Source organism: Marisediminicola sp. UYEF4 (genome assembly GCF_040546025.1).
Taxonomy (GTDB): Bacteria; Actinomycetota; Actinomycetes; order Actinomycetales; family Microbacteriaceae; genus Marisediminicola.
Genome location: NZ_JBEPNA010000010.1, coordinates 57,672 through 109,223 on the forward strand (window position 1 = coordinate 57,672; position 51,552 = coordinate 109,223).

The following is a 51,552-nucleotide window of genomic DNA, read 5'->3' on the forward strand; positions in this document are numbered from 1 at the left end:
GACCTCGCGACCCTCGGTCGCCTTCTCGACGGCGGCGAGGCCCTCCGGCGCGCCGAGCAGGCACACCGCGGTGACGTCGACGGCACCGCGCGCGAACAGGTACTCGATCGCGGCGATGAGCGACCCGCCGGTCGCGAGCATCGGGTCGAGCACGAAGCACTGGCGGTTCGAGAGGTCGTCGGGCAGGCGCTCGGCGTAGATGTCGGGCTGGAGCGTCTCCTCATTGCGGACCATGCCGAGAAAGCCGACCTCGGCGGTGGGGACGAGCTTGACCATGCCCTCGAGCATCCCGAGTCCGGCGCGGAGGATCGGCACGACGAGTGGACGCGGCAGGGCGATCGCGACGCCCTGCGTCTCGGCCACCGGGGTCTGCACGGTCACCGTCTCGACGCGCACGTTGCGTGTCGCCTCGTAGGCGAGAAGTGTCACGAGTTCCTCGGTGAGCGCGCGGAACGTCGGCGACGAGGTCGTTTTGTCGCGGAGCACCGTCAACTTGTGGGTGATGAGCGGATGGTCGGCAACATGTACTCGCATAGGCTCAATCTATCGGAGGGGCGCGGGATGAATGGATACAACGGCTGGATGCGCGAGGCCATCGCCGACGCCCGCCTCGCGCTCGACACGGGGGATGTGCCCGTCGCCGCGTTCGTCATCGCCGCCGACGGCACTGTGCTCGGCCGCGGTCGCAACGAGCGGGAGCTCCACCACGACCCCACCGCGCACGCCGAGATCGTCGCGATCCGCGAGGCGGCGCGCGCGACGGGCGACTGGCACCTTACCGATGCGACCCTCGTCGTCACCCTCGAACCCTGCATCATGTGCGCCGGGGCGATCCTCTCCGCGCGCATCCCCCGCGTCGTCTTCGGCGCCTGGGACGAGAAGGCGGGGGCGGTCGGCAGCGTCTACGACCTGCTGCGCGATCGGCGGCTCAACCACCGGGTCGAGGTCGTAGCGGGTGTACTTGCAGAGGAGTGCGGCACCCTGCTGCTCGACTTCTTCCAGTCGCGCCGCTGACCTGCGCATCCGCTACAGGGTGTCGAGCCACTCCCCGAGCATCGCGAGTGCCGCGCGCTCCATCTGCTCGGCGTAACGGTCGCGCTGCTCGAGCAGCTCCGCGGCGTCGATGCCGTGCTTCTCGAGCTCGGCGGTGCCCTGCGCGATCCACTCCTCGTACATCGTGCCGGTGAGCTCGGGGTGGAATTGCACGGCAAGGGCGTAGTCACCGAGACGGAAGGCCTCGTTGCTGTAGTCGGCCGAGCTCGCCAGCCGGGTCGCGCCGGCGGGGAGCCGGAAACTGTCGCCGTGCCACTGCATGACCGGCACACCCGCGAAGTGCCGAAGTGGAGAATCGCGCCCCGCCTCGGTGAGGTTCACTTCGCGGAAGCCGATGACCGTCGACTTGCCCTTGCTCGCGCGACCGCCGAGCGCGTGCGCGATCAATTGGGCGCCGAGACAGAGTCCGAGGGTCGGCTTTTCGTTCTCGAGACGCTTCGCCAGGAGCTCGAGCTCGTCGACGAGATAGCCGTACTCATCGGTCTGGTACGCGCCCATGTCGCCACCCAGCACCACCACGAGGTCGGCGTCGATCATCTCGACGCTGCCCGGGCCTAGGTCACTCGCGTCGATGGTGGTGATCTCGTAGCCGCGCTCGCGCAGCAGGCCGTCGAAGCTGCCGAGGTGGGCAATGTCGAGGTGGCGGATCACGACGGCGGCCCTGCCGGTTGCGATGGTTCCCATTAGTCGGCCGCCTTAATAACGATCGCGTCGGTCGGTGGATTCTCGGTGGAGTGGTCGACGTAGATGTCGGGTTCGAGATAGATCACGCGCGCTACCGGAACCGCCTCGCGGATCCGCGCCTCGACCGCGTTGATCGACGCGGCGATGTCGGTGAGCCTCGACTGGCTCGCGAGTGCAATCTTCGCGGCGACGAGCAGCTCATCCGGTCCGAGGTACAGGGTCTTCATGTGGATCAGCGCATCGACCTCGGGGTCGGCGTTGATGGCGTCGCGAATTTTCACCGCATCCGCGGCGCTCGCCCCCTCGCCCAGCAGGAGGCTCTTCGTCTCGATGCCGAGAATGATCGCAACCACAATGAGCAGGGCGCCGATTGCGAGGGTGCCGATGGCATCGAAGACGCTGTCATCGCTGATGATCGTCAGCCCGACGCCGGTCAGCGCGAAGACGAGGCCCAGCAGGGCCGCGAGATCCTCGAGCAGCACGACGGGAAGCTCCGGTGCCTTCGAGCGGCGCACGAATTCGACCCAGCTCTGCCTGCCGCGCACGAGGTTCGACTCGCGCACGGCGGTGCGCAGCGAGAACGACTCGAGCACGATCGCGATCACCAGCACGAGGATCGGCAGCCAGGCGTTCTCGAGTGGATGCGGGTTGGCCAGCTTCTCGATCCCCTCGTAGATGGAAAACATCCCGCCGATGCTGAACAGGATGATCGACACCACGAACGCATAGACATAGCGTTCGCGTCCGTAGCCGAACGGATGCTCGGGAGTGGCGGCGCGCTTCGCCCTGACCCCGCCGCGGAGCAGGAGAACCTGGTTGCTCGTGTCGGCGAGGGAGTGCACGCCCTCAGCGAGCATCGCGCTCGACCCGGAGAAGAACCAGGCAATGAACTTGGTGATCGCGATGCCGAGGTTGGCAAACAGTGCCGCGACGATTGCCTTGTTTCCGCCAGATGCGCTCATGGCCCAATCCTAGGATGGGCAGATGGTCAACCTTCCTTCAATCGCAATTCTCGGCACCGGCTCGATGGGCGGGGCGATCCTCAGCGGGCTGCTCGCGCCCGGGGTGACCGTTGACGGCGGCATCCGGGTCACCAACCGATCCGAGCGGAAGGCGGCGGCCCTGCGCTCGCCCTCCGTCACGAGCCTCGCCATCGAGAAGGACCGCGGCGCCAACCTCGCGGCGGTGGCCGGGGCCCGCGTCGTGCTCGTCGCCGTCAAGCCGCACATGGTGCCGGACCTCCTGCGGGAGATCTCAGGTGCGATCGACCCGGGCGCGATCGTCGTGAGCGTCGCGGCCGGAGTGCGGATCGACACGATGCAGGCGATCGTCGATGTGCCGGTGCTCCGTGCAATGCCGAACACGCCCGCGACGGTCGGCCGTGCGGTGACCGGGGTGAGCGCGGGGGACCGCGCATCCGACGCGGATGTCGCGGTCGTGACCGCCCTGTTCGGCACCGTCGGTTCCGTGCTCGAGGTGCCGGAGAGTCGGATCGACGCTCTCAGCGCCATCTCGGGTTCAGGTCCCGCCTACGTGTTCCTGCTCATCGAGGAGCTCGAGCGCACGGCCTTCAAGCTCGGCTTCACCCGGCAGGAGTCTCGACTCATGGTCGAGAACACGTTCCTCGGCGCCTCCGAGCTGCTCGCGGCCTCGGGGGAGACGCCGGCAGAGCTGCGCCGCCGGGTGACGAGCCCCAAGGGCACCACCGAGCGCGCGATCGAGGTTCTCGAGGAGGCCGGGCTCTCCGCGCTGTTCGACAGGGCGACGGATGCCGCGATCAGGCGGGCGGGTGAGCTGGCGGCGTCCTGAGCCGCGCTCAGGCCTGGAGGGCGGCGAACTTCTCGATGTCGACGGAGTTGCCGCTCACGATGATGAGGTCGTGGTTGGAGATGACCGAATCGGGCGTCGCATAGGTGAATTCCTTGCCGGGCGACTTCACCCCGACGACGGTGATGCCGTACTTGCGGCGGACACTCGACTCGGCCAGGCTCACCCCGCGAATCGGCTTGGGCGGGTACATCTTCACGATCGCGAAGTCGTCGTCGAACTCGATGAAGTCGATCATGCGGCCGGAGACGAGGTGCGCGACGCGCTCGCCGGCCTCGGCCTCCGGGTAGATGACGTGGTTCGCGCCGATTCGCGCGAGGATCTTGCCGTGCGACTGGCTGATCGCCTTTGCCCAGATCTGCGGGATCTTGAGGTCGACGAGGTTCGCGGTGATGAGCACGCTCGCCTCGACGGACGAGCCGACCGCGACGACGGCGACCGCGAAGTCCTGCGCGCCGATCTGGCGGAGGGCGTCGATGCTGCGCGCATCCGCCTGAACCGCGTGGGTGACCCGCTCCGACCACTTCTGCACGAGGCCCGCATTCTCGTCGACGGCGAGCACCTCGCGGTCGAGCCGGTCGAGTTGGCCCGCGGTGGCAGCACCGAATCGGCCGAGGCCGATGATCAGCACGGGGGCGTCGTGGGGGATGCGCTCAACCAACGATCGGCCTTTCTTCTGCGCGCCGGAACAACTGCCGGCGAGTACTCGCGGCAAGCGCCGCGGCGAGAGTCACTGTACCAACGCGCCCCATGAACATCGTGATCGCAAGCACGTACTGGGCAGAGTCTGGTGCGTTCTGCGTCAGCCCTGTGCTGAGACCAGAGGTGCCGAACGCGGAGATGACGTCGAAGAGCACGTGGTCGAGCGAGGCGTCGGTGAGCTGCAGCACCAGGATCGTGGACGTGGCGACGGTCGTCGCGCCCCACAGCACGACGCTGACCGAGACCCGCAGCACGTCCGACGGGATGCGGCGGTCGAAGGCCTCCATTGAATCGGTTCCCCTCGCCTCCGCGAAGGCGGCGAGGAAGAGGATCGCGAGGGTCGTGACCTTGATGCCGCCCGCGGTCGAGGCCGAGCCGCCGCCAACGAACATGAGCATGTCGCCGACAAGGAGACTCGCGTTGTTCAGCTCGGCGATATCGAAGGTGGAGAATCCTCCTGACCTAGTCATCATCGACAGGAACGACGATTGCAAGGCCCGCTGACCGAAGTCGAGCGCGCCGAAAGTTCGGGGGTTGTTGAACTCGAGCGCGAAGAAGGCGAGGGTGCCGAGTAAGAACAAGACCACCGTCGTCACGAGGGTGAGCTTCACATGCAGAGACCATCGCTTCGGCTGGCGAAGGTTTCGGGCGAGCACGAAGAAGACCGGAAACCCGACCGCGCCCAGGAACACCGAGATCATGATGATCGAGAGAAACCAGACGTCGGTGGCGTACGGCGCGATACCGCTTGGCACAAGCACAAAGCCCGTATTTGTGAACGACATCACGGCGAACGACGACGACACCCAGAGGGCGTCGAGGAAGTCGTTTGTCTCGGCGAGAACGCGGGGGAAGAGCAGCAGTGCGATGGCGAGCTCGATGATGAGCATGCTGACCGCGACGGTGACGAGGAGCCCGCCGATCTCGCCGAGCCTGACAGCCTGTCCCTCCGCCACCGCCCCGCGCCGGATGCGAAGCGGGTTGCTGTCACCGACCGCCATGAGCTTCGCCCGCAGGCCGAGCCGGCGGGAGATCACCAGGCCGAGGATCGAGGCGAGCGTGAGCACGCCGACCGCGCCGATCTCCACCCCGATGAAGATGACGGCATGACCGAAGGGCGACCAGTAGGTTGCCATGTCGACGGTCACCAGGCCGGTGACGCAAATGGTCGATACAGCGGTGAAGAAGGCGTCGGCGAGGGGGGTGAAGTCGCCGGTCCGGTTGGAGATGGGCAGGCCGAGCAGGAGGGTGAAAACGAGCACCAGTGCGGTGAAGATGATGATCGCGAAGCGCGCAGGGGTCGATGCGGCGAAGTCGTCGATCCAGTCGCGCGCCGTGCCCAGCAACGACCGATGCGACACCGGCTTGGTGGCCATCTGTCTCCCCTCGCAAGATCGGCGGCTGAACATGCTTCAACGACTTCGTCATGGTACTCCCCGCGCGCGGCCCGCTAGCCTGAGCGGATGGCCGACATCTTTGACGTCCTCGCCGACGCGACGCGGCGAGACCTCCTTCAAGTGCTCCTTGACAAGTTTGTGGCCTCCGACGGCGATGTCGGGGAGCTGAGTGTCGGGGAGATGGTCGAGTTGCTCGCGGTCAGCCAACCGACCGTGTCGAAGCATCTCAAGGTGCTGCGCGACAGCCGCCTCGTGCGAGTGCGCGAGGGCGGCCAGCACCGCTACTACAGCCTCGACCCGGCGCCGCTGGAGGCGGTCGAGGACTGGCTCGTCCCATTTCTTGCGTCGCACTTCGAGGCAGCGGCCAATGACGGGGGCATCGCGGTCTTCGCCGCGTGGTCTGGCTCGGGCGTGCCCGGGCCGATTAGGCGGGTCGCGCAGGCACTGCCGAGCGGTGGTGTGGCGGGTGCGTCGATTGGGCGGGCTGCCGCTGGTGCTTCCCACCAGGCACGCTCCGTGGTCGAGGGCGCGACGGCCGGCGTGCGGCAGCGCATTCTCGAGCCGTTCCGGAAGTTGCTCGGCAGGTAGGCTCCGGTCACGCCGGGCTATTGCGCGGCGGTCCCGCGAACCCCTAACGTTACGTTTCAGCACTCCAGTCACAGCAGTCACAGCCGTCACAGTGCACTCGAGCAACACCAAGCACGAATGTGGAGCAAAAAATGGCCGGCGATCTTTCCGGGGTGCGATTTCTCACGGTGGCCGAGGTCGCCGAGATGATGCGCGTCTCGAAAATGACCGTCTACCGCCTCGTGCACTCGGGTGAACTACCCGCCATCCGGTTCGGGCGCTCCTTCCGGGTGCCGGAATCCGCTGTCCAGACCGCCGTCGACACCCCTATCTCTGACGTCGGCTGACCCGGGAACGACTGCTCCCGGCAAAAGGAGTAGACTGCCCCGAGGTAATTTTTCCGCGGTTCTGAACGGACCCGGTGATCCGTTCCAGAATCAGTGAGGTATTTATGGGCTCCGTAATCAAGAAGCGTCGCAAGCGCATGGCGAAGAAGAAGCACCGCAAGCTGCTTCGCAAGACGCGCCACCAGCGCCGCAACAAGAAGTAGCAGGCGATCGGGCGAGCATCTCGCCCACGCCGTCGAAGAACGCCGGACCGTCAGGTCCGGCGTTTTTTATTGCCTCGCGCCGGGCTCGCCTCGCGGCGGACGAGGCGCTGGGCCCGGCGGATGCTCGAGGGTCGAAGTCTGAGCGTCGACCAGCCGTTCGTTCGCGCGTGGCGCGCGAGCAGCGCATCCGGGTTCACGACAACCGGGTTGCCGACGAGTTCGAGCAACGGGATGTCGTTGCGAGAGTCCGAGTAGGCCCAGCAGTCGGCGAGGTTCGAATCGAGGAATTGGGCGAGCGTCGTGGCCGCGTCGACCTTGTGCTCGCCGTGCAGCATCGGCCCGGCAAGGGCGCCCGTGTAGCGGCCGTCGACGCTCTCGAGGCGGGTGCCGAGCGCTCCCGTCAGCCCGAGTCTCGCCGCGATGACCTGGGCAACGACGAGCGGGGTGGCCGTGATGAGCCACACCTCGTGGCCCTTGCGCAGGTGCTCCCGGGTCAACTCCACCGTCTCGGGCCAGAGTCGCCGCGCAATGAAGTCGTCGTAGACCTCCTCGGCGATCTCTTCGAGCTCCCGCTCCGATCTCCCGTTGATGAGATGCAGTGCCCGCTCGCGCACGCCGACCAGGTGCCTCCGGTTCTCGCCGACGGCGACAAAGCTGGCCTGGTGCCAGCCAAATCGCACGAGGTCGCGCAGCCGCAGCATCCCACGCCGCCTGGCTCCCCGCCCGAGGTGGTAGATGCTTGCGCCCCGCAGCAACGTGTTGTCGACGTCGAAGAAGGCGACGACGGGCGTTACGCTCGGGGTGCCTTCTGCCGGGGAGGCGGGGTCGGCGTCGCACATTGCAGTCAATCCTAGGGACAGGGCACACGAACTAGGCTTTGACCGTGCCGCCCATCGTCCTCACCCTGCTGTCAAAGCCGGGGTGTCACCTGTGTGACGACGCCCGCACGGTCGTCGCCGAGGTGGTCGCCGCAGCAGGCGACAAGGTGCGCGCGCCGATCACCGTCGACGAGGTGTCGATTCTCGACGACCCCGACCTGCTCGAGAAGTACTCGGAAGAGATCCCCGTGCTGCTCATCAACGGACGGGTGCACAACATCTGGCGCATCGAGCCGGCCCGGCTCCGCGCCGCCCTACTGGAAGAAGACCCATGCTGAGGCACATCATCACCTGGAAGCTCGCCGCCGAGGACACCGCGGCGAAGCTCGAGAGCTCCTCCACGATCGCCACGGCACTCCAGGGGCTCGTGCCGCTCATCCCGGAAATCCGCAGCCTCACGGTCGCGTCGAATGTCGTCTCGCTCGACACCAACTGGGACCTCGTGCTCGTCGCCGACTACGACGACGAGGAGGCCCTGCGCACCTATATCGACCACCCGGAGCACCAGCGGGTCGTCGGGATCATCCGTCCCCTCGTCGCCCAGCGCGCGGCGGTCGACTTCCTGGTCTGAGGCCAGCCTCGCCGGCCGCCTCGAGCCGTCGTGCGTCGGGGTTCAGTCTTCGGACCGGCGCGCGGCTGACTCGGCCTCGGCGCGCGAGCCGAAGACCGGCTCGTCGAGCACGAACTGCAGCGACTCGTCCGGGTCGATCAACAGCAGGTCGGTCGGCTCCTCCGCCTCGGCGAAGTTCTCTGCGGTAAGAAGCTCGGCGTTCAGGTGCACGGTAATGAGCCCGCTGCCGGTCTCGAGCGACGCGACCTCGAGGGCGGGCACCGGCTTGCCTCCCGCGCGCTTCAGCAGCGCGTCGACGGCGCCGGCGATGCCCTGGCCGCCAGCGAGGAACGCCTTCTCGTCGACCACGGTGTAGTCGTAACGGGTGCGCACCGTGAAAGTCAGCTCGTCGGGCTCATCGTCATCGTCATCGTCGTCGTAGAGGTCGTCGACGGCATGTCCGTATGCCGCCACGGCATCCCACAGGTCGCGGTCGGTGTCTTCGGCGACCTCGTCGTCATCGTTCCCGGACGCGATCTGGTCGACGTGCAGGCGGAGGAGTCGCAGAAGTTCCTCGCCGGCTTGGACGGCGGCGGTGCGGGCGGGGTCATCAGTGGTGTTCATGTCGGTCACGGTACCAGCCGGGGCGCCTCGATCGCGGGCGTGCGCCCGCTCGCTAGGGGGTGAGGCGCGTCGGGCCGCGGAACAGGTACGTTGCCTCTCGCAGGTTCGGGAGCTTCAGCATCAGCATCAGCACGCGGCTGAGGCCCATGCCGAATCCACCGTGCGGCGGCACTCCGTAGCGGAAGAAGTCGAGGTAGAAGTCGAGCTCCTCCGGGTCGAGGCCCTTCTCCTTCGCCTGCTCGATGAGCACGTCGATGCGGTGCTCGCGCTGCGCGCCCGTCGAGATCTCGACGCCGTTGAAGATGAGGTCGTAGCTGTTGGTGACCCCGCCGTCGTCCGCGTTGCGCATGTGGTAGAACGGCCGGATGCTGGAAGCATAGTCGGTCAGGAACACGAACTCGTGCCCGTAGGTCTCCTTGACGTATGCCGCGATCTGGCGCTCGCCCTCGGGGTCCATGTCGTCATCCTGGCGCGGCACCTCATAACCGCGCTCGGCGACGATGCGCTTGGCCTCGGCGAGCGGGATGCGCGGGAACGGGGTCGTGGGAACCGTGACCTCGAAGCCGTAGAGTGCCTCGATTTCAGCGCCGTGCTTCTCCTTCACCGCGGTGAAGCCGGCGACCATGAGCTCTTCGTGCATCGTCATCACGGTCTCGTGGCTGTCGATCCAACTGATCTCTGCGTCGACGCTCGTGAACTCCGTCGCGTGGCGGCTCGTGAACGACGGGTCGGCGCGGAATGCCGGGCCGATCTCGAATATCTTGCCGAAGCCGGCCGGCTGCGCCATCTGCTTGAAGAACTGGGGGCTCTGCGCGAGGTAGGCCTTCGTCTCGAAATACTCGACCTCGAAGAGCTCGGCGCGGGACTCGCTCGCGCTCGCCATCAGCTTGGGCGTGTGCAGCTCGACGAAATCGTTGTCGATCCAGTAGCACCGCAGCGCGTGCTCGAACGTGGTCTGGATCTTGAAGATCAGCGAGTTCTTCGGCACCCGGAGGTCGAGGAAACGCCAGTCCATGCGCTTGTCGACGCCGGAGTCGTCCGCGATCGGGGTCTCGGCGATGGCATGGGCGGCGATCTCGAGGCCGTCGAGCTTGATCTCGACGCCGCCGAGCTTGACGCGCTCGTCGTGCTTGAGGCCGCCCGTCGCGGTGAGGAACGTGCCCTGGCTCAGCGCGGAAATCTCCTCGGCGATGGCGTCCTCTGCCGGCGTGCCGTCATCGTTGAAGATCCGCGGGTGAACGAGCTGAACGGCGCCGGACTCGTCGCGCAGAACGACGAACTGCACCTTCTTCTGGTCGCGCACCGTCTCCACCCACCCCGAGACCGAGACGGGTCCGTCGACGGAGGAAACAAGCTTCTTGATCAGGGTGCGTTGGGTCACGAGCAACTACTTTACTTGCCGGTGACTCGCGCCCAGGTTTCACTGAGGACCCGGCGGTGCCGCTCTCGGCAATCTGGCAGTCACACGAAACGTAGACTAGGTGCCGTGGCAGCCTCTCTCATCCATCTCGTCCGCCATGGCGAGGTGCACAACCCCGAGGGGGTGCTCTACGGCCGCATCCCCGGGTTCCACCTCTCCGAGCTCGGCGTCGCAATGGCCACCGCGGCCGCCCACCACCTCGTCGGCCGCCCGGTCACCGCCCTTTTCTCGAGCCCGCTGCAGCGCGCGCAGGAGTCGGCCGCGCCCTGGGCAGACACCTTCAACCGCGACATCACGACCGAGGACCGCCTGATCGAGCCGCACAACAAGTTCGAGGGCGGGGCGCTCGAGTTTGGTCCGTCGCTGCTGCTGCACCCGCGAACCTGGCCGTGGATCTACGACCCGTTCCGTCCCAGCTGGGGCGAACCGTTCGCCGAGGTCGCGGCGCGCATGATCGACGCGATGGATGCCGCCTGGGACGCCACCGACGGCGAGGCCGTCATGGTCAGCCATCAGATGCCGATCGTCATGGCTCAGCGGGCCGTCGCGGGCAAGCGCCTCTGGCACGACCCGCGGGGGCGCCGCTGCAGCCTGTCCAGCGTCACGACGTTCGCTCGCATCGACGATCCGGCTCCGGGCGCTCCCCGGTACCGGGAAGTCGACTATCAGGAGCCCGCCGCGGCGCTGCTCGTGCGCGCGGTCGACAAGGGAGCCGTATGAGCCGGCGGATGCTGCTCGCCGCCACCGTCGTCGCCGTGGCCGCACTGCTCGGCGGATGCGCAAGCGACCCGCTCGCCGAGGACTATCTCGATGGCGGCAACAGCAACTACATTTCCGGGGACGGGATCCTCGAAGTGCCCGAAAGTGAGCGCGCTGAGCCGATCTCCTTCACCGGTGAGACGGACACCGGGGAGACGCTGTCGCGGGAGGACTACGAGGGCGAGGTCCTCGTCGTGAATTTCTGGTACGCGGCGTGCGCGCCCTGCCGTGCCGAAGCTCCCGACCTGGAGGCGGTGTACCAGAAGTGGAAGGGTGACGGGGCATCATTCGTCGGCGTGAACATCTATGACGGGGCCGATACCTCGCAGGCCTTCGCTCGCAAGTTCGATGTGGGGTACCCGTCTGTTCTCGATGCCGAGTCCGGTGCGGTACGGCTCGCCTTTGCGGGGGACATTTCCCCGAACGCGGTGCCCACGACGTTCGTTCTCGACAAACAGGGACGGATCGCCGCGCGCATCCTCGGCCAACTGCAGGAACGCTCGATCCTCGACACGCTCATCCGCGACGTGATGGCCGAGGGCAGCTGAGTGGGCGACCCGCTGAGGCAGATCGTGGAGAGCGGGAGCATGCTCATCGCGCTTCCGATCGCGATGCTCGCCGGCCTCGTCTCGTTCGCGTCGCCCTGCGTGCTCCCGCTGGTTCCCGGATACCTGGGCTACATCGGCGGGTTCTCCGGCACGAACGACCGCTCGGACCGGGGTCGCCTGATGCTCGGGGTGGCGCTGTTCATTCTCGGCTTCACCGTCATCTTCGTCGGTTTCACCCTCGCCTTCTCGATCGCGGGACTGATGCTGATCCCATGGCTGGGCCTGATCACCCGCATCGTCGGGGTCGGGGTCATCATCATGGGGCTCGTGTTCATCGGGCAATTCTCGTTCCTGCAGCGTTCAATCAAGCCGAAGTGGAAGGTTGCGACCGGGCTCGGCGGCGCACCCCTCCTCGGCGTGGTCTTCGGCCTGGGCTGGGCGCCGTGTATCGGGCCGACCCTGAGTGTGGTCATCGGGCTGAGCCTGGACAGCGGCTCGGTCTGGCGGGGCGCCGCGCTCGGCCTCGCCTACAGCCTCGGTCTCGGGGTGCCGTTCGTGCTCGTTGCGCTGGGGTTCAACTGGGTCACCGGATCTGTCGACTGGCTGAAACGCAACATCCGCGTCGTGAATATCGCAGGAGGGGCCCTGCTGATCCTCGTCGGCGTGCTGATGGTGTCCGGAATTTGGCAGATGCTGATGTCGCGCCTCGGGTCGGTGATCAACGGATTTGTCCCGGCCATCTGATCACTTCGACTCTCCGGTCCTCCCCCCGCCCGATCGGGACGGGCCGGACGCGATCAGCCAACCGCGGCTGACCCTCGCCGGCTATGCCAGGTACTTCTGGCGGCAACTCACCAGCATGCGAACGGCGCTGTTCCTGCTCCTCCTGCTTGCCGTGGCGGCGGTCCCCGGATCGCTTGTTCCCCAGCGGATTTCCAACCCGAACGGGGTTCTGCAGTACTTCGACAACAACCCCGAACTGGCCCCCGTGCTCGATTCGATCCAGGCCTTCGACGTCTACTCCTCCCCGTGGTTCTCCGCCATCTACCTGCTGCTCTTCGTCTCGCTGATCGGCTGTGTTATCCCCCGCACCATCCACCACATCCGTGCCCTGCGCAGCCAGCCGCCCAAGACCCCGGCCAGGCTCGAGCGCCTCGAGGGCTTCATCACCAGCGAGGCGCCCGCGGGCGGCACGACATCGACTGCCGCGATCGAGACCGCCCGGGATATCCTGAAGAAGTCCGGCTATCGGGTGCGCCTGTTCACCGGTATGCGCGGGGACCTGTCCGTGAGCGCCGAACGCGGATACCTCAGGGAGACGGGCAACCTCGTCTTCCATACCGCGCTCATCGGGGTGCTGCTGTCCGTCGGAATCGGTGGGAGCCTCGCATACGGTGGACAGAAGGTGATCATCGAGGGCAACTCCTTCGCCAACGTGCTTCTGTCCTATGAATCGTTCCTTCCCGGCCGGTTGTTCAACGAGGGCATGCTGACGCCGTACCGGCTGAGCCTCGACAATCTTGCGGTGACCTACGAGACGGAGAACCGCAATGCCTACGGGTTCCCCATCGACTACACGGCGAGCGTGACCAAGTACCTCCCGCAGCCCGACGGAACCGAGCGTGTCGAGCAGGACATCGTCAAAGTGAACCAGCCGCTGAGCATCGGGAACGGCACTGTGTACCTCCTCGGCAACGGTTATGCGCCGAAGATCACGGTGCGAGACGGCGACGGGAACGTCGCATTCAGCGATGCGGTGCCGTTCCTTCCGCAGGACGCCAACCTGACCTCGCTCGGCGTGATCAAGGTCACTGATTCCCTTCCCGAGCAGATCGGGATGATCGGGTTCCTCTACCCGACGGCGGCGCCGCTGCAGACCGGGGCGTTGACGTCGAACTTCGCGGACCTGATAAACCCGGTGCTGAGTTTGCAGGTCTATACCGGCGACCTCGGGGTCGATGACGGCGTGCCTCGTTCGGTGTACTCGCTGAACACCGACGCCATGACGGAAGTCGCCGGACGCAACGCCGACACGCCATCGATCCAGCTGGTGCCAGGCGAGACGGTGGATCTGCCGGGAAACATCGGATCCGTGACTTTCGAGAATGTCGACCCGGGGGCCGCTGCCGGTGACCTGTCGAACTCCGTTCCCCGCTTCGTCAGTTTCGACATCAGGAGCGACCCGAGCAAACTCTGGGTGCTGGTGTTTGCGATTCTCGTTCTGGCGGGATTGATGACCTCCCTGTTCATTCCGCGGCGCAGGGTCTGGGTGAAGGCGAGTGACGTGGAGGGCGGCGGAGTGCGGCTCGAATATGCGGGACTGGCCCGCGGCGAGGACCCCGGACTCGAGCGGGCGGTAGGGGACATTGCCGAGAGGCATTCCCAGCGGTTGGGCCTTAGGGTGAAAGAGTGACTGACACCCTTGTCTCCTTGTCGTTGATCGCGCTGTGGTCGGCGATCGCGATCTACACTCTCGCGTTCATCATGTTCACCCTCGATTTCGCCAAGCGTTCGGCTTGGGCTCAGATGGCGGCTGCGCCGGCGAAAGTGGGCAGCAGGGCATCCGGACCGGCAGGGACGACCCTGACGGTCGATCAGGTCGACACGACCGGGGGTCAGCCCCCCAAGTTCGCGTTCGAGCGAATCGGATTCGCGGTGACGGTGCTCGGCTGGCTCGTGCACGTCGGCGCGGTAGCACTGCGGGGATTCGCCCAGGGGTACGTCCCCTGGTCGAACATGTTCGAGTTTTCGCTCACCGCGACCGCCATCATCGTTGGCGTGTTCATCGCCGTGCAGCTGTGGCAGAACCTTCGCTTCCTCGGCGCCTACATCACCGGCTTCGCGATAATCGCGCTCGGTCTCGCCACGGTGAACTTCTATGTCGAGGTCAAGCCGATCCCGCCGGCACTGCAGTCAGCATGGCTTGTCGTGCACGTCTTCGTGGCGGTTCTCGGCACGTCGTTCTTCGCTCTGGGGGCGGGCCTGTCCCTCATGCAGCTGCTACAGAACCGACGCGACGCGGCGAAGATCAGAGGGATGAAGTTCCTGCAGACGCTGCCGACGGCCGACGTGCTCGAGAACCTCGCCTATCGCGTCATTGTCGTCGGCTTCGTGTTCTGGACCTTTACGCTGATGGCCGGCGCGATCTGGGCCGAGCGATCCTGGGGCAGGTACTGGGGGTGGGACACGAAGGAGGTCTGGACCTTCATCATCTGGACCATCTTCGCCGGCTATATTCACGCCCGCGCCACCCGCGGCTGGCGCGGCTCGCGATCCGCCTGGCTGGCGATCATCGGCTTCATCGCCGTGCTGTTCAACTTCACGGTCGTGAACCTCTTCTTCAAGGGGCTGCACTCGTACAGCGGCCTCTAGAGCCCCGCCCCGCCCCGCCCCGCCCCGCCCCGCTTTCATCATTCAGGAGTCGGAGTGCGGGCGGGCTTTCATTATTCAGGATGATGACAGCCCCGATCCCTCGCCCATGGGTAAATGGGTGAGTTGGGCGGGCGGATCTGCGGGTATTCAGGCATTCGTGGGCTGTCAGTCCTGAATAATGAAAGCCCGCCCTCGCCCCATCTCCTGAATAATGAAAGCAGCGCCGCTACGGGCGCCCGGCCAGCACCGCGTGGCAGCGGCCCAGCCGCTCGAGCCACCATGCCGTGCGATCAGTCGAGGCGGCGTAGCGGTCGAGCAGGGCAGCATCCACCTGGACGCGGCGCACCTCGATCGATCCGTCGGCCGGAAGGAGCGGACTCGACGTGACGTCTCCCGCGAGCAGCGCAGCGGTGCCGAGGCCGCAGTCGTATTCCAGCTCGGGAATGCCCGCCGCGAGATAGGCGCCCATCGAGATGCCGACCGACGTGTCCAGGGCGCTCGAGACGACGACCGGCAGCTTCGTCGCGGCGACGATGTCGAGGCTAGCGCGGATGCCGCCGAGCGGCTGGGCCTTGATCACGAGCAGGTCGGCGGCGCCGGCGCGTGCGACCTCCAGCGGATCGCTCGCCTTGCGCACGCTCTCATCCGCAGCGATCGGGATGCCCATGTACTTCACACGTTGCCGGATGTCGGCGAGCTCCTCCACGCTCGCGCACGGCTGCTCGACATACTCCAGGTCGAATCCCGCGAGGGCATGGATGGCGTGCTCGGCCTCGTCGACGTTCCAGCCGCCGTTCGCGTCGATGCGGATGCGCCCCTCGACACCGACGTAATCGCGCGCCGCAGCGACGCGGGCCACGTCGTCGGCGAGCATCTGGCCGAGCTGGGCAACCTTGACCTTGACCGTGCGGCATCCGGGGAAGGTATCGAGCACCCCCGCGACTGCACTGGGTTCGACGGCCGGGAGCGTCGCGTTGACCCGGATGCGACTGCGGAACAGCGCGGGCGCCGCCAGCCAGCCAAAGTCGATCGCCCCGTCGAGCCACGCCGCCGCCTCGGTGTCGTCGTACTCGACGAACGGGGAGAACTCGGTCCACCCCTGCGGCCCCTCGAACAGCAGGGCCTCGCGGCTCGTGATCCCGCGGAACGGCTGGCGGAGCGGAAGGGAGACGGCACGGGCGGAACCCGTCAGGTCTGGCAACGATGGCAGCATGGGATCAGTCTGCCCCCATTAGCGCCCGCATCCGCCCACCGTGCGCCCGCGGGCTCTCGCGAGTCGCCCGTCAGCGCCGCCCCGGGTCGCCCGCGTGCACGGAGTCCGAGGCCCGGGCAACCCCTCGCGCCGACGGATCTCGATAATGCATCATGAAGGGCGGTGCCGTTCGGGCGACATCGAACGCGATGTCGGGACACGCGAGCCGGATGCCGCTCCAGACCAACAAAGGAGTCCGCCATGCCGGTCGTGCCGCTCAAGGAGATTCTCGATTCAGCGGTGGCCGGCAAGTACGGCGTGCCCGCCATCAATGTGGTCAACGATCTCACCCTCGGGTCCGTTCTGGCGGGAGCGGTCGACGCGCGCTCGCCGGTCATCGTGCAGACCTCGGTCAAGACAGTCAGGTCCATCGGCTCGCGCGTGCTCTTCGCGATGTGGGAGGCGATGACGGCGAACATCGAGGTGCCGGTCGCACTCCACCTCGACCATTGCCCCGATCGCGCCGTCATCACGGAATGCCTCGCGGCCGGATGGAACTCCGTGCTCTTCGACGCCTCGCACCTTCCCGTCGAGGAGAATCTACGACAGACGATCGAGGTCGTCGCCGAGGCCCGACAGTACGGGGCTCACGTCGAGGGCGAGATCGAGTCGATCACCGGGGTCGAAGACGGGGTGGGGTCGGACGCCGAGTCGGCCCGGCAGACCCTGGAGGTGTCGCTCGATTTTATCCGCCGGACCGGAGTCGACGTGTTCGCGCCCGCGATCGGCAACGCCCACGGCGTATACCGGCGGGCCCCGGTGCTCGACTTCCAGCGGGTGAGCGACATCGTCGCCGCCGAGCCGATCTCGATCGCGCTGCACGGCGGCAGCGGGATGTCGGATGACCAGTTCCGTGACCTCATCGCGCGCGGCTGCGCAAAGGTGAACATCTCTACCGCGCTCAAGATGACCTACATGCAGTCGACGCTGCGCGAGCTCAGGGCCGCGGAAGCCGCCGACAAGTGGGACCCGCCCACGCTGTTCGACGCTGTGTCGGCCGATGTGCGCGCGTTGACGTCGACGCTCGCGACGACCTTCGGCAGCGCCGGGACCGCCCGCTAGCCATGCCGGCGCTCATCTTCGACTGCGACGGGGTGCTCGCCGACACGGAGCGCCACGGGCACCTGCCCGCCTTCAACCGCGCCTTCGAGGAATTCGGGCTCGATGTGCGCTGGTCGGAGGACGACTACGCCGAGAAGCTGCGCATCGGCGGGGGCAAGGAGCGCATGGCCACCTTGCTGACCCCCAGATTCGTGCGACAGAACTCGCTCCCCACCGACCCCGACGGGCAGGGGGATGCGCTCGCCGCCTGGCACCGCCGCAAGACCGCGATCTACACCGCCATCGTCGAGGCGGGGGAGCTGCCGGCGCGCCCCGGCATCGCGAGAATCACCCGCGAGGCGGCCGAGGCCGGCTTCCACCTCGCGGTCGCGTCGACATCGGCCGAAGCATCGGTGCTCGCCGTGCTCAGGCACGCCGTCGGGGCGGAGCTGGCGGCCCGGTTCCGGGTCTTTGCCGGCGACATCGTGCCGGCCAAGAAACCGGCGCCGGACATCTACGAACTCGCGCTTCGCGAGATGGCGATCCGCGCCGACGAGGCCGTCGTCGTCGAAGACAGCGCCAACGGGCTGAGGGCGGCGCTCGCCGCCGGGTTGCGCACCATCGTCACCGTCAGCAGCTACACCGCGGACGAGGACTTCAGCGGGGCCGCCCTCGTCCTCTCCTCGCTCGGCGACCCAGACGAGCCCGCCACCGTGCTCGCGGCGGATGCAGGAATCCGGCCGACCGACTTCGTGCGGATCAGCGACATCGCCGCTCTACTCGCCACACCGATCAGGGAGCATCCATGACCAGCACCGCCATCGAGGACACCGAATTCGTCGTGCGCACCATCGCGACCACGGCTGTCGAGAACGAGAAGTACTTCGGCGACCTCGACGCCGTCGTCGGCGACGGCGACTTCGGCTACTCCCTCGCGCGCGGCTTCGAGAAGATCCTCCTCGACTGGGACGGCTTCGACCGCGCCGACCCCGGCACCTTCCTGCTGAAGATCGCCGTGGCGATCACCAGCCGGATCGGTGGAACGTCCGGCCCGATCTGGGGCACCGCGTTCATGCGCGCCGGCACTCAACTCAAGGGCGAGGACTCGCCCACTCGCGCCGATGTGGTTCGGGCACTGCGGGCGAGCATCGAGGGGATCAAGACGCGGGGGAATTCGGATCTCGGCGACAAGACGCTGCTCGACGCGATCATCCCCGCTGTCGATGCGCTCGAGCAGTCGATCGCCGACGGGGACGACACCGCCACCGCGCTCGATCAGTCCGCCGCCGTCGCGAGGCGGGCGGCGGACGCCACCGTCCAGATGCAGGCGAAGCGCGGCCGGGCGAGCTACAGCGGAGAACGCAGCATCGGATCCGTCGACCCCGGCGCGATCGCGGTCGCCGTGATCGCGGAGCGCATCGCGGCCGAGTGGAAGGCGCGCGCGCTCTAGACGACACCCACCACCCAGCATCCACACCCAACACCCACCCCAGAGAAGACGCGGAGAAGGCCATGAAGAAGTTCATCAACGACCCCCAGCAGTTCGTTCCGGAGATGCTCAAGGGCATCGCTCTCGCGAACCCCGACACGCTGCGGTACGTGCCCGAGTACAACCTCATCGCACGGGCTGACGCGCCCAACCCGAACAAGGTCACGATCATCCAGGGGTCGGGGTCGGGCCACGAACCGGCCCACGTCATGACGGTGGGCCGCGGGATGCTCGACGGCGCGTGCCCGGGAGACGTCTTCGCGGCTCCGCCGATGGACTACGTCTACGAGACGACGAAGCTCCTCGCCTCGCCGAAGGGGGTGCTCCTGCTCGTCAACAACTACACCGGCGACCGGATGGCCTTCGACATGGCCCAGGAGATGAGCCAGGCAGACGGCCTCGAGGTGCGCACGCTCTTCATCGACGACGACGTGTCGGTTCAGGACTCCACCTACACGGTCGGCCGCCGGGGTGTGGCGGGCAACTTTTTCGTCATGAAGGCCGTCGGAGCGGCAGCCGAGAACGGGGCCGATCTTGATGAGCTCATCCGCATCGGCGAGAAGGTCAACTCGGTCACCCGCACGATGGGCATCGCGCTCACAGCCTGCACCCCGCCGGCGAAAGGCTCGCCGCTGTTCGAGCTCGGCGACGACGAGATCGAGATCGGGGTGGGAATCCACGGCGAGCCCGGACGCCGGCGCGGCACCTGGGCGCCCGCGAACGAGCTCATGGACGTGCTCATGGATGCCGTGGTTGGCGACCTGCCGTTCGAGAGCGGCGACCGGGTCGCGGTCATGATCAACGGGCTCGGCGGCACCCCGATCAGCGAGCTGTACCTGCTCTACGGCATTGCGCACGAGGCGCTGTCGCAGCGGGGCATCACGGTCGGCCGCAACTACGTCGGCGAGTACTGCACCTCCCTCGACATGGCCGGGGCCTCTCTCACCCTCGTGCGGCTGGATGACGAGATCGAGCAGCTGCTCGCGGCCCCGGCCGAGATCGCGATCCGCGTGTTCTGAGCCGGTTTGCCCGTCGCCCGCGCTGCTGGCAGGCTGGCGGGGAGGATCGGGGTGGTCATGGACGCGAACACGAATCCGGGCACGGAGCCGGCGGGCGCCGACCTAATGGACGCGGCGCCGCCGGATGCGCACGCCGGCGTCCACGCGATTCCGGACCGGCCGCACCCCCGCCCCGGCGCCTGGCTGGGCATTCTCGCCGCCGTGTTCGCCGTCGCCTGCGCCGGACTCGTCGTGGCGGGTGTCGCCGTCGCGCTCGCCGGCGATTTCGCCGCGTCGACCCTGCTCGCCCAACTCGCAATCGGCTGCTCGATCGCGGCCATCGTGACCGGTGTCGTGGCGATCGTCCTGAAGCGTGGTCGCCGCTGGGGGATCGCGGGCTGCGTGCTGGGGATCCTCGCGAATCCGCTCGTGGCGGTCGTCGTGTTGCGCACGTTCGACGGAATCTAAACTGGCCACATGCCTGACGTTTCCGAACTCTTCGATGCGAGCGTCTGGCGGCCCGTCGCGGGCTTCGACGCGCTCACCGACATCACCTACCACCACGATCAGGCGGGCCGGGTGGCGCGCGTCGCGTTCAACCGCCCCGAGGTGCGCAACGCCTTCCGGCCGCACACCGTCGACGAGCTCTACGCGGTGCTCGACGACGCGCGGCAGAACTCGCGGATCGGCGTCGTTCTGCTCACCGGCAACGGCCCGAGCGCCAAAGATGGCGGCTGGGCGTTCTGCTCGGGCGGCGACCAGCGCATCCGCGGCCGCGACGGCTACAAGTACGAGGGACCTGATGGCGCATCACGGCCCGACATCGGCCGCGCCGGCCGACTCCACATCCTCGAGGTGCAGCGCCTCATCCGCTTCATGCCCAAGGTCGTCATCGCCGTGATCCCCGGCTGGGCCGCCGGTGGCGGGCATTCCCTGCACGTGGTCTGCGACCTGTCGATCGCGAGTGCGGAACACGGCAGGTTCAAGCAGACGGATGCCGACGTCGGCTCATTCGACGGCGGCTACGGCAGCGCGTACTTTGCGCGACAGGTCGGCCAGAAGTTCGCCCGCGAGGTGTTCTTCCTCGCTCGGGAGTACGACGCCCAGCGGGCCCTCGACACGGGCGCCATCAACGCGGTCGTGCCGCATGCCGAACTCGAGGCCACCGCCTACGACTGGGCGAATGAGATCCTCACCAAGTCGCCCACGGCCATCCGGATGCTGAAGTTCGCCTTCAACGCCGTGGACGACGGCATGGTCGGCCAGCAGGTCTTCGCGGGCGAGGCGACCCGGCTCGCCTATGGCACCGACGAGGCGGTCGAGGGACGCGATGCGTTCCTCGAGAAGCGTGAGCCGGACTGGTCGCCGTTCCCCTGGCAGTACTGATGCCCCCGGCCACCCCCACGAGTTGCCCAGTTATGTCCTTTCAGGGGTGTCAGAGGGGACATAAGTGGGCAGCTCGCGGGATGGGCGGTACGGAGGGGTCGTCGTGACCCGGGAGCTCATCGTGATTGACGCGAGCGACCCGGTCGGGGTGCTCGATGCCCTGCGGCTGGCGCTGAGCGCGGCAGGGCCGGCGATCCTGCCGCTCCCGCCGGAGGGGCCGCGGGCGGGGCTGCCGGATGGCGCGCGCGTGCCGCAACCGCCACCGCCGTCCGTGCCGAAGCCGATCGCCGTCGTCGTCCAGACGAGCGGCTCGAGCGGCACCGCCAAGCGCGTCGAACTCAGCTCCAACGCCCTCCTCGCGAGCGCCGCGGCCTCCAGCGCTGCGCTCGGCGGCCCTGGCCAGTGGCTCCTCGCCCTCCCGGTGCACTACATCGCCGGCATCAACGTGCTCGTGCGGTCGATCGCCGCCCAGACCGAGCCGGTGATCCTGCCGCCCGGACACTTCGACGCGGGGGAGCTCCTCGCCGCCGCCGCGACGATGGATCCCGCCACCCGCCACTTCACGTCCGTGGTGCCCGCCCAGCTCGCCCGCCTGCTCGACGTGGCGGGCGACGACGCTGCAGGGGACGCCGCCGCCCTGGCCTCCCTGCGGTCGTTCGACCGCATCCTCGTCGGCGGCCAGTCGGTGCCGTCGGAGCTGATCGAGCGGGCCGACGCCCTCGGCGTGCGCGTCACGCGCACCTACGGATCGAGCGAGACGGCCGGCGGATGCGTCTACGACGGTGTCCCGATCGGCACCACCGAGCTGCGCATCCGGCAGGGTGAGATCGAGATCGGCGGACCGATGCTCGCCGACGGCTACCTCGGCGACCCCGCCCGCACCGAGCGAAGCTTCGTCATGTCCGACGGGGCGCGCTGGTACCGGACCGGCGACGCCGGGCGCCTCGACGACGGCGTGCTCACCGTCACCGGGCGCCTCGACCGGGTGGTCATCTCCGGCGGGGTCAAGGTCTCGCTCGATGAGCTCGAGCGGGTCGTGCGCCGGATGCCCGGACTCGGCGACGCGGTTGCCGTTCCGGCGGAGAGCGCCCGCTGGGGAGAGGTGCCCGTCATCGTCACGACGAGCCCGGTCGACCTGTCGGTGCTGCGGGGCGAGGTCGCGGCCGCGCTCGGCCGCGAGGCCGCGCCGGACCGGATCGTGGTTCTCGACAGCATCCCGCTGCTTCCGACGGGCAAGCCCGACCTCGTCGCGCTGCGGGAGATCGTCGGACGCCGAAACTAGACTCTGCTCGTGGCTAACAAAGGCAATCGAACCAAGACTCGCGCCGGCTCGGGACGCACCAACTCCGGGAGTGGCAGCGCGGTGCGCACCGGCCGGCCGAGCGGGCGTCCTGGAGGGCGACCGCCGACGGCTCCCGCGATCCGCCCGGCCACCGCCAGGGACTGGATCGGCGGCGCGCGGCTGCGCACCCTCCCCCTCGCAATCGCACCCGTCGCGCTGGGCACGGGGGCCGCGTACCTGTACTCCAACGACGATGGCTGGCACTGGGTACGTGCGCTGCTCTGCCTCGTTGTCGCGGTTGGGCTGCAGATCGGCGTCAACTACGCCAACGACTACTCCGATGGCATCCGCGGCACCGACACGCACAGGGTCGGGCCGTCGAGGCTCACGGGGTCCGGCGCGGCGAAGCCCCGCCAGGTGCTCACCGTTGCGCTCGCGTTCTTCGCGGTCGCCGGCGTCGCCGGGGTCGCCGTCAGCGTGATCAGCGGATTCCCGTGGCTCATCGCCGTGGGTGCCGCCTGTGTCGTCGCCGCCTACTTCTACACCGGCGGCAAGCACCCCTACGGGTACTACGCGCTCGGCGAGGTGTTCGTCTTCATCTTCTTCGGGCTCGTCGCCACGGCGGGCACGATGTTCGTGCAGGTCGGCGCGGTCAGCGCCGAGGCCTGGGGCGCAGCCGTCGCGATCGGGCTGCTCTCGTGCGCCGTGCTCATGGTCAACAACATCCGCGACCTGAGGCAGGACAGGGTCGCCGGCAAGCGCACCCTCGCCGTTCTCGTCGGCGATCGGGCGGCGCGCATCCTGTTCGCGGTCTTCACGCTGGTGCCGTTCGGGATCCTCGGGTTCTACGCGGTCGTGTTTCCGCTCGCGGTCTACGTCTACTTCGCGCTGCTCGCGGGGCTACCGGCGGTGATCATCACGCTCACCGGCAAGACCGCACCGGAGTTCGTGCTCGCGCTCAAGCTAACGAGCCTGACGGCGCTGCTCTTCGGCGTCGGTCTCGCCGCCGCTCTCGCTTTTTAACGGCGGAGTGCTCGGCGCCGTGGCGGCGTCGAGTGCGTCATTCTCGGTGTCCGAGTCAGCATCGCGTTTTTCCGTCGTGCGGAACTCCCAGAAGCTGCGGGCCACCGCATCGCGCTGCGGGCGGAAGAAAATGTAGGCGACGCAGAGGCCGACCACTGCGGCGACGGTCGCGGCGATCCACGGCTCGATCCGCAGAGTGAGCAGCAGGATGAGCGCGGCCGCGAAGATGCCCAACCGGAGAAGGGAGTAGCTGACCCACTGGCGCGACGATTTCACGCCGCCCAGTCTAGGCACCCCTCGCTGGCCATTCGTTGCGCGATCGCAAGAACCCGCGCAGGCGGCGCCCAGTTGCGGGACCTACAATTGCGACATGGTACGCGTCTACATAGTGGCAGGGCTGGCCATCATCGCCCTGACGATCTACGCCGCCGTCGACTCGCTGATGACCGACAAACGCCGCACCCGGGGGCTCCCCAAGTTCGTCTGGGTGCTTGTCATTCTCGTCTTGCCGGTGATTGGTGCTGTTCTCTGGTTCACGCTCGGCAAAGACCGAGGCAAGGGCAAGCCGGTCGTGCGCCAGACCGCGCCCGACGACGACCCCGACTTTCTCCGGCGCCTCGGCACCGAGAAGGAGCAGGAGGAGCGCATCCGTCGCCTTGAGCAGGAACTCGCCGACCTCGACGACGACTCCAGCACCAAGGAGTGAGCCCCGGAGGCAGTCCGGCAACCGACTTCTCGGTGGCCCTGCTCGGCGAATTCATCGCCCTCGGCGTGCGCGACATCGTGCTGAGCCCCGGCGCGCGCTCGCAGGCCCTCGCTCTCGCCGCGGCCGAATTCGAACTCGCCGGGCTCGTTCGCCTGCGAGTGCGGATCGATGAACGGGTCGGCGGCTTCCTCGCGCTCGGCTTGGCTGTCGAGACCCGGATGCCGGTGCTCGTGATCACGACGTCGGGGACGGCGGTCGCCAACCTCCACCCCGCCGTGCTCGAGGCGCACCACTCCGGGGTGCCGCTGATCCTGCTGACTGCGGACCGCCCGGAGGAGCTGCGTGGCATCGGGTCGAACCAGACGACCGACCAGCTCGGTATCTTCGGGCCGGCGGTGCACTTCGTCCGCGACGTGGCCGCCCCGAGTTCGACCGGGTTCTCGCCGGAGTATCCGGGCGAACTCGCCCATGAGGCCTTCGCCGCCGCTGCGGGCCACTCGTCGCCCGCCGGCCCCGTGCAGTTGAACCTCGCCTTCCGCGAGCCGCTGTCTGCGGCCGTCGCCACGCTGCCCGTCGTCGCCGCCGCGAACGGGGTCTCTGGTGGCCGCCCGCCCCGCGTCACCGAGCTCGCCGCGGCACCTGAGACCATCGTCATCGCGGGGCAGGGCGCGGGACCGGGCGCGGAGGTGCTCGCGCGCGAACTCGGCGCGCCGCTGATCGCCGAGGTCGCCAGCGGTGCCCGCTTCGGCCCCAACCTCGTCGTCGCCTACCGCGAGCTGCTCGCCGACCGGGAGTTCGGTGGCCGTGTGCGCCGTGCCATCGTCTTCGGCCACCCGACGCTCAGCCGGGAGGTCCCGGCGCTCCTGCAGCGCTCCGACATCGAGACGATCGTCGTGCGGGGGCCCGGCTTCGAGGACTACGATCCGGCGCGGCGGGCAACCCACATCGACGCCACGCGCTACAACGGCGAGCCCGCAGAACGAGCCTGGGCCGGATCCTGGGTGCACGCGAGCCGCGCCCTGCTCGAGGTGCGCGGCACCGAGACGCCCGATCCGCGCACCGACGACCGCCTGGCCGTCGCCGAGTTCGCCCGCGCGCAGCTCGCGGTGTTCCGCGAGAGTGTGACCAGGCGGATGCTGGTCGAGGCGGTCTGGCGCGTGACCTGGCCGCACGACCGGCTCGTGTTCGGGGCGTCCCGGCTCGTCCGCGACGCCGACCGGGCCGTGCCGGGCAAGGCGATCCCGGTGCACGCCAACCGCGGTCTTGCCGGAATCGACGGAACGATTGCGACCGCGACCGGAATCGCCCTCGCGAGCGAGGCGTCGGGGTCGGCCGGGACGACCCGGGTGCTGCTCGGCGACCTCACCCTGCTGCACGATGCCGGATCCATGCTCTACGGCGGCGGCGAGCCGCGCCCCCGCCTGCAGGTCATCGTCGGCAACGACGGCGGCGGGACGATCTTCGACGCGCTCGAGGTGGCCCAGACCGCGCCCGCTGGCTCGTTCGACCGTGTGCTCTACACCCCGCAGTCCGTCGACTTCCGCGCTCTGGCCGAGGCGTACGGCTGGGACTACCGGCTCGCAGGAAACCGGGGCGAGCTCGACGAGGCGCTCGCGCCGTGCGAGCGCCCCACCCTCGTGGAGGTTCCCCTGTCGCGCGGGTGACCGGCGACGTAGCATTCCCCTATGGCGAAAACGGATTGGGACGACAGCCCGAGTGACCTTCTGCGGGCACGGGCCGGGTTCGATCTCGCGAGCATCGATCCGAACGGCACACCGGGGTTCGGGGGAGGCAAGAGCGACGGCCGGGCAGCGCTCAAGGGCGAGGGCGACAGGCTGGCGGAGCTTCAGGAGCAGCTGTGGGCCGAGAGCCGGTCTGGCGGCGCCAGGAGTGTGCTGCTCGTGCTGCAGGCCATGGACACGGCGGGAAAGGGCGGGATCGTGCGGAACGTCGTCGGGGCGATGGACCCGCTCGGCCTGCACGTGACCGCGTTCAAGGCACCCACGCCCGCTGAGCGCCGGCACGACTTCCTCTGGCGCATTCGCAACCGGCTGCCCGAGGCGGGCTACGTCGGCATTTTCGACCGCTCGCACTACGAGGACGTGCTCATCCACCGCGTGCGCGGCCTGTCAGCTCCCGAGGTGATCGAGGAGCGTTACGGGCTCATCCGCGAATTCGAGGCGGAGGTCGCCGCGAGCGGAACGACGATCGTGAAGGTGATGCTGCACATCAGCGCGGACGAGCAGAAGGCCAGGCTCGCCGAGCGCCTCGAACGGCCGGACAAGCACTGGAAGTTCAGCCTCGGAGACCTCGACGAACGCGCGCTCTGGCCGGACTATCAGGAGGCCTACCAGCTCGCGATCGAGCACACCTCGACACCGGATGCGCCGTGGTTCGTTGTTCCCGGCAACCGCAAGTGGTACGCGCGACTGGCGGTACAGCACCTGCTCATCGACGCATTCCGCGGCCTCGACCTGAAGTGGCCGGTGGCCGACTTCGACGTCGCCGAGGCGAAGGAGCGTCTCGCCCTGAGCTAACGAGCCGCTGATGGCGGGGCGCTCAGCCGAACGCCTCCACGACCGGTCGGAACTTCAGCCGGGTCTCGACCAGTTCCCGCTCGGGGACCGAGTCCCCGACGATGCCGGCCCCCGCATACGCGGTGACGTCGCCGTGTGGCCCGACCTGGGCGGAGCGCACCGCGACAGCCCATTCGCCGTCACCGTTCGCTCCGACCCACCCGACCGGACCGGCATAGCGCCCGCGATCGAACGGCTCGAGCTGTTCGATGAGTGCGAGCGCGAGCGGGGTCGGCGTGCCGGCGACCGCTGCGGTGGGATGGAGCGCCCCGACGAGATCGAGCGCGGTCGAGCCGTCGACGAGGGTTCCCTCGACGTCGCTCGCGAGGTGCCACAGGTTCGGGAGCTTGAGAGTGAACGGCAACTCGCTCGCCATGACCGTGGGGCTGTGCGGGCGGAGCGATCCGAGAACGCTCTGCACGGCGTACTGGTGCTCGTCGAGGTCCTTCGCCGAGGTCGCGAGGCCGGTCGCGGCATCCTGGTCCGACGCGGCATCCGTTCCCCGCGCGGCGCTGCCCGCGAGCACACGGGCGGTCACCGATCCGCCGGTGACGCCGACCAGGGTTTCGGGGCTCGACCCGATAAACCCGTCGATCGCGAAGGTCCAGCAGTCGGGGTAGCCCAGGGCGAGGGTACCGATGGCCGATCGCAGGTCGGCTCCGGCCGGAAGCTGCCCGGTGAGGTCGCGGGCGAGCACGACCTTGCTGAGTTCGTGGTTTCGGATGCTTGTCACCGCGGTGCCGACGGCGTCGCGGTAGGCGGCGGCCGACAATGCGCCGGGGGCGAGGGTGACGCGCGCCTCCGCGCCGAGCGGGCGCGAGGGCGGCACGACGAGAGGAGGCAGGTCGCCCACGGCGATGCGGGTGATCCAGCTCTGCCCGCCGGTGCGACCGATGATCGTGGCGGGCACGACGAGCACGCTCGTCAGCGCGGAATTCTCGGAGAAGGCGAACGTTCCGAGCGCGATCAGGCCGGTCCCCGGCAGCGCCACCGGATCGACGACGGTCGCGGCGGCGACCACACGCTGCCAGGCCGCGGCGGCGTCCGCGATGCGGTTCGGCCCGGTGAATTCGAGTCGCAGCGCCGTGCCGACGCCCGCCATCCCGAAGCCGCGACGCATCCACAGCAGCGGTTGGGTTTCGTCGAGCAGCGGGAGGAGCGATCCGAGCTCCCGGCAGGCGGTCGTTTCGACACTGAGCGCGGGCATCGGATGCTCCGTTATGGTCACGATCGGAGCTTACCTTCGGGGCCTGAGCGCCCGCCCGTGCGCGGGCGCGACGCCTCATCCGCCGCCCGCTCCGCTCGCCGCGAAACACGCAGGCTCGGGCACTTAGACTTGACAGGTGGCCAAAGCAGATTTGAGCAAGCAAGCGAGCGATGTCGCGACGATGTTTGATCAGGTCGCGAAGGGGTACGACCGAACCAACGCGGTGCTCTCTGTGGGCAATGACGCACTCTGGCGAATCGCCACGGTGCGGGCGGTGGCGCCCAAGCAGGGCGAACGCATCCTCGACCTCGCGGCGGGAACGGGCACCAGCTCGGTCGCGCTCGCCAAGAGCGGCGCGACGGTCACGGCCGTCGATTTCTCGGCCGGGATGATCGACGTCGGGCGTGCGCGGCATCCCGACATCGAATTCGTCCAAGCGGATGTCACCGCACTGCCGTTCAAGGACCGCGAGTTCGACGCCGTGACGATCTCATTCGGCCTGCGCAATGTGCAGGACCCGAAGAAGGCGCTCGCCGAGATGCACCGCGTACTCAAGCCCGGCGGGCGGCTCGTCATTTGCGAGTTCAGCAAGCCGCCGCGCGCGATCTTCCGGGCGGGCTACAACGCCTACCTGAAGTACCTCATGCCGATCGTGGTGAGGGTCGCGAGTTCCAACTCCGAGGCGTACGACTACCTCGCCGACTCGATCCGTGAGTGGCCCGACCAGGGAACCCTGAGCCAGTGGATTCGCGGCGCCGGCTTCTCGAGGGTTGCCCACCGCAACCTCACCGTCGGCGTCGTCGCGCTGCACCGAGGTCGCAAGAGCGCGACCGCGCCGCGCGTGCGCCGCTCTCGCGCGTCGGCCGCGACCCCGCCCTCCGAGCAGGGCGCTCCGAAGCTATAAGGCTTCGTCCGCAGAGAACATAAAGGTTGAGACAGTGAATGTGAGCCGCCCGGCCGTGCGCAAGGCCAGCAGTCTGAGCTCCGCGCTGGGCCTCGGTGAGAAGCTCTTCGCGTCTGCGGGGGACCGCCGGTTCGCGTCCGCCGTCGAGGACGGGCTCGACGTCGTCGAGGCCGGCCTGTTCGAGGAGATGTCGTTCGCCGACAGCCTCGCCGACACCACTAGCCGGTACCTTCTGAACGCGGGAGGCAAGCGCATCCGCCCAACCCTCGCCCTGCTCACCGCGCAGCTCGGCAACGGTAACTCCCCGGCGGTCATCGCCGCGGCGGAGGCCATCGAGATGACCCACCTCGCGTCGCTCTATCACGACGATGTCATGGACGAGGCACAAATGCGCCGCGGCGTTCCGAGCGCCCAATCGGTGTGGGGCAACTCGGTCGCGATCCTCACGGGAGACCTTCTCTTCGCGCGGGCGAGCAAGCTCGTCGCGGGTCTCGGCGAAGAGGCCATCCGGCTGCAGGCCGAGACCTTCGAGCGCCTCTGCCTCGGCCAACTGCACGAAACGATGGGCCCGCGCGACGACGAGGACCCGATCGACCACTACCTCAGCGTGCTCGCTGACAAGACGGGGTCGCTCATCGCCGCCGCCGCCCAGCTGGGTGTGGTGCTCTCCCGGGCCCCAGCAGAATACCGGGTGCCCGTGACCGAGTTCGGCGAGAAGGTCGGTGTCGCCTTCCAGCTCGTCGACGACGTCATCGACCTCGCGCCGCCGCTCGATGAGACCGGCAAGACGCCGGGAACCGACCTTCGCTCTGGTGTCGCCACGCTGCCGTTGCTCTACCTGCGCCGCCTGGCCCGAACCGACGCGGATGCCGCGGAGTTGCTCACGCGAATCGAGCGCGACGCGAACACGGCGCACTACGGCGCAGCCGACGAGGACGAGTTCACCGCAGCGATCGCGGAACTTCGCCAGCACGATGTCACCCGGCAGACCATTGCCGAAGCCCACCGCTGGGCGAGGGAAGCCGTCGAGGCTCTCGCGCCGCTCCCCGAGGGGCCGGTGAAGAAGGCGCTCACGCGCTTCGCCGACTCCATCGTCGAGCGCAGCAGCTAGAAAGGACCCCATGACCAAGCTCAGACTCGCCATCGTCGGCGCCGGTCCGGCCGGAATCTACGCCGCCGACATCCTGCTGAAGGCCGAGCGCAAGTTCGAGGTTTCCATTGACCTGTTCGAGCAGCTTCCCGCGCCCTACGGCCTCGTCAGGTATGGTGTCGCGCCCGATCACCCGCGGATCAAGGGCATCATCAATGCCCTGCGGGAGGTGCTCGACACCGGCCGCATCCGCCTCTTCGGCAACGTTCTCTATGGCCGCGACATCACGCTCGCCGACCTGAAGAAGCACTACAACGCCGTGATCTTCGCCACCGGCGCGGTGAGGGACGCCGCGCTGCCGATTCCTGGAACCGAACTCGACGGCAGCTATGGCGCCGCGGAGTTCGTCAGCTGGTACGACGGGCATCCCGACTTCCCGCGCGAGTGGCCGCTCGAGCACCGGGAGGTCGCGGTGATCGGCAACGGTAACGTCGCGCTCGACGTCGCCCGCACCCTCGCAAAGCCCGCGGACGACCTGCTGTCGACCGAGATCCCGGCGAATGTCTACGAGGGCCTCAAGCGCTCGAAGGTCACCGACGTGCACGTTTTTGGGCGCCGCGGGCCGGCGCAGGTCAAGTTCACCCCTCTCGAACTGCGCGAGCTCGGCGAGATGCGCGACGTCGACGTGATCGTGCACGACGAGGACTTCGAGCTGGATGCCGCGTCCATCGCAGCGATCGAGACGAACAAGCAGATCTTCGTGCTCAACAAAGTGCTCAATTCCTGGCGCACCCGCGAGTCCACGGGTGCCTCCCGCCGCTTGCACCTGCACTTCTGGGCGAAGCCGCTCGAGATCCTCGGCACCGATGCGGTGGAGGCGTTCCGGTACGAGCGCACCCGGCCCGACGGCGAGGGCGGCGTCGTCGGCACGGGCGAGATCCGCGAAATTCCCGTGCAGGCCGTCTACCGGGCGGTCGGGTACTTCGGGTCCCCGCTCCCGGAGATCCCGTTCGACAGCAGGCACGGTGTCGTCCCCAATCGTGAGGGCCAGGTCATCGACGACAACGACGAGCAGGTCCACGGCGTGTACGCCACCGGATGGATCAAGCGCGGCCCGGTCGGCCTCATCGGGCACACCAAGAGCGACGCCATGGAGACCATCCGCAACGTCATCAACGACCAGGCGAACTGGTGGTCCCCCGCCCTGCCCGACGAGGCAGCCGTCACCGAGCTGCTCCGCAGCCGCGGTGTCGAGTACACCGACCTGAACGGCTGGCGCCACCTCGACGAGCATGAGCTCGCACTCGGCGAGGCGGAGGGGCGCCTGCGCGTCAAGGTTGTCCCGCGCGAGGAGATGGTGCGGGTATCGAACGCGCCTCTCGCCACCGCGGCCGGTCCGCGGGCGGACGGCTAGACCGGTGCCACCGGTCCGGCACGGGCGGGCCGGGTCGCAGCGACACAGCCTCGCTTCCGCCACGAAATGTTGGCGTCGGGGTTGTCCCAGACCTTGACGATCGCCCACGCCACGCCACGCCACGCCACGCCACGGCGCCGGCGAGCCCGGTGAGTATGGCGACTCCACCAGCGCGACCACGATGACGGGCGGCTGCATCACGTCCCCTTCCAGGCCGGTTCACGGCCACGAGCGTCACCTGGGAGAGGCCCCCAGACGACCACCGCCGTTAGGGCGAGCACGACGAGCGCCTGAGCCCTGCGGCTGCCGCACTGGGGCTACTGAACGACCGAGCTGAGCCGAGCAAGGTTGTCGAGCACCTTGGAGCGGAAAGGCCGCTCGAGCCACTCGTCGAGGGTGAGCTCGCGGCTGACCTCCCGATAGCCGTCCTCGATCTCGCGCAGTGCGGTGATGAACGTCGCACCACGCACCATGATCGAAATCTCGAGGTTGAGGCTGAACGACCGCATGTCCATGTTGCTCGAGCCGATCACCGCGACATCCTCGTCGATCGTGAAGTGCTTCGCGTGAAGCACCGTCGGCGCCGGGTAGAGCCAGATGCGCACGCCCGCCCGCAGCAGCACCTCGTAGTAGCTTCGCTGGGCGTGGTAGACGGCGGGCTGATCGGCGACCTCGGACACGAACAGCTGCACGTCGAGCCCGCGCTGGGCGGCCGTCGTGATGGCGTACAGCATCGAGTCATCCGGCACGAAATAGGGACTCGTGACGATGATGCGCTCCTGCGCGTTGTAGAGCAGCGCGTTGAACAGGCGCAGGTTGTTCTCGCCGTCGAATCCGGGGCCGCTCGGAACCACTTGCGCGTCGAGCCCCTGCCGCTCCTCGGAATCCGCCACCGGCTGTGTTTCGCGCAGCAGCAGCTCGTCGGTCTCGCTGTACCAGTCGGTGACGAACAGCGCGTTGATGCCGGCGACGATAGGCCCGTCGAAGCGCACCATGACGTCCTTCCACCGAAGCCCGCGCTTGATGTTGCCCGGTTTGTTGTAGCTGCGGTCGATCATGTTCTGCGACCCCGTGAAGGCGCGGATGCCGTCGATGACGAGGAGCTTGCGATGGTTGCGCAGGTCGGGCCGCTGGTAGCGCCCGCGCCAGGGCTGCACCGGGAGCATGAGCTGCCATTCGACGCCGATCCGTTTCAGCGCGCGGATCGTGCGCCGGTATCCGGGAGCGCGCAGGGAGGCGATGTGGTCGAGCAGCACCCGAACCGTGACGCCCCGCTGCACGGCGGACTCGAGCGCGTCGAAGAACGGCTTCGTCGTGGGGTCGAGGGAGATGATATAGAACTCCGCGTGCACAAACCTCTTCGCTTCGTTCACCGCCTGCGTCATCGCCTCGAGCGACTCGTCATAGTCGGGATACATTCTCGCGCTGTTGCCGCCGACGAGGGGCATCGCTCCGAGCGTGCGGTTGAGCTCGACGACCGGCCTGAGCCAGTCGGGCCAGGGTGGGTCGACCGAGACGTCTTCCATTCCATCGGTCGTCTCGATGATGTACTTGTTGATCTCGAGCTGCTTATCCCGACGTTGCTTCGGCAGCTTGGTGCTTCCGAGCAGAAGGAAGAGCAGGAATCCCACGTAGGGGATCAGGAAGATCGCCAGGAGCCAGGCCGCCGCGGTTTGGGGGCGGCGGTTGATAGGCACCACGATGAGGGCGACGACGCGCACCGTCACATCGACGATGATCGCGAGCGCGGCGACAAGCGGCACGATCCAGGCGGAGTCCATTTTCGAAGTGTATCGACGGGCGCGCGTTGGTCAGTGCTGCCGAGCGGGTTCGGCTGTCAGCGGAAGTTCACAAACTGAAGGGCGACGTCGAGATCCTTGCCCTTGAGCAGCGCCATCGTTGACTGCAGATCGTCGCGGCTCTTCGACGAGACGCGAAGCTCATCGCCCTGGATCTGGCTCTTGACCGTCTTCGGCCCCTCGTCTCGGATGATCTTGGCGATCTTCTTTGCATCATCGGACCCGATGCCGTTCTTGAGGCCGACCTCGATGCGGTACTCCTTGCCCGAGGGGTAGGGTTCACCGGCGTCGAGACTCCGCAGTGTGATGCCGCGCTTGATCATCTTCGCCTCGAGAACCTCGAGCACGGCCTTCACTCGCTCCTCGGCGCTAGCCTTGAGCAGGAGCTTCTCCCCGCTCCACTGCACCGACGCCCCGACGTTCTTGAAGTCGTAGCGCTGCGCGATCTCCTTCTGGGCCTGGTTGACGGCGTTCTCCGCCTCCATGTGGTCGACCTTGCTGACGATGTCGAAAGTGGAATCTGCCATGCGATCAGCTTAACCTCCGATCGACTCCTGGTCGCCGGCGGTCAGTGGACGGTCGGGCCCGGCGTCGCGGTGCTCGAACGCACGATGAGCTCGAACGGCAGCGGAGTGTTGAGGGAGGGCGACGGCGCGCGGGTGGGGTGCAGTTGGTCCATGAGGATCTCGACCGCACGGCGGCCCTGGAGCGCCGGGAACTGGGCGACGGTGCTGAGCCCGAAGAACCCGCTCAGCTCATGGTCATCGATGCCAATCACCGAGACATCCTGCGGCACCCGCAACCCCAGGTCGCGGGCGGCGAGGATCGCGCCGATCGCCATCTCGTCCGAGGCGGCGAATATCGCTGTCGGGCGTTTGTGCGGACTGCCCAGCAACTGTTTGGCCGTTGCGTACCCATCCTGGAGCGTGAAGTCGGCGTAGGTGATGAGGTCGGGATCGACCGGGATCCCTGCGGACTCGAGTGCCGCCTGATACCCCTCCCTGCGGTTCGTCGGCAGGTGGAACGCGGCGCCCCGGTCTTCGTTTCCGCCGAGATGGGCGATGTCGCGATGCCCGAGGGCGATGAGGTGACCGGTGGCGAGGCGTGCCACCTCGACGTCGTCGATGCTCAGCGTGTGCACGCCAGCCAATGGGCCGCCCACCCCGACGGTCGGCTTGTTCACCTCGAGCAGGCTCGCCACCTCGTCCCTCGTGAGTTCGAGCGAGATCGCGATGACGGCGTCGACCCGCTTGCGCAGCAGGAAGTCATCAAAGACACTCCGGCGCTCCTCGCCGCCGCCGCCGAGGTTGTAGAGGGTGAGATCGTAGCCGTAGCCCATGAGCGCACTCTGGGCGCCCTCGACGACGCTGGAGAAGAACCACCTGTTGAGGAAGGGAATGACGACGCCGACATTCCGGGTGCGCCCTGTTGCAAGGCCTGAAGCGTTGGAGCTGACGACGTAGCCGATCTCCTTCGCCGCGGCGATGACCCGTTCTCGCGTCGCGGGCGAAACCTGGCCGCGGCCGCTCAGGGCGCGACTCACGGTCGCTGTGGACACTCCTGCCCGCAGGGCAACCTCGTCTATGCCGGGCACTGCTCTCTCCTCGGTCGGTGAGCCGATACTAGCGGCGTTCTGAAGAGGCGCTCTGGCGTTGTATCCTTGATCCGCGCCTTCGGTTGGTGATTACATTTGGTCGGATGCGCACCTGGCAAGTTACCCAAGTGGCCAAAGGGATCTGACTGTAAATCAGCCGTCTTAGACTTCGCAGGTTCGAATCCTGCACTTGCCACAGAACAGATTGATGGGAGAAGGGCCCGGCGTCACGCCGGGCCTTTTTTCGTAAGTTTCCCAGGAGGAGAATTGTGGCCGTCGAAGAGCTTCTGAATCTCGCCCGCGATACCGCCATCCGCGCCGGAGCGCTCGCGGCCCGGCGACGATTCGAGGGCGTCGAGGTTGCCGCGAGCAAATCGTCCCCGGAGGACATCGTCACGCACGCTGACCGCGAGACCGAGGCTCTCATCCGGAGCCTTCTCGCCGAGGCGCGGCCGCAGGACGGCTTCTTCGGCGAGGAGAGCGACGCGGATGCCGGAACGAGCGGCCTCACCTGGATCGTCGATCCGATCGACGGCACGGTGAACTACCTCTACGGCGCGCCCCACTACGCAGTGAGCATCGCCGTCGTCGAGGGTGACCCGGATCCGGCATCCTGGCGCGCGATCGCCGGAGCCGTCGTGAATCCTGCGATCGACGAGGTCTACACGGCCAGCGCGGGCGGAGGCGCGTACCTGGGTGCCCGTCGGCTGCGGGTGATCGAGGCGGAGCTCCCCCTGGCCCTGGTTGGAACGGGCTTCGCCTATTCCGCCGAAACGCGCCGCGAGCAGGCCGATGTGTTGGTGCACCTCATCTCGAAGGTGCGCGACATCCGCCGGGCCGGGACGGCATCGCTCGACCTCTGCGCGGTGGCCACCGGCCGTATCAACGCTTACTACGAGCGAGGCCTGGCGCCCTGGGATCATGCCGCCGGCGCATTGATTGCAGAGGAGGCGGGTGCGACAGTGACCGGTCTGCGCGGCGCGCCGGCCGGACGGGAATTTCTCCTTGCGGCCCCGCCCCGCCTGGCCGCAACCCTCGAAACGCTGCTGGCTGCGCTTCACCCAAGTCAGAAAAATTTGGGTATTTAGGCCCTTTTCCGCTAGTCTTTACCCGTTCGTTATCTTTCGGTGATAATTCCCCGGAGGAATCACATAGATGTCCGGACCAGCCTGCATTGCTGAGCTGGTCCTATTTTTTGAGGAGCTTGGGTTTGTCGATTCGTGGATGCTGCATCAAGACGAGTTCGACGACACCGCCCATGGCATTCGAGGTTCGATAGGTAGTGCGCAGCTTCGACTCCCTTCTCGGTACCCAGACCCCGGCCGAGACGCCCAACACCACGGCTCAGGCCAGCCCTGACACCGACGCCGTGAGCAGCCTCGCCGCCCAGTTCACCACCGCCACGTCGCCCATCGTCCCCGACGCCTCCGCAGAGGCTCCGGCCCTCACCCGCCGCGAATTGCGCGAGCGCGACGCGAAGGCCGCTCGCCCGAAGCTGTTCGCGGCTACTGCGCCGCCACGTGCGAACCCGAAGCGCTCGGAGTCAGCCAGGGCACGGACCGGCCGCTCCGCGAGGCGCCACGCGCCCACGTCGAGGGTCGTGCCCGCCGCAACGCCCGCTCCCACGCGCGCCTCGGCATCCCTCGCCGCGAAGACCTCCCACCTGAAGCGCCGCCTCCTCTCCAATCTCGCCACCGTCGGCGCCATGGCCGGCGTCGGGCTCATCCTCATCTCCACAACCGTTCCCGCCAACGCCTTCGCGCGTCCCGAGTCCTCCGTGAACGCGACCGCGGTCACCGAATCGACCGCCAAGACGCAGGAGCTCAAGGTCGAGGCTGCCGCGGCGCCCGAGATCACCCGAGACGGATACACCGTCGTCTCGCTTGTGCGCCAGGTTCAGGCACGCGCCGGCAGCCGCAGCTACAACTTCACCAACAACCCGACGAGCGCCATCCAGTGGCCATTCCCGGGTGGCTCGCCCATCACGAGCGGCTTCGGGCCGCGCCAGGTCGCGGGCTGCGGATTCTGCTCGACTTATCACCAGGGCCTCGACTTCACGCCCGGTGCCGTGCCGATCCAGGCGATCGCCGGAGGGGTTGTGAGCACTGTTCAGGTGTCGGACAGCGGCTTCGGCAATTACGTGGTCGTCGACCACATCGTCAATGGGCAGAAGGTCCAGTCGGCCTACGCCCACATGCAGTACGGATCGATCCAGGTTGCCGTCGGCCAGACAATCGGGGTCGGCGACATGATCGGCGTGGTGGGTAATTCCGGAGCCTCGACCGGAGTGCACCTCCACCTCGAGCTCCGCCTTGGCGGCGCCGCGGTCGACCCCTTCGCCTGGCTGCAGGCCAACGCCGGCTAACCGCCTCTTGGCGCCCTGACCTCCTTTCATAATTCAGGAGTGGGGGCTGACTGCCACTTTCAGGATTCAGGAGTTGGACCTAGTGGCGGCTGTCAAAATTCAGGAGTCTTGTCGGTGGATGCGACCGGGATCGGCCGGAAACGCCGACTTTGCAGCATCCGCTCGCTGGATCGCCAACTCAATCGTCCACTCGCCGGGCTGACCTCCTGAATTCCGAAGCCAGCCGTGGCCAATAACTCCTGAATTCTGAAAGCCTGCCGGGCTCAGCACTCCTGAATTATGAAAGCTCGCCCGGCCAGACCTCCTGAATGAAGAAAGTGCGCCGCACACGGAAAAGTCCCGCCGCCCCACGCAGCGCGCAGGACGACGGGACCGTGGCCCGGGCTGGCCTAGAGTCGCATCCAGACCGTCTGGTCCGGGGCGAGTGCGGCCCCGTGAAGCTCTTCGGAGCTGAGCAGCACCTCGCCGACGGGCAGCTCGACCGGGACATCGCTGGTGTTGGCGATCACGGTGACGGAGCCGTTGCGGAAGGCGACGACGGTCTCGTCGTAGCCGGGCAGCCACTCGACGGTGCCGAAGCCGAGGTCGTGCTCGTGACGCAGCGAGAGCGCGAGCCGATACAGCTCGAGCGTCGATCCGGGCACGCCAAGCTGCGCGTCCCTCGATACCGGCGCCCAGTCGGCCGGCTGGGGCAGCCAGCTCGTGCCTGAGGTGCTGAAGCCGTACGCGGCCGCGTCCGCCTCCCAGGGGATCGGCACCCGGCATCCGTCACGTCCGTAGCGTTCGCCATCCGTGCGGAACCAGGTGGGGTCCTCGCGTGCATGGTCCGGCAGGTCGATGACCTCGGGCAGGCCGAGCTCCTCGCCCTGGTACAGGTAGGCGCTTCCGGGCAGCGCGAGCATGAGCGCGGATGCTGCGCGGGCGCGGCGCAGGCCGAGCTCGGGAATCGGCTGGCCGGGGGACTTGGGCCCGATGCCGTGGCCCTGCGGGTTGTCGGCCGTCAGCGCAAGGCGCGTCGCGTGCCGGACCACGTCGTGGTTGGAGAGCACCCAGGTGCTCGGTGCGCCGACTCCGGTGAACGCGTCGAGTGAACCGTCGACGACCCGGCGGATGGCCGGTCCCGCCCACGACGTCTCGAGGTAGGAGAAGTTGAAGGCCTGGTGCATCTCGTCCGGGCGCACCCAGCGGGCGAGCTTGGTCAGCGGCTCGACCCAGGCCTCGGCCACCATGACCCGGTTGCCCTCGTACTCGTCGAGCACCTGGCGCCAGTCGCGGTAGATCTCGTGCACGCCGTCCTGCGCCCAGTAGGGCGGGGTCGGAGCGTCGATGTGGGTACCAATCTCGGGCTCGAGCCCGACCGCACCGCCGCCCATGCTCCCCGAGTCGGCCGGAGCCGTGTAGTCGGGGAGGCCGGCTTCCTTGATCATGCCGTGGGCGACGTCGACACGGAAGCCGTCAACGCCGCGGTCGAGCCAGAAGCGCAGGATGTCGCGGAATTGGTCGCGCACCCAGGGATTCTCCCAGTCGAGGTCGGGCTGGGTGGAGTCGAACAGGTGCAGGTACCACTGGCCGGGCGTGCCGTCGATGTTGGTGGTGCGGGTCCACGCCGGGCCGCCGAAGACGGAATGCCAGTTGTTCGGGGGCAGCTCGCCATTCTCGCCGGTGCCGTCGCGGAACATGTACCGCGCGCGCTCGACGCTCCCCTCGGCGGCGTCCAGTGCGGCGCGGAACCAGGCATGGTCGCTCGAGGTGTGGTTGGGGACGAGGTCGACGATGATCTTGAGGCCGAGCGCGTGCGCGGCGTCCTCGAGCGCGTCGAAGTCATCGAGGGTGCCGAAGAGCGGGTCGACATCGCAATAGTCCGCGACGTCGTAGCCGGCGTCGCGCTGGGGTGACACGAAAAACGGCGAGAGCCAGATGGCATCGACGCCGAGTTCGACGAGGGACGGGAGCCGGGTGGTGATGCCGCGCAGGTCACCGATGCCGTCGCCGGAGTCGTCGGCAAACGACCGGGGGTAGATCTGGTAGATGACGGCGTTGCGCCACCACTCGCGTCCGGCGGCCGGGAGTGCAGAAGTCGGGTCCTCGCCGCGCGCGGGCGCGACGATGTCCACGGAGTTGTCGAAAGTCATCCCGAAACTCTATTGCATGCTGGGCCAGATGGAAGCGATTGCAGTGCGGGGCAGCTGAGAGGATCACACATTGCCGGCCCCGAGATCAGTGGAGGTGTTGTGCCAGATCCCACAGGGAGATTGCCGTGCGCCGCGGTGACCCTGTTAGATGTAAGCGCTTGCAGTATCGCGGGCGCGCCTTGAGGAAAGGCAACACCAATGACGGTGAACAAAAAAGGCTGGCTGGCTGCTGGCGCAGTCGCAGTCGTCGCTTCCCTGGCCCTGGCCGGATGCTCCGCGGGCTCCAGTGACACATCGGGGGACGACACGGCCGCGAGCGCCCTGACCGTGTGGGTCGATGCCGAGCGCGTCGACGCTCTCAAAGAGGCCGCGGCCGCCTACGAGGACAAAACCGGTGTCGACGTCAAGCTCGTCTCGAAGGACGTCGCCATGATCAAGGACGACTTCATCCAGCAGGTTCCGTCGGGCAAGGGCCCCGACATCACGATGGGCGCACACGACTGGGTGGGTGAACTCGTCACGAACGGCGTCGTTGCTCCCATCGAGCTGGGCGACACGGCCGCCGACTACCTCGACGTGGCCATCAACGCCGCCACCTACGACGGCAAGACCTATCTGCTCCCGTACGCGGTCGAGAACCTCGCCCTGCTGCGCAACGCCGACCTCGTGCCCGAGCCCGCAACGACCTTCGACGACATGATCGCCAAGGGCACGGCGGCCGGCGTCGAGTACCCGTTCGTGGTCGAGCAGGGCGCCGACGGCAACCCCTACCACCTCTACCCGTACCAGACGTCCTACGGCGCCCCGGTCTTCGGAACGGATGCGAGCGGTGGCTACGACGCAGAGGCGCTCGAGCTCGGAAACGCCGGGGGCGAGGCATTCGCCACCTGGCTCGGCAGCCAGGGCAAGAACGGCACGGGCGTCTTCAACACAGAGATCACCGGCGACATCGCGAAGGAGGCCTTCACCTCGGGCCAGGCCGCCTTCTGGCTCACCGGCCCGTGGAACGTTGCCGCGGCGACCGACGCCGGCATCAACCTCGCCGTCGACGTCATCTCGCCCGAGTCGACCGAGGCCGCGCAGCCGTTCGCTGGCGTCAAGGGCTTCTACGTGAGTGAGCAGAGCACGAACAAGGTCGCCGCGAACGACTTCCTCGTAAACTTCCTCGGCACCGAAGAGGTCCAGACCGCGCTGTTCGAGTCGGGCAACATCCTGCCCGCGCTCACCGCGTCGGCCGAGGCCGCTTCGGCCGACCCGATCATCGCCGGCTTCGCCGCCGTCGGCGCCGAGGCCGTTCCGATGCCCGCGATCCCGGCCATGGGCCAGGTCTGGCAGTTCTGGGGCATCGCCCAGGCCGCCATCATCAACGGTGCCGACCCGGTCACCACGTGGCAGAAGCTCACTGCCGACGTGCAGGGCGCGATCGGCTGACAGCACGGCAGACGACTCCCCGGGTGGGTGCCGATTCGGCATCCACCCGGGGTTTTTCGGGTGGAAGACCAGAGCAGAAAGCTGAGCAATTGAGCATCATCAACGACGACGACGTCACCGAGAAGCCAACGAGGCGCGAGAAGCAGGCTGCGCGCATGGCCGAGGCGGCATCGGATGGCGTCAAGGCCATCCTCATCAAGATCGCCCTCCTGGGCATCGTCGATGCACTCGCGCTCTACGCGCTGTTCATCCTGTTCGCGAAGGAGCAGTGGGTCGTCTTCGCCCTCGTGCTGGCCGTCACCGGCATCGTCAATTGGATCTACTTCTCCCCGGGCAAGCTTCCGGCCAAGTACCTCACTCCCGGGGTGATCTTCCTTGTCGTGTTCCAGATCTTCGCGATCGTCTACACCGGCTACATCGGCTTCACGAACTACAGCACCGGCCACAACAGCGACAAGGCCCAGGCGGTGTCCGCCCTCATGAGCTCGGCCCAGGAACGCGTGCCCGACTCTGCCGCGTACGGCGTGACCGTGCTCGACAGGGCCGGCGCGCTGAGCTTCCTGCTCACCGACCCCGCAGGCGACGTCAGCATCGGCAGCAACGACGCGCCGCTCGAGCGCGTCTCGGGAGCCGACATGGATGGCGGCAAGGCCGTTGCGGTCGACGGCTACACCAGCCTGAGCTTTCAGGAGGTCATCGCACGCACCGCCGAGATCACCGCGATGAACGTGCCATTCTCGAACGATCCAAACGACGGCAGCCTCCGGACCCCCGACGGCAGCAGTGCCTACCTCTATGTCTCGTCGCTGACGTACGACGAGCAGGCTAAGACGATGACGGATGTCGCCAGCGGCACGGTCTATGCCGATACCGGCACCGGGGCGTTCACCTCCGCTGACGGTGACGAACTTCTCCCCGGCTGGCGGATCAACGTCGGGGTCGACAACTTCACCAGGGCGTTCACCGAGGAGGGCATCCGAAGCCCGCTGATGAGCGTCGCCACGTGGACATTCGCGTTTGCCGCACTGTCGGTCGCCTCGACCTTCCTGCTCGGACTGTTCCTCGCCATCGTCTTCAATGACATTCGGATGAAGGGACGCAAGTTCTACCGCATCGCGATGATCCTTCCCTATGCGTTCCCGGCATTCCTCTCGGCCCTCGTCTGGGCCGGAATGCTGAGCGAGAGCTTCGGGTTCATCAACCAGGTTCTGCTCGGTGGTGCTGAGATTCCCTGGCTCACCAACGAGTGGCTGGCAAAATTCAGCATCCTCCTCGTGAACCTCTGGCTCGGCTTCCCCTACATGTTCCTCGTCTGCACCGGCGCACTCCAGTCGATCCCGGAGGAGCTTCAGGAGGCGGCGACGGTCGACGGGGCCAGCCCCTGGGCGGTGTTCCGCCTGATCAAGCTGCCGCTTCTGCTGGTCTCCGTCGCGCCACTGCTGATCGCCTCATTCGCGTTCAACTTCAACAACTTCAACCTCATCTACATGCTCACCGGCGGCGGACCGCGCGACGCGAGCGCCGACGTGAATGTCGGGGCCACCGACATCCTGATCTCCATGGTCTACAAGGTGGCGTTCACCGGCCAGACGCGCGATTACGGGCTCGCGAGCGCCTTCTCGATCATCATCTTCATCCTCGTAGCGGTCATTTCGATCATCAGCTTCAGGAAGACCAAGGCTTTGGAGGAGCTGAACTAATGACCACCAGAATCACCGCAGCCCCATCGCGTGGCACCACCGTTCCCCCGCAGATCCCGCCAACGACACGGCGGCGACTGGGGCGGTGGTTCGCGGCCACCGGCTGGCGCCACGCGATCGGCGTTGTCATGGTGGTCTTCGCCGCCTTTCCGTTGCTCTACGTGCTCTCCGCATCCCTCAACCCGCGAGGCACGCTGACCGGGTCGAATGCCCTCTTCTCGCAGGTCGGGCTGGATGCGTATGCGCGCCTGCTCGACAACCCCGAACAGCCCTTCGCGGCCTGGTTCGCCAACACCCTCACCATCTCGGGGGTCACGGCGGTCTGCAGCGTCTTCCTCGGGGCTCTCGCGGCCTATTCGTTCTCGCGCATGCGCTTCACCGGTCGCCGGACGGGGCTGCTCACGATCGTTCTCGTGCAGATGTTTCCGCAGCTGCTCGCGGTCGTCGCGATCTTCCTCGTGATGAGCACGATCGGCGACCTCTTTCCCGCCATCGGCCTCAACACGCATGTCGGGCTGATCATGGTCCACCTGGGTGGGGCCCTCGGGGTCAACACCTACCTGATGTACGGCTTCTTCAACACCGTTCCGTCGTCGATCGACGAGGCGGCCAAGATCGACGGCGCGAGCCACGCCCGCATCTTCTTCACGATCATCCTGCGACTGGTCGCCCCGATCCTCGCCGTCGTCGCCCTGCTGTCGTTCATCGGCACCACAAACGAGTTCGTGGTCGCGAGCGTGCTGCTCGTCGACCCAGAAAAACAGACGCTCGCGGTCGGCCTCTACACGCTCGTCTCGAATCCGAACTACGCCGACTGGAGCGCGTTCTCCGCCGGAGCAGTACTCGCGGCGCTCCCCGTCATGGCGCTGTTCCTATTCCTCCAGAAGTACATAGTCGGCGGGCTGACGGCAGGCTCGGTCAAGTGAGCCGCCCGTGAGCCTGAGCGAGGCTGACGGGCCGTGCATCGTGATTCGCGAGGTACGCGCCAGGTGCTAGTCTCGTACGGTGCCAAACCGGCGCGCCGTTCGCGGTAGCCAGGTGGTCACGCCCCCTTAGCTCATTGGTAGAGCACTTCCTTGGTAAGGAAGAGGTAGTGGGTCCGATTCCCACAGGGGGCTCCGTGCTCCCGATTCATTCTCGGAAGTGACGTACCCGGCGGGGTAGCTCAGGTGGTTAGAGCACACGGCTCATAATCGTGGTGTCGCGGGTTCGAGTCCCGCCCTCGCTACAATCTCAACATCCGTCTGACCGGGGCTTTCCCGCTCAGGTGGCCCCGGTCGCTGGGCTTCATGCAACGGGATATGCAACAGCGCCCCCGGATCGGCCTACGAGAGCAGGGCTGACAGGCGGGTCACCGCGTCCCTCTGCATCGTCGGCGTCACGTGCGAGTAGATGTTCATCGTCGTGCTGATGTTGCTGTGCCCAAGGCGCTCCTGGACGACCTTCGGGTGCACGCCCAGTTCGAGCAGCAGAGTCGCGTGAGTGTGCCGGAGGCCCTTCAAGGTCACCTTCTTCTGCTCGACGGCGCCGCGGTGCTTCGCGTATGCGGCGAGGCGGACGCTCCACCGGTTGCTGATCGCGTTGCCGTTGGGCACGGTGTTCTCGATCGTTCCGAAGACGTAGGCGCCGGCACGTGCGAGGTCGAGTGAGAGCGACCCGCGCGCAGCCTTCCATCGTCGAAGGCCCTCGGCGGTGCGCTCGTCGATGTCGACCACTCGCGCCTGCCCGGTCTTCGTGGTCTTCGTCGCGTTGCGGACGGTGGCCTCTGCTGCGCGCCGGATGCTGATCCGCCCATTGACCAGGTCGAGGTCGCCCCACCGCAGCGCGAGCGCCTCGCCCCGCCGCATGCCGGTGTTGGCGATCGTCGTCCACAGCGTGAAGTAGATGTCGTCGTACACGTCACGGTCCCAGTCGAGGAACACGCGCAGCTCGTCGGCGGTCCACGTGACAATCTCCGGACGCTCGGCTCGGACTTGCTTCCCGGTCGGGGCCTTCACTGTGCGCTTCTTTCGTGCCGGATTGATCGACAGGTGCCCGTCCTCGATCGCACTATCGAGCATCGCGCCAAGAGTCACGTGGACCTTCCGGACGGTGTTCCCGGATAGCGGCCCGCCAACATCCCGCTGGCCTCGTCTGCCGCTGGCCTCCAGCTCGCGGTAGTGCTTCGCGAGACGGGTCGCGGTCAGCTGGTCGAGCTTGAGGTGCCCGAGCTCCGGGACCACGTGCACGCGCATGATCCGCCGATATCCGTCCATCGTGGACTTCGCCAGGCGAAGGCCTGCCAGCCATTGCTCGGAGTACTCCGCGATGGTCGGCCCGCCTCCTCGCGCGAGCAGGCGATGGTCGCGGATGTCGCGCCGAGCCTGCTGCAATGCATCGTCCGCCGCCTCCATCGTGACGAACCCGCTCTTACCCGCCTGCCTCGTGCGCCCGTCTGGATGGTCCGCGTCAAGAGGCACCCGCATCTGCCAACGCCACCGGGTCCCCGCACTCGTGGCGTAGCTCGTGATCGAGCCGACTCCGCGCCGCCTCGAGGGTGTTCGGCGCTGAGTCATAAGCCGTCCGGTCGGTACTCGTCGAGGCCGTCCGGTATCGAGTAGCCGGCCGCTGTCATGCGCTCCAACAGTGCGATCAGCTGGAGGTCGATCTGACGCCGCTTCTCTTCCTCGCGCGCTGCAAGCTCGTCTGCATTTTTGGCGGTTCTGTACTGGTAGGCGAGTCGGACGGAGTCCATCATCTGGCGCACGAGATGGTCGAATTGGAACTTGTGCCCAAAGGGATCTTGCGCGGCTCTCCAGTGCTCAAGACTCCGGTCGCCCCCGGCCAGTGACGGAGGCCTAACCCGGGCGCCAACGATCCAGTCGTAGGCCTCCCACGGGGACTCGGTGACGCCGGGCAATACCTCGATCGGTCCGTTGGTGGCCGCGGGCTGAATGAGCAGCGCGATCGGCGGAACGCCTAGGGCCGCGGCAAGAATCAGCAAGTCCGAGGCAGCCACGGTTGGACGCCGCCCGTTCTCCATATCGGCGATGACCGACCGCTTCACCTCGTGACCTAGAGCGGCCGTGCGATCGGCCAAGGCCTGGGCACTCAGGTCCTGTGCCCGCCTCATCGTTCGGATCTGAGCGCCAACGCTCGCAGTCAGCCGCCGCGCCCAGTCGCCGACGCCGGCCGTATTGACGACTCCGACGTCGCCCTCGTTGAGTTCCATGGCTCAAAACCTACATGACTTGACGGCAAGCAACAATGAGGTGCATACTCCTACATGACGGGCTGAACGCAATTCGTCATCTAAATGAGTTCAAAACGAAGGAGTCAACATGATCAAGTCACTAGCGGAGGTTCGAGCGTCGACCTCGGCTGCGCTGTCAATGTCCGAGGTAGCGACGGTGCTCGACCTCGACCCGCGCACGATCAGCGCCGCCGCCGCCGCGGGCGAGATCCCGAGCGTCCGAATTGGTCGCCGCGTCCTCGTGCCTCGTGAGGCGTTCTTGGCAATGCTCGACAACCAGGCGGTCGGGTCCGCCCGATGACCTCCGACCCGGTCGCCCTGCGCGAGCCCTCGCGTCATCACTTCGCCGCGATTGAGTTCCTCGACGGAGCCACCCTCGCTGTTCTCACGGTCGCAACCGGACCGGCGCACCCGCTCACGCCCAACGGGTTCATCGTCGGCCCGCTCGCGCTATCCCTCCCCGTCGCGGTAGGCGGCGTCGTCGATGTCGCCGAGCTGCGCGACAGAGTCGACATGTCGCTGTTGCTCATGGCCTACACCCGCACGTCGCCGTGGGAGATTGTGGCATCCAGGCACGTCGCGTGGGTCGACACCGAGCCTGCGCTGTGGCCGCTGCCCGAGTACACGCTTGAGTCGCTCATGGCGGGGTGCGCGCCGTGACCGCCGAGCACGAGGGCGAACAGCTCTACGCCTCCCGCCTCGGCAGGCCAGAGGGACAGATCCAGCAGATCTTCGCCGTCCGCCAGGCGGCACTCACGGCCAAGGCCGCAGCGCTCCCGGCTGGTACCCCGGCGCGAGCCGCCGCTGAGGCCGCTGTGCGCAGCGACCCGAGCAACCCCGCCGCCGAGCGCTCGGGCATCGCCTGGCGCAACAGCACGGACGGGCAGAAGACGAGACAGAGGTACCGAGATTGAGCGGCGCTGCAAGCGGCTGGGACGAGCTGGGATACGAGCCCTCCAGCTCTGTTCCCGAGTTCCCGCATGCGGTCGACGGTCCCAGCGCCAAGGCCGCGATCGAGCTGCCCGCCGCCGAGCGCACGAAGACCGGGCCGAGTCAGGCCACCGTCCTCGTGCAGCTTGCGCACTCCCTCTATCGGATCATCCACGGCGACGAGGGGCGCTTCTACGCCGTCGAGCGCGGGCGTCCCTCGATCGCGATGGAGCTGAACAAGGATCGCTTTGGCTCGCGTCTCGCCGCCGACTACTTCGCCGCCAAGACACAGGCGGCATCCGGGTCCGCGCTCAACGACGCAATGGCCGTGCTGCGCGGTCAGGTGCTCAACGACGCAGTGACGCCGGTCTACCTGCGCATGGCCCGGCACGAGGGCCGCGTGGTCCTCGACCTCGGCACCGACGACTGCCGCGCCCTCGTCGTGTCGCCGAGCGGCTGGCAGGTCGTCGAGCAGTCCCCGGTCCTCTTCCGCCGGAATGGCCTCGGCCTGCCTTTCCCGACGCCCGCGAAGGGTGGCAGCGTCGACGGCTTGCATGCGCTGCTCAACGTCGACGATCGCCGGTTCCGGTTGCTCGTCGGGTGGCTCATATCGACCTTCCTCCCCGACATCCCCCAGGCGATTCTCGTCATCACCGGGCAGCAGGGCACGGCCAAGACGACCACGGCCAAGATGCTGCTGAACATGTTCGACCCGAACGCGGCCGGCGTGCAGAGCCAGCCGACGAACGAAGAGAACTGGGCAGTGTCGGCCCGTGCCGTCTACGGGGTCGGCCTCGACAACGTCTCCCGGATGCCGCCGTGGTTCCAAGACGCCGTGTGCAAGGCCACGACCGGCGCCGCGTTTGTGCGCCGCGCCCGGTACAGCGACGACAGCCCTTCGACGATCAACCTCAAGCGCCCGATCGTCATCACGACGATCAACCCCGGAGCGCTCCAGGGCGATGTCGCCGACCGCATGCTGAAGGTTGAGCTGGATCCGGTCGACGAGGCACACCGCCGCGAAGCTGCCGAGGTCGACGAGGCGTTCAACGCCGCATGGCCGCAGACCTTCGGGGCGCTGCTCGACCTCGTCGCGCTCGTGCTCGCCGCTCACCCCGGCGTGGTCCTCGCCCGCAAGAGCCGCATGGCCGACTTCATGCGGGTGCTCGCCGCGCTCGATCAAGTGACCGGATGGGACACCCTCCACTCGTACCGGGCCGCGATTGAGGCAGTCTCCCAAGACGTCATCGACGGCGACTCTTTCGCCACGTCGCTCGTCGCGCTCGTCGAGCAGGTCGGCGTCTGGACCGGTACCTGTGGCGAGCTGCTCGCCCGCCTCGAAGACGGCAAGCAGCACACCGACTGGCCCAAGACCCCGCGCGGAGCAGCCGAGAAACTCACCCGCCTGAGCCCCGCACTCGCGAAGGCCGGCGTCCTTGTCGCCCGTCACGAGCGCAGCAACCGCGGCACCCAGTACAGCATCACCCGCGCCGGGGTCATCCTCTGCGCGATCTGCCAGACCCCGATCGCAGCCGCGCTCGTGACCGCTGGCGAGAGCACACACCCAACCTGCCAAGACGAAGAGGCCTTCTGATGACGATCCACACCACACCCGCCGCCGCATGGACGCCCGCCCTAGCCGACTTCCACGCCGCGCAGGTCGCGACCGGCCTCGCCACCGCCACCGCATCCAACCAGGTCACCCGCCTCCAGCGCCTCGCCCAAGCCCACGGCGGCTCGCCGTGGGACGTGACGACCGAGCAGCTACAGGCATGGCTCGACGCGCTGCCCTGCACCGCGATCACCGTGAAGGGCTACCGGATGACCATCCGCGCGTTTTACCGGTGGGCATGGCAGGTCGGCCACGTGGCCGTGAGCCCCGCCCCGGATGCCCCGCCCGTCACGAGGTACCGCCTCGACCAGCGCTGGCAGGATGCACTCGCCCTGTTCGAGACCGCCGAGCGCGCAGCCGGCCGCACGCCGGAGACAATCGCGCAGCGGGTCAAGCACATGACCCGACTCGCCTCCGAGGCCCCGCACTCGCCGTGGCAGATGAACCACGAGAACCTCTGCGACTGGCTCAACGGCCTCCCGTGCAGCCGCCCCACGCAGCTCCAGCACCGCGTGTCCGTCCGTGCCTTCTACCGCTGGGCCAAGCTCACCGGCCGCGTGTTCGAGGATCCCGCCGTCGAGCCGTCAGGCCGCGCGCAGACGCTCCCCGTACCGCCCGCATGGGAGGTCGAAATCCGGGGGTACCGCTCATACCTGCGAGCCAACGGCCATTCGGAGACGACGACGAGCGGACGCATGCAGCAGCTTGGACGGTTCGCCAGGGACAACGCCAGCCTGTCGCCGTTCGAGGTCACGCTGGATGACCTGATCGAGTGGATGAGCGGCAAGCGCTGGGCCGCTGAGACTCGCCGGGGCAATCGGGCAACGCTCGTGTCGTTCTACGGGTGGGCCGAGGACACCGACCGTATCGAGGTCAACCCGACGAGCAAGCTCCCGGTCGTGAAGGCCGCGCAGCCGAGGCCGCGCCCCGCGCTGGACCACGAGTACAGCGCCGCCCTTGGCCGCGCCGGAGACCGCGAGACGCTCGCGCTGCGCCTCGGTGCCGAGATGGGCCTCCGCCGCGCCGAGGTCGCCTCGCTCCACTCCCGCGACATCACCGGCACCCAGTCCGCCTGGTCGCTCCAGGTGCACGGCAAGGGCGCGAAGCTGCGCACGCTGCCGCTGCCGAATGGCCTCGCCGAGCAGCTCCGCGCGCTCCCCGAGGGCTACGTCTTCCCGGGCCAGATCAACGGCCACATGTCCCCCCGTTGGATGGGGAAACTCGTCTCCGGCCTGCTCCCCGCCGGCGTCACCATGCACGCGCTCCGGCACCGGTTCGCTACCCGCGCCTACAACATCGACCGGGACGTGTTCACCGTCCAGCAGCTGCTCGGCCACGCCAGCCCCGCCACCACGCAGCGCTACGTGCAGGTGTCCGATGAACGCATGCGGCGTCTCGTGGAAGCGGCGAACGCATGAGCGCCCCGACTGGCCGGGACGAGGTCCTCCCGACCGCGCTCGACAGCCTCGTGCACGCCGGGCCCGCGCAGCTCGAACTGGAGCTGCGCATCCTTGAACGAGCAAACCCCGGCCCAGCGCTCGACCTTCTCAGGGTCGCTCTGGATCGGTTGCGCGCATGAGCAAGCCTCCGCCGCATCCGGTCGTAGCAGAGGCCACCGACGCTGCCACGCGCCTGCGCGCCGCAGCCGGAGGACAGCCCCTGCCGCTCGCTGTCGCGACCTACCTCGACGCGATCGCGAAGCACTGGCGCGACTGGCTCCCCTCAGACCCCGCCGCCGTCGACCGGGCAACCGTCGCGATCATCCGCGCCGTGCTCGCCACCTACCCAGGCACATCGCCTGCCACACAGACACCGGAAGCTGACGCCGGTACCCGTCAGCACAGCACCCCCGAAAAGAAAGGTTGAGTCATGGGACTCTTCTCCACCCGCACCGCAGCCGTCCCCGAGGGCCTCCACGAGGGCTACGACGACCCCGAGTCGTGGTTCTCCATCCCCGAGGATCTCCGCGAGTTCTGGACCGAGCACGCCGCAAGCGTGAAGGTTGACCAGATCGGCCAGACCATCGACCTGCTCGCCGAGCTCGTCGTCATCCGCGAAGCGCGGGGCAAGGCCGGCATGCGGTACCTCCCTCCGCAGACCGGGGTGCTCCAGAGCTTCAAACGCCTCTCGGGCACGAGGGACATCTACGTGACCCTGACCGACATCGCCGCTGTCGCGGGCGTCGCCGAGTACATCGACGAGCACTACGACGAGCTGCGCGCCAAGGCGGTCCACTCGATCCGCGCCCACGAGGTCGCCGACCTCCGAGCCCGCATGGTCACCAAGGCCGCAGCCGATGCGAAGCACCACGCCACGTACCTCTGCGCGGTGTGCAACGTCTCCGACCCGATCGGCGGGGGAGGCATCCCCAAGGCTCGCCTGGTCGATCAGGAAAAGGCCCCGTGGCCCAACCACGAGCAGATCGAACTCATCTCGTGCTTCAAGTGCTTCCTCGTCGCGCGCACCCTGCTGGCCGAGAAGGCCCGAGCCGAGTCGGTCGGTGGCCTCGGCCAGACGCGCGAGCAGGTCGTGCTCGCGCTCCTCGCCGAGACTCCGAGCCGCGGCCACACCTCAGCTACGGCACGCATCGCGTCCAAGGCGCACCAGGCCGACGATGAGCCGGCGTTCTTCCCTCAGTTGTTCCCTGGCGGACAGCCGCAAAACCGGGTCACCTCTTCGTGAGTTCGCTCGACAGGTAACCGACGCAGATCGCAAGGGCGAGGCCGAGCACGAGGGCCTCGCCCTTCGTCGCGCGCTCAGACCGCGAATTGTCGGGGTTTTTTGAGGAACGGTTCGTACCTCCGCCTGTAGGCAGAACGAAATTCTCTCTAAACGAGTGAAGGTGGTACAAACCTTGATACAAACATGGCAGGTTGGGCGGCATCGCTCGCGGTGCGCCAGCATCGAGCAGAATTCGCGGTGTGCGTCTCTTCTGCTCTTCCTTTTTAGGCATGGCAAAGCAGCGGCCTTCCGGCCGCCAACGATGCCGACTCTATCGGGTCATCGTTGGCGACCGCAAGTCACCAGGCTCACATCGGGGCTGCCGCCCGTTCGTTCCGAACGGTTGCCCTCAGATCGCCGCGGCTGGGTCGCGCGGATCGGCACACGCTGCGCGCTGCTGTCCCTGCTCGATGGGCGCCGGCGGATCGGAGGTGGGATCAGGGATCGACACGAGGTCGCGGCCGGCAGGCGAGTGACGGTTGTCCGCTCGGCGTGACGGTTGATCGAGGACCGTCACGGCAACCGTCACAGTTCAGAGGCCACGTATTCATTGGGATGCGCGGGCGCTCGGTGCGCGTGTGACGGTTGTGACGGTTGTTTCGGGGAACTTTAGCGGTGTGCTCTCCCGTGCCGAGGGCGCCGGCGGATCCGGGGTGGTCGTGGGCTCGCGGGGAGCGGGCTCGCGCAGCGCGGCGGGGCCCACGGCTGGAGCTGTCCGCGGCCGGCGTGCTCGTGCT

At 67.6% G+C, this 51,552-nt stretch carries 56 protein-coding genes and 3 tRNA genes (1 of these 59 cut by a window edge); 42 read left to right on the forward strand and 17 right to left on the reverse strand.

The genetic code is table 11. The features are described 5' to 3' along the window. Positions 1–534, reverse strand: partial view of a uracil phosphoribosyltransferase gene (gene upp / locus ABIB15_RS10335; RefSeq protein ID WP_354477902.1) — the 5' portion only. It extends 99 nt beyond the left edge of the window; only the first 534 of its 633 coding nucleotides appear in the window; the start codon lies at positions 532–534; the stop codon falls past the left edge of the window. A 27-nt stretch (positions 535–561) separates the two neighbouring features. Here upp and tadA point away from each other — a divergent pair, with 27 nt between their 5' ends. Next, positions 562–1,014, forward strand: a complete 453-nt coding sequence (gene tadA / locus ABIB15_RS10340) for a tRNA adenosine(34) deaminase TadA (protein ID WP_354477904.1) — start codon at positions 562–564, stop codon at positions 1,012–1,014. Positions 1,015–1,026: 12 nt separating this feature from the next. On the opposite strand, the gene ABIB15_RS10345 is transcribed toward tadA, so the two are convergent. Continuing rightward, entirely contained in the window at positions 1,027–1,737 is a 711-nt protein-coding gene (locus tag ABIB15_RS10345; protein WP_354477907.1) for a glutamine amidotransferase, read from the reverse strand. Beyond that, positions 1,737–2,699: a cation diffusion facilitator family transporter gene (locus tag ABIB15_RS10350; protein WP_354477910.1), complete on the reverse strand. Its 963-nt coding sequence runs from the start codon at positions 2,697–2,699 to the stop codon at positions 1,737–1,739. The genes ABIB15_RS10345 and ABIB15_RS10350 overlap by 1 nt, the downstream gene beginning before the upstream one ends. A gap of 22 nt (positions 2,700–2,721) precedes the next feature. Here ABIB15_RS10350 and proC point away from each other — a divergent pair, with 22 nt between their 5' ends. Then, positions 2,722–3,546, forward strand: a complete 825-nt coding sequence (gene proC, locus ABIB15_RS10355) for a pyrroline-5-carboxylate reductase (RefSeq protein WP_354477913.1) — start codon at positions 2,722–2,724, stop codon at positions 3,544–3,546. Positions 3,547–3,553: 7 nt separating this feature from the next. Here proC and ABIB15_RS10360 read toward each other — a convergent pair whose 3' ends face one another. Continuing rightward, positions 3,554–4,225 (reverse strand): potassium channel family protein, encoded by a 672-nt coding sequence (locus ABIB15_RS10360; protein ID WP_354477916.1) that lies wholly within the window; start codon positions 4,223–4,225, stop codon positions 3,554–3,556. Then, positions 4,218–5,642: a TrkH family potassium uptake protein gene (locus ABIB15_RS10365; RefSeq protein WP_354477919.1), complete on the reverse strand. Its 1,425-nt coding sequence runs from the start codon at positions 5,640–5,642 to the stop codon at positions 4,218–4,220. Before ABIB15_RS10365 ends, ABIB15_RS10360 begins: the two co-directional genes overlap by 8 nt. 87 nt (positions 5,643–5,729) lie before the next feature. Here ABIB15_RS10365 and ABIB15_RS10370 point away from each other — a divergent pair, with 87 nt between their 5' ends. The 3 genes from ABIB15_RS10370 to ABIB15_RS10380 all read left to right on the forward strand — a co-directional run bounded on the left by ABIB15_RS10370 (position 5,730) and on the right by ABIB15_RS10380 (position 6,780). After that, entirely contained in the window at positions 5,730–6,251 is a 522-nt protein-coding gene (locus tag ABIB15_RS10370; RefSeq protein ID WP_354477922.1) for an ArsR/SmtB family transcription factor, read from the forward strand. 131 nt (positions 6,252–6,382) lie between these two features. After that, positions 6,383–6,577, forward strand: coding sequence for a helix-turn-helix domain-containing protein (locus ABIB15_RS10375; protein WP_354477925.1), 195 nt, complete (start codon positions 6,383–6,385; stop codon positions 6,575–6,577). A gap of 104 nt (positions 6,578–6,681) precedes the next feature. Next, on the forward strand, positions 6,682–6,780 hold the full coding sequence (locus ABIB15_RS10380; RefSeq protein WP_003792170.1) for a 30S ribosomal protein bS22: 99 nt from the start codon (positions 6,682–6,684) through the stop codon (positions 6,778–6,780). 50 nt (positions 6,781–6,830) lie between these two features. Here ABIB15_RS10380 and ABIB15_RS10385 read toward each other — a convergent pair whose 3' ends face one another. Next, a complete protein-coding gene (locus ABIB15_RS10385; RefSeq protein ID WP_354477928.1) occupies positions 6,831–7,619 on the reverse strand; it encodes an HAD family hydrolase in 789 nt (262 codons plus the stop codon). A gap of 44 nt (positions 7,620–7,663) precedes the next feature. On the opposite strand from ABIB15_RS10385, the gene ABIB15_RS10390 reads away from it, so the two are divergent. Both ABIB15_RS10390 and ABIB15_RS10395 read left to right on the forward strand, forming a co-directional pair. Then, positions 7,664–7,936: a glutaredoxin family protein gene (locus ABIB15_RS10390; RefSeq protein ID WP_354477931.1), complete on the forward strand. Its 273-nt coding sequence runs from the start codon at positions 7,664–7,666 to the stop codon at positions 7,934–7,936. Then, positions 7,930–8,229, forward strand: a complete 300-nt coding sequence (locus ABIB15_RS10395) for a Dabb family protein (protein ID WP_354477934.1) — start codon at positions 7,930–7,932, stop codon at positions 8,227–8,229. The genes ABIB15_RS10390 and ABIB15_RS10395 overlap by 7 nt, the downstream gene beginning before the upstream one ends. A gap of 42 nt (positions 8,230–8,271) precedes the next feature. Here the strand turns inward: ABIB15_RS10395 and ABIB15_RS10400 are convergent, their stop codons facing one another. Both ABIB15_RS10400 and aspS read right to left on the reverse strand, forming a co-directional pair. Further along, on the reverse strand, positions 8,272–8,832 hold the full coding sequence (locus tag ABIB15_RS10400; protein ID WP_354477937.1) for a hypothetical protein: 561 nt from the start codon (positions 8,830–8,832) through the stop codon (positions 8,272–8,274). A gap of 52 nt (positions 8,833–8,884) precedes the next feature. Next, positions 8,885–10,213, reverse strand: a complete 1,329-nt coding sequence (gene aspS, locus ABIB15_RS10405) for an aspartate--tRNA(Asn) ligase (RefSeq protein ID WP_354477940.1) — start codon at positions 10,211–10,213, stop codon at positions 8,885–8,887. Between the two features lie 105 nt (positions 10,214–10,318). Here aspS and ABIB15_RS10410 point away from each other — a divergent pair, with 105 nt between their 5' ends. From ABIB15_RS10410 to ccsB, 5 genes are all read left to right on the forward strand, one after another. Next, the gene (locus ABIB15_RS10410; protein WP_354477943.1) at positions 10,319–10,972 is read left to right on the forward strand and encodes a histidine phosphatase family protein; all 654 of its coding nucleotides are present in this window, start codon (positions 10,319–10,321) and stop codon (positions 10,970–10,972) included. After that, positions 10,969–11,559, forward strand: coding sequence for a TlpA family protein disulfide reductase (locus tag ABIB15_RS10415; protein ID WP_354477946.1), 591 nt, complete (start codon positions 10,969–10,971; stop codon positions 11,557–11,559). Before ABIB15_RS10410 ends, ABIB15_RS10415 begins: the two co-directional genes overlap by 4 nt. Continuing rightward, on the forward strand, positions 11,560–12,303 hold the full coding sequence (locus ABIB15_RS10420) for a cytochrome c biogenesis CcdA family protein (protein ID WP_354477949.1): 744 nt from the start codon (positions 11,560–11,562) through the stop codon (positions 12,301–12,303). 115 nt (positions 12,304–12,418) lie between these two features. Beyond that, the gene (resB, locus tag ABIB15_RS10425; protein WP_354477952.1) at positions 12,419–13,972 is read left to right on the forward strand and encodes a cytochrome c biogenesis protein ResB; all 1,554 of its coding nucleotides are present in this window, start codon (positions 12,419–12,421) and stop codon (positions 13,970–13,972) included. Next, complete coding sequence (gene ccsB / locus ABIB15_RS10430; RefSeq protein WP_354477955.1) at positions 13,969–14,931, forward strand: c-type cytochrome biogenesis protein CcsB; 963 nt, start codon at positions 13,969–13,971, stop codon at positions 14,929–14,931. The genes resB and ccsB overlap by 4 nt, the downstream gene beginning before the upstream one ends. A 226-nt stretch (positions 14,932–15,157) precedes the next feature. Here the strand turns inward: ccsB and ABIB15_RS10435 are convergent, their stop codons facing one another. After that, the gene (locus tag ABIB15_RS10435) at positions 15,158–16,144 is read right to left on the reverse strand and encodes an o-succinylbenzoate synthase (RefSeq protein WP_354477958.1); all 987 of its coding nucleotides are present in this window, start codon (positions 16,142–16,144) and stop codon (positions 15,158–15,160) included. Positions 16,145–16,384: 240 nt separating this feature from the next. Here ABIB15_RS10435 and ABIB15_RS10440 point away from each other — a divergent pair, with 240 nt between their 5' ends. From ABIB15_RS10440 to ABIB15_RS10475, 8 genes are all read left to right on the forward strand, one after another. Beyond that, a complete protein-coding gene (locus tag ABIB15_RS10440) occupies positions 16,385–17,245 on the forward strand; it encodes a class II fructose-bisphosphate aldolase (RefSeq protein WP_354477961.1) in 861 nt (286 codons plus the stop codon). A 2-nt stretch (positions 17,246–17,247) separates the two neighbouring features. Further along, positions 17,248–18,033 (forward strand): HAD-IA family hydrolase, encoded by a 786-nt coding sequence (locus tag ABIB15_RS10445; protein WP_354477964.1) that lies wholly within the window; start codon positions 17,248–17,250, stop codon positions 18,031–18,033. Then, entirely contained in the window at positions 18,030–18,674 is a 645-nt protein-coding gene (dhaL, locus tag ABIB15_RS10450; protein ID WP_354477967.1) for a dihydroxyacetone kinase subunit DhaL, read from the forward strand. Before ABIB15_RS10445 ends, dhaL begins: the two co-directional genes overlap by 4 nt. Before the next feature lie 62 nt (positions 18,675–18,736). Continuing rightward, a complete protein-coding gene (gene dhaK / locus ABIB15_RS10455) occupies positions 18,737–19,732 on the forward strand; it encodes a dihydroxyacetone kinase subunit DhaK (RefSeq protein WP_354477970.1) in 996 nt (331 codons plus the stop codon). 57 nt (positions 19,733–19,789) lie between these two features. Continuing rightward, positions 19,790–20,179 (forward strand): hypothetical protein, encoded by a 390-nt coding sequence (locus tag ABIB15_RS10460; protein WP_354477972.1) that lies wholly within the window; start codon positions 19,790–19,792, stop codon positions 20,177–20,179. A gap of 9 nt (positions 20,180–20,188) precedes the next feature. Continuing rightward, positions 20,189–21,097 (forward strand): 1,4-dihydroxy-2-naphthoyl-CoA synthase, encoded by a 909-nt coding sequence (locus ABIB15_RS10465; protein WP_354477975.1) that lies wholly within the window; start codon positions 20,189–20,191, stop codon positions 21,095–21,097. A 64-nt stretch (positions 21,098–21,161) separates the two neighbouring features. Then, positions 21,162–22,379, forward strand: coding sequence for an AMP-binding protein (locus tag ABIB15_RS10470; protein ID WP_354477978.1), 1,218 nt, complete (start codon positions 21,162–21,164; stop codon positions 22,377–22,379). An 81-nt stretch (positions 22,380–22,460) separates the two neighbouring features. Then, a complete protein-coding gene (locus tag ABIB15_RS10475) occupies positions 22,461–23,402 on the forward strand; it encodes a 1,4-dihydroxy-2-naphthoate polyprenyltransferase (RefSeq protein ID WP_502908946.1) in 942 nt (313 codons plus the stop codon). Here the strand turns inward: ABIB15_RS10475 and ABIB15_RS10480 are convergent. Then, positions 23,343–23,678 carry a DUF4229 domain-containing protein gene (locus ABIB15_RS10480; RefSeq protein ID WP_354477984.1) on the reverse strand — a complete coding sequence of 112 codons (336 nt, stop codon included), beginning with the start codon at positions 23,676–23,678 and terminating at the stop codon, positions 23,343–23,345. The genes ABIB15_RS10475 and ABIB15_RS10480 overlap by 60 nt on opposite strands. 94 nt (positions 23,679–23,772) lie before the next feature. Between ABIB15_RS10480 and ABIB15_RS10485 the strand changes: the two genes are divergently transcribed. The 3 genes from ABIB15_RS10485 to ABIB15_RS10495 are packed head-to-tail and all read left to right on the forward strand — an operon-like array spanning position 23,773 to position 26,645. Further along, positions 23,773–24,108 (forward strand): PLD nuclease N-terminal domain-containing protein, encoded by a 336-nt coding sequence (locus tag ABIB15_RS10485; RefSeq protein ID WP_354477987.1) that lies wholly within the window; start codon positions 23,773–23,775, stop codon positions 24,106–24,108. Next, a complete protein-coding gene (gene menD / locus ABIB15_RS10490) occupies positions 24,105–25,772 on the forward strand; it encodes a 2-succinyl-5-enolpyruvyl-6-hydroxy-3-cyclohexene-1-carboxylic-acid synthase (protein ID WP_354477990.1) in 1,668 nt (555 codons plus the stop codon). The genes ABIB15_RS10485 and menD overlap by 4 nt, the downstream gene beginning before the upstream one ends. A 21-nt stretch (positions 25,773–25,793) precedes the next feature. Then, positions 25,794–26,645, forward strand: a complete 852-nt coding sequence (locus ABIB15_RS10495) for a PPK2 family polyphosphate kinase (RefSeq protein ID WP_354477993.1) — start codon at positions 25,794–25,796, stop codon at positions 26,643–26,645. 22 nt (positions 26,646–26,667) lie between these two features. Here ABIB15_RS10495 and ABIB15_RS10500 read toward each other — a convergent pair whose 3' ends face one another. Beyond that, positions 26,668–27,906 (reverse strand): isochorismate synthase, encoded by a 1,239-nt coding sequence (locus ABIB15_RS10500; protein WP_502908947.1) that lies wholly within the window; start codon positions 27,904–27,906, stop codon positions 26,668–26,670. 121 nt (positions 27,907–28,027) lie between these two features. Between ABIB15_RS10500 and ubiE the strand changes: the two genes are divergently transcribed. From ubiE to ABIB15_RS10515, 3 genes are read left to right on the forward strand one after another with little or no spacing between them, the layout of a single operon-like run. Then, positions 28,028–28,795, forward strand: a complete 768-nt coding sequence (ubiE, locus tag ABIB15_RS10505) for a bifunctional demethylmenaquinone methyltransferase/2-methoxy-6-polyprenyl-1,4-benzoquinol methylase UbiE (protein WP_354477999.1) — start codon at positions 28,028–28,030, stop codon at positions 28,793–28,795. Positions 28,796–28,829: 34 nt separating this feature from the next. After that, positions 28,830–29,906 carry a polyprenyl synthetase family protein gene (locus ABIB15_RS10510; protein WP_354478002.1) on the forward strand — a complete coding sequence of 359 codons (1,077 nt, stop codon included), beginning with the start codon at positions 28,830–28,832 and terminating at the stop codon, positions 29,904–29,906. Positions 29,907–29,916: 10 nt separating this feature from the next. Then, positions 29,917–31,299 (forward strand): FAD-dependent oxidoreductase, encoded by a 1,383-nt coding sequence (locus ABIB15_RS10515; protein ID WP_354478005.1) that lies wholly within the window; start codon positions 29,917–29,919, stop codon positions 31,297–31,299. A gap of 317 nt (positions 31,300–31,616) precedes the next feature. On the opposite strand, the gene cls is transcribed toward ABIB15_RS10515, so the two are convergent. Genes cls through ABIB15_RS10530 form a run of 3 tightly spaced genes read right to left on the reverse strand, consistent with a single transcriptional unit; the run spans position 31,617 to position 34,692 of the window. Further along, a complete protein-coding gene (gene cls / locus ABIB15_RS10520) occupies positions 31,617–33,080 on the reverse strand; it encodes a cardiolipin synthase (RefSeq protein ID WP_354478009.1) in 1,464 nt (487 codons plus the stop codon). Between the two features lie 56 nt (positions 33,081–33,136). Further along, positions 33,137–33,625 (reverse strand): YajQ family cyclic di-GMP-binding protein, encoded by a 489-nt coding sequence (locus ABIB15_RS10525; RefSeq protein ID WP_354478013.1) that lies wholly within the window; start codon positions 33,623–33,625, stop codon positions 33,137–33,139. Positions 33,626–33,666: 41 nt separating this feature from the next. Then, positions 33,667–34,692 (reverse strand): LacI family DNA-binding transcriptional regulator, encoded by a 1,026-nt coding sequence (locus tag ABIB15_RS10530; protein WP_354478016.1) that lies wholly within the window; start codon positions 34,690–34,692, stop codon positions 33,667–33,669. Between the two features lie 114 nt (positions 34,693–34,806). Here ABIB15_RS10530 and ABIB15_RS10535 point away from each other — a divergent pair. The 3 genes from ABIB15_RS10535 (at position 34,807) to ABIB15_RS10545 (ending at position 37,057) form a co-directional block, all read left to right on the forward strand. Then, positions 34,807–34,888: transfer RNA gene (locus ABIB15_RS10535), tRNA-Tyr, on the forward strand. Positions 34,889–34,961: 73 nt separating this feature from the next. Next, on the forward strand, positions 34,962–35,780 hold the full coding sequence (locus ABIB15_RS10540) for an inositol monophosphatase family protein (protein ID WP_354478019.1): 819 nt from the start codon (positions 34,962–34,964) through the stop codon (positions 35,778–35,780). A 194-nt stretch (positions 35,781–35,974) separates the two neighbouring features. Continuing rightward, complete coding sequence (locus tag ABIB15_RS10545; protein WP_354478022.1) at positions 35,975–37,057, forward strand: M23 family metallopeptidase; 1,083 nt, start codon at positions 35,975–35,977, stop codon at positions 37,055–37,057. A gap of 389 nt (positions 37,058–37,446) precedes the next feature. Here the strand turns inward: ABIB15_RS10545 and ABIB15_RS10550 are convergent, their stop codons facing one another. Then, positions 37,447–39,189 (reverse strand): glycoside hydrolase family 13 protein, encoded by a 1,743-nt coding sequence (locus ABIB15_RS10550; protein ID WP_354478025.1) that lies wholly within the window; start codon positions 39,187–39,189, stop codon positions 37,447–37,449. Between the two features lie 198 nt (positions 39,190–39,387). Between ABIB15_RS10550 and ABIB15_RS10555 the strand changes: the two genes are divergently transcribed. From ABIB15_RS10555 to ABIB15_RS10575, 5 genes are all read left to right on the forward strand, one after another. After that, positions 39,388–40,620, forward strand: a complete 1,233-nt coding sequence (locus ABIB15_RS10555; protein ID WP_354478028.1) for a sugar ABC transporter substrate-binding protein — start codon at positions 39,388–39,390, stop codon at positions 40,618–40,620. Between the two features lie 155 nt (positions 40,621–40,775). Beyond that, complete coding sequence (locus ABIB15_RS10560) at positions 40,776–42,320, forward strand: ABC transporter permease subunit (RefSeq protein ID WP_354478079.1); 1,545 nt, start codon at positions 40,776–40,778, stop codon at positions 42,318–42,320. Continuing rightward, the gene (locus ABIB15_RS10565) at positions 42,320–43,246 is read left to right on the forward strand and encodes a sugar ABC transporter permease (protein WP_354478031.1); all 927 of its coding nucleotides are present in this window, start codon (positions 42,320–42,322) and stop codon (positions 43,244–43,246) included. The genes ABIB15_RS10560 and ABIB15_RS10565 overlap by 1 nt, the downstream gene beginning before the upstream one ends. Before the next feature lie 120 nt (positions 43,247–43,366). After that, positions 43,367–43,438 (forward strand) — tRNA-Thr (locus tag ABIB15_RS10570). A gap of 36 nt (positions 43,439–43,474) precedes the next feature. Continuing rightward, a tRNA-Met gene (locus tag ABIB15_RS10575) sits at positions 43,475–43,548 on the forward strand. A 97-nt stretch (positions 43,549–43,645) separates the two neighbouring features. Here ABIB15_RS10575 and ABIB15_RS10580 read toward each other — a convergent pair. Together ABIB15_RS10580 and ABIB15_RS10585 are read right to left on the reverse strand one after the other, a co-directional pair. Further along, positions 43,646–44,785: a tyrosine-type recombinase/integrase gene (locus ABIB15_RS10580; protein WP_354478034.1), complete on the reverse strand. Its 1,140-nt coding sequence runs from the start codon at positions 44,783–44,785 to the stop codon at positions 43,646–43,648. A gap of 86 nt (positions 44,786–44,871) precedes the next feature. Beyond that, on the reverse strand, positions 44,872–45,531 hold the full coding sequence (locus ABIB15_RS10585) for a helix-turn-helix domain-containing protein (RefSeq protein ID WP_354478037.1): 660 nt from the start codon (positions 45,529–45,531) through the stop codon (positions 44,872–44,874). 109 nt (positions 45,532–45,640) lie between these two features. Here ABIB15_RS10585 and ABIB15_RS10590 point away from each other — a divergent pair, with 109 nt between their 5' ends. From ABIB15_RS10590 to ABIB15_RS10625, 8 genes are read left to right on the forward strand one after another with little or no spacing between them, the layout of a single operon-like run. Next, entirely contained in the window at positions 45,641–45,853 is a 213-nt protein-coding gene (locus tag ABIB15_RS10590) for a helix-turn-helix domain-containing protein (RefSeq protein WP_354478040.1), read from the forward strand. Further along, on the forward strand, positions 45,850–46,212 hold the full coding sequence (locus tag ABIB15_RS10595) for a hypothetical protein (protein ID WP_354478043.1): 363 nt from the start codon (positions 45,850–45,852) through the stop codon (positions 46,210–46,212). Before ABIB15_RS10590 ends, ABIB15_RS10595 begins: the two co-directional genes overlap by 4 nt. Next, positions 46,209–46,466: a hypothetical protein gene (locus ABIB15_RS10600; RefSeq protein ID WP_354478046.1), complete on the forward strand. Its 258-nt coding sequence runs from the start codon at positions 46,209–46,211 to the stop codon at positions 46,464–46,466. The genes ABIB15_RS10595 and ABIB15_RS10600 overlap by 4 nt, the downstream gene beginning before the upstream one ends. After that, on the forward strand, positions 46,463–48,076 hold the full coding sequence (locus tag ABIB15_RS10605; protein WP_354478049.1) for an AICE element replication initiation protein: 1,614 nt from the start codon (positions 46,463–46,465) through the stop codon (positions 48,074–48,076). Before ABIB15_RS10600 ends, ABIB15_RS10605 begins: the two co-directional genes overlap by 4 nt. Further along, entirely contained in the window at positions 48,076–49,512 is a 1,437-nt protein-coding gene (locus ABIB15_RS10610) for a tyrosine-type recombinase/integrase (protein ID WP_354478052.1), read from the forward strand. The genes ABIB15_RS10605 and ABIB15_RS10610 overlap by 1 nt, the downstream gene beginning before the upstream one ends. After that, a complete protein-coding gene (locus ABIB15_RS10615) occupies positions 49,509–49,673 on the forward strand; it encodes a hypothetical protein (protein ID WP_354478055.1) in 165 nt (54 codons plus the stop codon). The genes ABIB15_RS10610 and ABIB15_RS10615 overlap by 4 nt, the downstream gene beginning before the upstream one ends. Continuing rightward, positions 49,670–49,960, forward strand: a complete 291-nt coding sequence (locus ABIB15_RS10620; RefSeq protein ID WP_354478058.1) for a hypothetical protein — start codon at positions 49,670–49,672, stop codon at positions 49,958–49,960. Before ABIB15_RS10615 ends, ABIB15_RS10620 begins: the two co-directional genes overlap by 4 nt. 3 nt (positions 49,961–49,963) lie before the next feature. Continuing rightward, a complete protein-coding gene (locus tag ABIB15_RS10625; RefSeq protein ID WP_354478061.1) occupies positions 49,964–50,776 on the forward strand; it encodes a hypothetical protein in 813 nt (270 codons plus the stop codon). Positions 50,777–51,552 lie beyond the last annotated feature (776 nt).

What these genes read in the sequence shown, in the direction of transcription:
- ABIB15_RS10580 (WP_354478034.1), bottom strand. Translation starts at nt 44,785, where the DNA reads ATGCGGGTGCCTCTTGACGCGGACCATCCAGACGGGCGCACGAGGCAG.
- ABIB15_RS10595 (WP_354478043.1), top strand. Translation starts at nt 45,850, where the DNA reads ATGACCTCCGACCCGGTCGCCCTGCGCGAGCCCTCGCGTCATCACTTC.
- ABIB15_RS10370 (WP_354477922.1), top strand. Translation starts at nt 5,730, where the DNA reads ATGGCCGACATCTTTGACGTCCTCGCCGACGCGACGCGGCGAGACCTC.
- dhaL (WP_354477967.1), top strand. Translation starts at nt 18,030, where the DNA reads ATGACCAGCACCGCCATCGAGGACACCGAATTCGTCGTGCGCACCATC.
- ABIB15_RS10620 (WP_354478058.1), top strand. Translation starts at nt 49,670, where the DNA reads ATGAGCAAGCCTCCGCCGCATCCGGTCGTAGCAGAGGCCACCGACGCT.
- ABIB15_RS10365 (WP_354477919.1), bottom strand. Translation starts at nt 5,642, where the DNA reads ATGGCCACCAAGCCGGTGTCGCATCGGTCGTTGCTGGGCACGGCGCGC.
- resB (WP_354477952.1), top strand. Translation starts at nt 12,419, where the DNA reads ATGCGAACGGCGCTGTTCCTGCTCCTCCTGCTTGCCGTGGCGGCGGTC.
- ABIB15_RS10565 (WP_354478031.1), top strand. Translation starts at nt 42,320, where the DNA reads ATGACCACCAGAATCACCGCAGCCCCATCGCGTGGCACCACCGTTCCC.
- ABIB15_RS10615 (WP_354478055.1), top strand. Translation starts at nt 49,509, where the DNA reads ATGAGCGCCCCGACTGGCCGGGACGAGGTCCTCCCGACCGCGCTCGAC.
- ABIB15_RS10560 (WP_354478079.1), top strand. Translation starts at nt 40,776, where the DNA reads ATGGCCGAGGCGGCATCGGATGGCGTCAAGGCCATCCTCATCAAGATC.
- ABIB15_RS10435 (WP_354477958.1), bottom strand. Translation starts at nt 16,144, where the DNA reads ATGCTGCCATCGTTGCCAGACCTGACGGGTTCCGCCCGTGCCGTCTCC.
- ABIB15_RS10375 (WP_354477925.1), top strand. Translation starts at nt 6,383, where the DNA reads ATGGCCGGCGATCTTTCCGGGGTGCGATTTCTCACGGTGGCCGAGGTC.
- ABIB15_RS10585 (WP_354478037.1), bottom strand. Translation starts at nt 45,531, where the DNA reads ATGGAACTCAACGAGGGCGACGTCGGAGTCGTCAATACGGCCGGCGTC.
- ABIB15_RS10445 (WP_354477964.1), top strand. Translation starts at nt 17,248, where the DNA reads ATGCCGGCGCTCATCTTCGACTGCGACGGGGTGCTCGCCGACACGGAG.
- ABIB15_RS10395 (WP_354477934.1), top strand. Translation starts at nt 7,930, where the DNA reads ATGCTGAGGCACATCATCACCTGGAAGCTCGCCGCCGAGGACACCGCG.
- dhaK (WP_354477970.1), top strand. Translation starts at nt 18,737, where the DNA reads ATGAAGAAGTTCATCAACGACCCCCAGCAGTTCGTTCCGGAGATGCTC.
- ABIB15_RS10555 (WP_354478028.1), top strand. Translation starts at nt 39,388, where the DNA reads ATGACGGTGAACAAAAAAGGCTGGCTGGCTGCTGGCGCAGTCGCAGTC.
- ABIB15_RS10495 (WP_354477993.1), top strand. Translation starts at nt 25,794, where the DNA reads ATGGCGAAAACGGATTGGGACGACAGCCCGAGTGACCTTCTGCGGGCA.
- ABIB15_RS10385 (WP_354477928.1), bottom strand. Translation starts at nt 7,619, where the DNA reads ATGTGCGACGCCGACCCCGCCTCCCCGGCAGAAGGCACCCCGAGCGTA.
- ABIB15_RS10440 (WP_354477961.1), top strand. Translation starts at nt 16,385, where the DNA reads ATGCCGGTCGTGCCGCTCAAGGAGATTCTCGATTCAGCGGTGGCCGGC.
- proC (WP_354477913.1), top strand. Translation starts at nt 2,722, where the DNA reads ATGGTCAACCTTCCTTCAATCGCAATTCTCGGCACCGGCTCGATGGGC.
- ABIB15_RS10415 (WP_354477946.1), top strand. Translation starts at nt 10,969, where the DNA reads ATGAGCCGGCGGATGCTGCTCGCCGCCACCGTCGTCGCCGTGGCCGCA.
- tadA (WP_354477904.1), top strand. Translation starts at nt 562, where the DNA reads ATGAATGGATACAACGGCTGGATGCGCGAGGCCATCGCCGACGCCCGC.
- cls (WP_354478009.1), bottom strand. Translation starts at nt 33,080, where the DNA reads ATGGACTCCGCCTGGATCGTGCCGCTTGTCGCCGCGCTCGCGATCATC.
- ABIB15_RS10515 (WP_354478005.1), top strand. Translation starts at nt 29,917, where the DNA reads ATGACCAAGCTCAGACTCGCCATCGTCGGCGCCGGTCCGGCCGGAATC.
- ABIB15_RS10465 (WP_354477975.1), top strand. Translation starts at nt 20,189, where the DNA reads ATGCCTGACGTTTCCGAACTCTTCGATGCGAGCGTCTGGCGGCCCGTC.
- ABIB15_RS10400 (WP_354477937.1), bottom strand. Translation starts at nt 8,832, where the DNA reads ATGAACACCACTGATGACCCCGCCCGCACCGCCGCCGTCCAAGCCGGC.
- ABIB15_RS10610 (WP_354478052.1), top strand. Translation starts at nt 48,076, where the DNA reads ATGACGATCCACACCACACCCGCCGCCGCATGGACGCCCGCCCTAGCC.
- ABIB15_RS10625 (WP_354478061.1), top strand. Translation starts at nt 49,964, where the DNA reads ATGGGACTCTTCTCCACCCGCACCGCAGCCGTCCCCGAGGGCCTCCAC.
- ABIB15_RS10525 (WP_354478013.1), bottom strand. Translation starts at nt 33,625, where the DNA reads ATGGCAGATTCCACTTTCGACATCGTCAGCAAGGTCGACCACATGGAG.
- ABIB15_RS10460 (WP_354477972.1), top strand. Translation starts at nt 19,790, where the DNA reads ATGGACGCGAACACGAATCCGGGCACGGAGCCGGCGGGCGCCGACCTA.
- ABIB15_RS10350 (WP_354477910.1), bottom strand. Translation starts at nt 2,699, where the DNA reads ATGAGCGCATCTGGCGGAAACAAGGCAATCGTCGCGGCACTGTTTGCC.
- ABIB15_RS10590 (WP_354478040.1), top strand. Translation starts at nt 45,641, where the DNA reads ATGATCAAGTCACTAGCGGAGGTTCGAGCGTCGACCTCGGCTGCGCTG.
- ABIB15_RS10485 (WP_354477987.1), top strand. Translation starts at nt 23,773, where the DNA reads ATGGTACGCGTCTACATAGTGGCAGGGCTGGCCATCATCGCCCTGACG.
- ABIB15_RS10380 (WP_003792170.1), top strand. Translation starts at nt 6,682, where the DNA reads ATGGGCTCCGTAATCAAGAAGCGTCGCAAGCGCATGGCGAAGAAGAAG.
- ABIB15_RS10345 (WP_354477907.1), bottom strand. Translation starts at nt 1,737, where the DNA reads ATGGGAACCATCGCAACCGGCAGGGCCGCCGTCGTGATCCGCCACCTC.
- ABIB15_RS10550 (WP_354478025.1), bottom strand. Translation starts at nt 39,189, where the DNA reads ATGACTTTCGACAACTCCGTGGACATCGTCGCGCCCGCGCGCGGCGAG.